General features: G+C 62.3%; 48 protein-coding genes and 4 pseudogenes (2 of these 52 cut by a window edge). 34 read left to right on the top strand and 18 right to left on the bottom strand.

Translation table 11 applies throughout. The features are described 5' to 3' along the window. From tssF to GGD65_RS33475, 6 genes are all read right to left on the bottom strand, one after another. Positions 1-1,513, bottom strand: partial view of a type VI secretion system baseplate subunit TssF gene (gene tssF / locus GGD65_RS33450; RefSeq protein ID WP_183238027.1) — the 5' portion only. 455 nt of this gene lie to the left of the window's left edge; 1,513 of the gene's 1,968 nt are visible here — the first part of the coding sequence; it begins with the start codon at positions 1,511-1,513; its stop codon lies off the left edge, out of view. 1 nt (position 1,514) lies between these two features. Beyond that, positions 1,515-2,063 carry a type VI secretion system baseplate subunit TssE gene (gene tssE, locus GGD65_RS33455; RefSeq protein WP_018318180.1) on the bottom strand — a complete coding sequence of 183 codons (549 nt, stop codon included), beginning with the start codon at positions 2,061-2,063 and terminating at the stop codon, positions 1,515-1,517. Between the two features lie 145 nt (positions 2,064-2,208). Beyond that, complete coding sequence (locus tag GGD65_RS33460) at positions 2,209-2,694, bottom strand: type VI secretion system tube protein Hcp (protein WP_018318179.1); 486 nt, start codon at positions 2,692-2,694, stop codon at positions 2,209-2,211. A gap of 50 nt (positions 2,695-2,744) precedes the next feature. Beyond that, positions 2,745-4,247 carry a type VI secretion system contractile sheath large subunit gene (gene tssC / locus GGD65_RS33465; RefSeq protein ID WP_018318178.1) on the bottom strand — a complete coding sequence of 501 codons (1,503 nt, stop codon included), beginning with the start codon at positions 4,245-4,247 and terminating at the stop codon, positions 2,745-2,747. A gap of 17 nt (positions 4,248-4,264) precedes the next feature. After that, entirely contained in the window at positions 4,265-4,792 is a 528-nt protein-coding gene (gene tssB, locus GGD65_RS33470; protein WP_018318177.1) for a type VI secretion system contractile sheath small subunit, read from the bottom strand. A 114-nt stretch (positions 4,793-4,906) separates the two neighbouring features. Beyond that, positions 4,907-6,220: an ImpA family type VI secretion system protein gene (locus GGD65_RS33475; protein ID WP_183238028.1), complete on the bottom strand. Its 1,314-nt coding sequence runs from the start codon at positions 6,218-6,220 to the stop codon at positions 4,907-4,909. 358 nt (positions 6,221-6,578) lie between these two features. Between GGD65_RS33475 and GGD65_RS33480 the strand changes: the two genes are divergently transcribed. Genes GGD65_RS33480 through GGD65_RS33520 form a run of 9 tightly spaced genes read left to right on the top strand, consistent with a single transcriptional unit; the run spans position 6,579 to position 20,202 of the window. Continuing rightward, positions 6,579-8,447, top strand: coding sequence for a type VI secretion system Vgr family protein (locus GGD65_RS33480; RefSeq protein WP_018318175.1), 1,869 nt, complete (start codon positions 6,579-6,581; stop codon positions 8,445-8,447). Between the two features lie 56 nt (positions 8,448-8,503). Continuing rightward, the gene (locus GGD65_RS33485; RefSeq protein WP_245283198.1) at positions 8,504-9,016 is read left to right on the top strand and encodes a DUF6931 family protein; all 513 of its coding nucleotides are present in this window, start codon (positions 8,504-8,506) and stop codon (positions 9,014-9,016) included. 12 nt (positions 9,017-9,028) lie between these two features. Continuing rightward, positions 9,029-10,405: a type VI secretion system-associated FHA domain protein TagH gene (gene tagH, locus GGD65_RS33490; RefSeq protein WP_183238029.1), complete on the top strand. Its 1,377-nt coding sequence runs from the start codon at positions 9,029-9,031 to the stop codon at positions 10,403-10,405. A 47-nt stretch (positions 10,406-10,452) separates the two neighbouring features. Next, a complete protein-coding gene (gene tssK / locus GGD65_RS33495) occupies positions 10,453-11,790 on the top strand; it encodes a type VI secretion system baseplate subunit TssK (protein ID WP_026201979.1) in 1,338 nt (445 codons plus the stop codon). Then, on the top strand, positions 11,787-13,319 hold the full coding sequence (gene tssL, locus GGD65_RS33500; protein ID WP_183238030.1) for a type VI secretion system protein TssL, long form: 1,533 nt from the start codon (positions 11,787-11,789) through the stop codon (positions 13,317-13,319). Before tssK ends, tssL begins: the two co-directional genes overlap by 4 nt. 42 nt (positions 13,320-13,361) lie before the next feature. Next, positions 13,362-16,913: a type VI secretion system membrane subunit TssM gene (tssM, locus tag GGD65_RS33505; protein ID WP_183238031.1), complete on the top strand. Its 3,552-nt coding sequence runs from the start codon at positions 13,362-13,364 to the stop codon at positions 16,911-16,913. After that, a complete protein-coding gene (gene tagF, locus GGD65_RS33510; protein WP_183238082.1) occupies positions 16,910-17,611 on the top strand; it encodes a type VI secretion system-associated protein TagF in 702 nt (233 codons plus the stop codon). The genes tssM and tagF overlap by 4 nt, the downstream gene beginning before the upstream one ends. A gap of 6 nt (positions 17,612-17,617) precedes the next feature. Continuing rightward, the gene (locus GGD65_RS33515) at positions 17,618-18,394 is read left to right on the top strand and encodes a PP2C family serine/threonine-protein phosphatase (protein ID WP_183238032.1); all 777 of its coding nucleotides are present in this window, start codon (positions 17,618-17,620) and stop codon (positions 18,392-18,394) included. Further along, entirely contained in the window at positions 18,391-20,202 is a 1,812-nt protein-coding gene (locus tag GGD65_RS33520) for a serine/threonine-protein kinase (protein WP_183238033.1), read from the top strand. The genes GGD65_RS33515 and GGD65_RS33520 overlap by 4 nt, the downstream gene beginning before the upstream one ends. Before the next feature lie 7 nt (positions 20,203-20,209). Here the strand turns inward: GGD65_RS33520 and GGD65_RS33525 are convergent, their stop codons facing one another. Both GGD65_RS33525 and GGD65_RS33530 read right to left on the bottom strand, forming a co-directional pair. Further along, positions 20,210-21,190 (bottom strand): DUF4424 domain-containing protein, encoded by a 981-nt coding sequence (locus tag GGD65_RS33525; RefSeq protein WP_183238083.1) that lies wholly within the window; start codon positions 21,188-21,190, stop codon positions 20,210-20,212. A gap of 98 nt (positions 21,191-21,288) precedes the next feature. Next, complete coding sequence (locus GGD65_RS33530; RefSeq protein WP_245283197.1) at positions 21,289-21,597, bottom strand: hypothetical protein; 309 nt, start codon at positions 21,595-21,597, stop codon at positions 21,289-21,291. Between the two features lie 131 nt (positions 21,598-21,728). On the opposite strand from GGD65_RS33530, the gene GGD65_RS33535 reads away from it, so the two are divergent. The 3 genes from GGD65_RS33535 (at position 21,729) to GGD65_RS33545 (ending at position 26,072) form a co-directional block, all read left to right on the top strand. Continuing rightward, positions 21,729-23,462 carry a hypothetical protein gene (locus GGD65_RS33535; protein WP_183238034.1) on the top strand — a complete coding sequence of 578 codons (1,734 nt, stop codon included), beginning with the start codon at positions 21,729-21,731 and terminating at the stop codon, positions 23,460-23,462. Positions 23,463-23,603: 141 nt separating this feature from the next. Then, positions 23,604-25,391 (top strand): caspase family protein, encoded by a 1,788-nt coding sequence (locus GGD65_RS33540; RefSeq protein ID WP_183238035.1) that lies wholly within the window; start codon positions 23,604-23,606, stop codon positions 25,389-25,391. 18 nt (positions 25,392-25,409) lie between these two features. Next, complete coding sequence (locus GGD65_RS33545; RefSeq protein ID WP_018318162.1) at positions 25,410-26,072, top strand: DUF4384 domain-containing protein; 663 nt, start codon at positions 25,410-25,412, stop codon at positions 26,070-26,072. A gap of 19 nt (positions 26,073-26,091) precedes the next feature. Here the strand turns inward: GGD65_RS33545 and GGD65_RS33550 are convergent, their stop codons facing one another. The 4 genes from GGD65_RS33550 to GGD65_RS33565 form a co-directional block, all read right to left on the bottom strand. Then, complete coding sequence (locus tag GGD65_RS33550; RefSeq protein WP_018318161.1) at positions 26,092-27,270, bottom strand: hypothetical protein; 1,179 nt, start codon at positions 27,268-27,270, stop codon at positions 26,092-26,094. Between the two features lie 90 nt (positions 27,271-27,360). Continuing rightward, positions 27,361-28,371 carry a hypothetical protein gene (locus GGD65_RS33555; protein WP_018318160.1) on the bottom strand — a complete coding sequence of 337 codons (1,011 nt, stop codon included), beginning with the start codon at positions 28,369-28,371 and terminating at the stop codon, positions 27,361-27,363. Positions 28,372-28,407: 36 nt separating this feature from the next. Then, positions 28,408-30,288 (bottom strand): caspase family protein, encoded by a 1,881-nt coding sequence (locus GGD65_RS33560; protein ID WP_018318159.1) that lies wholly within the window; start codon positions 30,286-30,288, stop codon positions 28,408-28,410. Positions 30,289-30,656: 368 nt separating this feature from the next. Continuing rightward, complete coding sequence (locus GGD65_RS33565) at positions 30,657-31,313, bottom strand: isoprenylcysteine carboxylmethyltransferase family protein (RefSeq protein WP_183238036.1); 657 nt, start codon at positions 31,311-31,313, stop codon at positions 30,657-30,659. Positions 31,314-31,599: 286 nt separating this feature from the next. On the opposite strand from GGD65_RS33565, the gene GGD65_RS33570 reads away from it, so the two are divergent. From GGD65_RS33570 to GGD65_RS33580, 3 genes and pseudogenes are all read left to right on the top strand, one after another. Then, positions 31,600-33,384, top strand: a complete 1,785-nt coding sequence (locus tag GGD65_RS33570; RefSeq protein ID WP_183238084.1) for a caspase family protein — start codon at positions 31,600-31,602, stop codon at positions 33,382-33,384. Between the two features lie 21 nt (positions 33,385-33,405). Continuing rightward, positions 33,406-33,966, top strand: a complete 561-nt coding sequence (locus GGD65_RS33575; RefSeq protein WP_018318156.1) for a hypothetical protein — start codon at positions 33,406-33,408, stop codon at positions 33,964-33,966. 243 nt (positions 33,967-34,209) lie between these two features. Beyond that, positions 34,210-34,495, top strand: a pseudogene (locus tag GGD65_RS33580) (transposase); the annotation flags it as partial. Between the two features lie 834 nt (positions 34,496-35,329). On the opposite strand, the pseudogene GGD65_RS40500 reads toward GGD65_RS33580, so the two are convergent. After that, positions 35,330-35,525: pseudogene (locus GGD65_RS40500) on the bottom strand (hypothetical protein); the annotation flags it as partial. A 110-nt stretch (positions 35,526-35,635) separates the two neighbouring features. Further along, a pseudogene (locus GGD65_RS40870) lies at positions 35,636-35,866 on the bottom strand (ABC transporter permease); the annotation flags it as partial. Between the two features lie 698 nt (positions 35,867-36,564). Here GGD65_RS40870 and GGD65_RS33590 point away from each other — a divergent pair. The 7 genes from GGD65_RS33590 (at position 36,565) to GGD65_RS33615 (ending at position 42,887) form a co-directional block, all read left to right on the top strand. Further along, the gene (locus GGD65_RS33590; RefSeq protein WP_183238037.1) at positions 36,565-37,953 is read left to right on the top strand and encodes a hypothetical protein; all 1,389 of its coding nucleotides are present in this window, start codon (positions 36,565-36,567) and stop codon (positions 37,951-37,953) included. Positions 37,954-38,635: 682 nt separating this feature from the next. Continuing rightward, the gene (locus GGD65_RS33595) at positions 38,636-39,682 is read left to right on the top strand and encodes a hypothetical protein (RefSeq protein WP_018318149.1); all 1,047 of its coding nucleotides are present in this window, start codon (positions 38,636-38,638) and stop codon (positions 39,680-39,682) included. 651 nt (positions 39,683-40,333) lie between these two features. Beyond that, positions 40,334-40,579 (top strand): hypothetical protein, encoded by a 246-nt coding sequence (locus GGD65_RS33600; RefSeq protein WP_018318147.1) that lies wholly within the window; start codon positions 40,334-40,336, stop codon positions 40,577-40,579. Between the two features lie 33 nt (positions 40,580-40,612). Further along, positions 40,613-40,855 carry a DUF6894 family protein gene (locus GGD65_RS41255; RefSeq protein ID WP_084674825.1) on the top strand — a complete coding sequence of 81 codons (243 nt, stop codon included), beginning with the start codon at positions 40,613-40,615 and terminating at the stop codon, positions 40,853-40,855. Between the two features lie 291 nt (positions 40,856-41,146). After that, positions 41,147-41,485 carry a response regulator gene (locus tag GGD65_RS33605; RefSeq protein WP_018318146.1) on the top strand — a complete coding sequence of 113 codons (339 nt, stop codon included), beginning with the start codon at positions 41,147-41,149 and terminating at the stop codon, positions 41,483-41,485. 354 nt (positions 41,486-41,839) lie between these two features. Then, complete coding sequence (locus GGD65_RS33610; protein ID WP_183238038.1) at positions 41,840-42,388, top strand: hypothetical protein; 549 nt, start codon at positions 41,840-41,842, stop codon at positions 42,386-42,388. 151 nt (positions 42,389-42,539) lie between these two features. After that, entirely contained in the window at positions 42,540-42,887 is a 348-nt protein-coding gene (locus GGD65_RS33615) for a low affinity iron permease family protein (RefSeq protein ID WP_256375089.1), read from the top strand. 1,030 nt (positions 42,888-43,917) lie between these two features. Here GGD65_RS33615 and GGD65_RS33620 read toward each other — a convergent pair. Both GGD65_RS33620 and GGD65_RS40505 read right to left on the bottom strand, forming a co-directional pair. Beyond that, a complete protein-coding gene (locus GGD65_RS33620; protein WP_179735264.1) occupies positions 43,918-44,244 on the bottom strand; it encodes a hypothetical protein in 327 nt (108 codons plus the stop codon). Positions 44,245-44,444: 200 nt separating this feature from the next. Next, positions 44,445-44,873: a hypothetical protein gene (locus tag GGD65_RS40505; RefSeq protein WP_246783507.1), complete on the bottom strand. Its 429-nt coding sequence runs from the start codon at positions 44,871-44,873 to the stop codon at positions 44,445-44,447. On the opposite strand from GGD65_RS40505, the pseudogene GGD65_RS40510 reads away from it, so the two are divergent. The 5 genes and pseudogenes from GGD65_RS40510 to GGD65_RS33645 all read left to right on the top strand — a co-directional run. Further along, a pseudogene (locus GGD65_RS40510) lies at positions 44,845-45,115 on the top strand (hypothetical protein); the annotation flags it as partial. The gene GGD65_RS40505 and the pseudogene GGD65_RS40510 overlap by 29 nt on opposite strands. A gap of 1,285 nt (positions 45,116-46,400) precedes the next feature. Then, positions 46,401-46,955 (top strand): TetR/AcrR family transcriptional regulator, encoded by a 555-nt coding sequence (locus GGD65_RS33630; protein ID WP_246783500.1) that lies wholly within the window; start codon positions 46,401-46,403, stop codon positions 46,953-46,955. A gap of 53 nt (positions 46,956-47,008) precedes the next feature. Continuing rightward, positions 47,009-48,202, top strand: a complete 1,194-nt coding sequence (locus tag GGD65_RS33635) for an MFS transporter (RefSeq protein ID WP_183238040.1) — start codon at positions 47,009-47,011, stop codon at positions 48,200-48,202. 149 nt (positions 48,203-48,351) lie between these two features. Continuing rightward, on the top strand, positions 48,352-48,771 hold the full coding sequence (locus GGD65_RS33640) for a DUF4118 domain-containing protein (protein WP_183238041.1): 420 nt from the start codon (positions 48,352-48,354) through the stop codon (positions 48,769-48,771). Between the two features lie 138 nt (positions 48,772-48,909). Further along, positions 48,910-49,107: a hypothetical protein gene (locus tag GGD65_RS33645; RefSeq protein ID WP_183238042.1), complete on the top strand. Its 198-nt coding sequence runs from the start codon at positions 48,910-48,912 to the stop codon at positions 49,105-49,107. Between the two features lie 14 nt (positions 49,108-49,121). Here GGD65_RS33645 and GGD65_RS33650 read toward each other — a convergent pair whose 3' ends face one another. After that, positions 49,122-50,354 (bottom strand): class I SAM-dependent methyltransferase, encoded by a 1,233-nt coding sequence (locus tag GGD65_RS33650; protein WP_183238043.1) that lies wholly within the window; start codon positions 50,352-50,354, stop codon positions 49,122-49,124. A 152-nt stretch (positions 50,355-50,506) separates the two neighbouring features. Between GGD65_RS33650 and rfbC the strand changes: the two genes are divergently transcribed. From rfbC to GGD65_RS33660, 3 genes are read left to right on the top strand one after another with little or no spacing between them, the layout of a single operon-like run. Further along, a complete protein-coding gene (gene rfbC / locus GGD65_RS33655; protein WP_183238044.1) occupies positions 50,507-51,031 on the top strand; it encodes a dTDP-4-dehydrorhamnose 3,5-epimerase in 525 nt (174 codons plus the stop codon). Then, the gene (locus GGD65_RS40875) at positions 51,028-51,309 is read left to right on the top strand and encodes an NAD-dependent epimerase/dehydratase family protein (RefSeq protein WP_283813743.1); all 282 of its coding nucleotides are present in this window, start codon (positions 51,028-51,030) and stop codon (positions 51,307-51,309) included. The genes rfbC and GGD65_RS40875 overlap by 4 nt, the downstream gene beginning before the upstream one ends. Beyond that, positions 51,197-51,925, top strand: coding sequence for an NAD(P)-dependent oxidoreductase (locus GGD65_RS33660; RefSeq protein WP_283813744.1), 729 nt, complete (start codon positions 51,197-51,199; stop codon positions 51,923-51,925). The genes GGD65_RS40875 and GGD65_RS33660 overlap by 113 nt, the downstream gene beginning before the upstream one ends. A 229-nt stretch (positions 51,926-52,154) precedes the next feature. Here GGD65_RS33660 and GGD65_RS33665 read toward each other — a convergent pair whose 3' ends face one another. Continuing rightward, complete coding sequence (locus GGD65_RS33665) at positions 52,155-53,132, bottom strand: LysR family transcriptional regulator (protein ID WP_183238045.1); 978 nt, start codon at positions 53,130-53,132, stop codon at positions 52,155-52,157. Positions 53,133-53,250: 118 nt separating this feature from the next. On the opposite strand from GGD65_RS33665, the gene GGD65_RS33670 reads away from it, so the two are divergent. The 4 genes in view from GGD65_RS33670 to fba are tightly spaced (at most 16 nt apart) and all read left to right on the top strand, a layout consistent with a single transcriptional unit that may run on beyond the window. Next, a complete protein-coding gene (locus GGD65_RS33670; RefSeq protein WP_183238046.1) occupies positions 53,251-54,288 on the top strand; it encodes a class 1 fructose-bisphosphatase in 1,038 nt (345 codons plus the stop codon). A gap of 12 nt (positions 54,289-54,300) precedes the next feature. Then, entirely contained in the window at positions 54,301-55,176 is an 876-nt protein-coding gene (locus GGD65_RS33675; RefSeq protein WP_018321765.1) for a phosphoribulokinase, read from the top strand. Positions 55,177-55,192: 16 nt separating this feature from the next. Beyond that, on the top strand, positions 55,193-57,211 hold the full coding sequence (tkt, locus tag GGD65_RS33680) for a transketolase (RefSeq protein WP_183238047.1): 2,019 nt from the start codon (positions 55,193-55,195) through the stop codon (positions 57,209-57,211). 12 nt (positions 57,212-57,223) lie between these two features. Then, on the top strand, positions 57,224-57,671 hold the beginning of the coding sequence (gene fba / locus GGD65_RS33685; protein ID WP_183238048.1) for a class II fructose-bisphosphate aldolase. Its footprint extends 638 nt past the window's final position; the window shows 448 of its 1,086 coding nt (coding positions 1-448); it begins with the start codon at positions 57,224-57,226; the stop codon falls past the right edge of the window.

The following is a 57,671-nucleotide window of genomic DNA, read 5'->3' on the forward strand; positions in this document are numbered from 1 at the left end:
CCACCGGCTCCCGTGGACGTGTGGGACCGGCGACGCACACCAGATCGAGGGACGTATCATCCAGCAGGCGGAAGTCGGCGCCGCCGTGGCCAACCGGCAGGTGCTCCGTGAGGTGCCGATTGGAGCACAGCGCCCGGACGCTGAGTTCGGCAACGGGGTTTTCTCCGCTCAGCTCACCGGGCTCGAGCAGTGACAGGAACATGTCCGTCCCGGTGTAGTCGGACGATGAGCCATACGTCTTCTCCTCCATTGTGCGGCGTCGAGGCAGGCGGCGGACGGTGAAATAGAGACCCTCGACCGACCCCTTGGTCGGGTCGACGGCAGCCGAATACAGCGGGCGCACCAGCCGCTTGTCCTTCTCCGCCGGAAGATGCGCGTAGACTTCGATCACCTGGTGCGGTTCGTATTCAAGATAGCGACCACGATCGGGCACCACGTGGTATTCGTGGGTATTCGATTTGACGGGGATGCGATCGCTCGTCTTCTCGAACAGATTGATCGCCGGCGCAGTATAGAGCTTGAAGTTGTCGGGACGCACCGCGGCGGCAAGCCGCGAATTGTGTTCATCGAAAGCGAAGACGATGTCGATCGACTTGCTGCGCAGCTGCGGCATCACACTGCGCAGTCCGGTCAGGTTGACCCCAAGGAACTTGCGTGGAAATACGAAATATTCCCGCAGCAGCTCCGAGCCTCGGAATATCCGATTATCGTTGGGAAACAGCGACTCGTTCTCATCGAAGCCGATCTGTTGAACGCAGTCGAGCGGCGCACGCGTCACCACGGGATCGCCGAAGTGGTCGAGATGGCGGAAGTAGACACCCCTGCAATTCGAGATCAATTGCTCGTAAAGCGCGATGGAATCTGACTCCGCGCCGGAGAGGTAGATCGGGAGCTCGCCCACGCGGCAGCCTGCAAACCAGGTTTCCGGTTTGGTCCGGGCCTCGGTGTCGGGCGGTTCCTCATCGAGCCGGGCCGCGGTACGGTGGGTCAACGACAATCTCAGTCCCGCTATAACATCGCCGCCGACCGGTATCCCGAGTGCCTCCAGTGCGCCGGCTGTCGAAAAGTATTCGGCGCCGCTGAGGTCGAACGGCCAGAGCACGATGTCGCGGCAAAGTCGAAATCGGCAGGCGAGGCTTCGTTCTCTCTCTCGGTACGTGGTGTCGAAATACGCGCCGCGCGCGATCTTCTTGCCGTCGCGCAGCGCCGGATCGGCATACGGTGGCTGCGCCGCGACCAGCATGGCCGACGGAGTCGGGGCAAGATAGTTCGGAACCAGCTGTTCGAGCAGGTTTGCGGTGAATTCCGGAAATTCGTGCTTGAGCTTCAGCTGAACGCGGGCGGCGAGAAAGGCGGCGCCCTCCAACAGGCCGGTGATCATCGGATCCGAGCGATCCCGGATCAGTCCGCCGAGGCGTTCCGCGATTCCGGGGAATTCCTCGGCGAAGTCTCCCGCCTGCTCGTATAGCAGTGACAGTTCACGATTGTAGAAGTCCAGAAATTCGCGGTTCATGCTAAAGTCGATTGATCTGAATATCGCCGCTGTCGAGCTCGACGTCGGCGACGAATTCCACGGGAACGTTGAGCGGTTCGGCTTTCATGTCGGCTTGAACGATGAAGCGCAGCTTGAGCTGCTCAGGGCCGACCGAGCCGTCGCGGCGGACGCGGATTGTCTTGCGATCGAGCCTCGGCTCAAAAGTCGTCAGGGTCTCGCGCAGCGCGTCGCTGAGTTCATCGTCCGTGACCTCATCGATCGAACGATTGGCAATATCGGGAAAGCCATAGTTCAGGATCGACATTCGCACGCAATCCCGGCCGGTCATGTCCAGCGTCGATTCCAGAGCGATCGTATTGAGGAGCGTTTCGAGGTCATGGGAGACCTCGCGCCGCAGCAATGATTCCGAGATCGGATGGCGTCCCGTGCTGCGCCGGCCTGCGATGATCCGTTCACCGGACTGGTCGCGCAGATTGAGCTCCTTGCGCGCATCACGTGCCTCGTGAGCCGCGCGAAAGGCTAGCATGAGCGGTGGAGAAAGCCGATCCTTTTTTGGCGAAAGCGTCATTCCGGTCCCCATGTCGGCCGGGGCAATTGGCGTCCGGCGCGACCTGTCGTGATCAAGCGGGTGAGCCAAAAAGGGTGGGCGGGATCGCGCCGCATGGCAACGGTTATCCGTTATCGCTAACCAGCGCCAGGCGTGGACCAGTAGATCAAGCCCATTCCTTGTTGGCAGGAACGTCCCAGCCGAAGGTCGGCGACGCGCCGGCGGCGCCCTTCTCCGTCTGGGTCTTGTAAGTCATCTTGACCTTCGCAAAGTTCAGACTCACGTTCTCGGTCAGACGATCTTCGCCGTGCGACCCGCCGGTCGACACGCTGGTGACCAGAACCTGCTTCATCTCGATCTTGAGATATTCCAGCGGGTTCTCGCCGGCCTTGCGAACGGTAAGGATCGCGGTATCAATATGCTTGCCGTTCGCGCAGACCTTGAACAGTTCCGGCGTGGCCTTGTCGACGAAGTGCGTGAAGTGGAGATCCTGGACGCTGACCTTGCCGGCGCCGCCGCCGGATCCGCTGTGGAATGTACCGGTCTGGCTTTCGCCGAAAGACCAGCTCAAGACATCGATTTCGTCAGGATGTTTGTCGTCCTTCGATTCGCCCTTGATCGGATCGAGTTTCAAGAAAATATCGACAGCCATAGCATAGTCCTCTCAAAAATCTTGATATTGACGGTCGTGATGACGTGACGTCAGGAGCTCGGACCCGGCAGGCGCGAGACGAGGCTGAGGCCGACGTCCATCGCTTCAAGTTGAAAGTGGGGACGGAGAAAGAAGCGTGCGTTGTAGTATCCCGGGTTCTCCTCGTTTGCTATGACCTCAACCTTCGCAGCGGCCAGCGGCTTGCGCGCTTTCTGAGCTTCTGACGACAGGGCTGGATTGGCATCAACGTATTCGTTGATCCAGGTCTGCAGCCAGACCGTCAGCTCATCCTTCTCCTTCATGGATCCGATCTTGTCGCGAACCATGCACTTCAGATAGTGCGCAAAGCGAGACACTGCGAACATGTAGGGCAGACGTGACGATAAGTTGTCGGACGCGGTTGCATCCACGCCTTTCTCGCCGAAATACTTCTTCGGCTTGTAGAGCGACTGCGCACCGATGAAGGCCGCCTTGTCGGTGTTCTTGCGATGGATCAGCGGGATAAGGCCCGCCTTTGCAAGTTCGTGCTCACGACGATCGCTGATCGCGATCTCGGTCGGGCATTTCAGGTCGACGCCGCCGTCGTCGGTCGGGAACGTGTGCGTCGGCAGGTTGATGACCTCGCCGCCGGACTGCACACCGCGGATGCGCGTACACCAGCCGAACTCCTTGAAGGCGCGGTTGATATTGACTGCCATCGCGTAGGCGGCGTTGATCCAGCCGTATTTGTCGCCGGTATGCCCGTCGGTTTCTTCCTCGAAGGCGAACTCCTCCACAGGCTCGGACTTGGCGCCGTAGGGGAGGCGACCCAGTGCCCGCGGCATGCAGAGACCGAGATAGCGTGAGTCATCCTGGTCGCGCAGACCCTTCCAAGCCGCATATTCCGGCGTGTCGAACACCTTGCCGATGTCGCGCGGATTGGACAGTTCGGTCCACGAATCCATTCCCATCAGCGTGGGTTCGGCCCCGGCGAAAAAGGGGGCGTGGGCCGCGCCGGCAATCTTGCTGAGATCGCGCATCAACTGCACGTCGGTGGGCAGATGGCTGAAGTAGTAGTCTCCGATCAGGCAGCCGAACGGCTCGCCACCCAACTGGCCGAATTCGTACTCGTAGACCTGCTTGAACAGCGGGCTCTGATCCCAGCGGGCATCCGGATAGAGCCGGAGGTTGCGATAGAGTTCACTCTTGGAGACGTTCATCACGCGAATTTTGAGATTGGCGTCCGTCTCGGAATTGAAGACGAGGTAATGCAGACCGCGCCAGGCGCTTTCGATCGCCTGGAACTCCGGTGCGTGGAGGATCTCATTCATCTGCGCGGTGAGCTTCTGGTCGATCCGCGCGATCATCTCCTCGATGGTGTCGAGGACGTCGGATTTGATGACGCTGGTGTCCTTCAACGCTTCCTGGACGAGCGTTGATACCGCGTTCTCGACTTCGGTCGCCGCGCGTTCGGTGCGAGGCTTGAAGCTTTGCTTCAGCAGGGTTGCGAACTCGTCAGTCTCGACGGTCCCGAGCTGAGTAACGGTTGCTTTCTGACCAGCTTCTTTTGCCATGGTCCCCAGTCCTTCCCTTATTTCTCAACGTCGGGTTCGGTCGGCTGGCCGGCTGCGCGCTCCTGCAGCGCGGCCATCAGTTGCGGATCGCTGAGAAGCTTCTTCAACTGATCCTCGGCGGCCACCTTGCCGTCCATGTAGCGCAGCAGGTTGGCGAGCCGTTCGCGGGCCTCCAGCAGCTTGGCCGTAGCTGGAACTTGCCGGGCGACCGCCACCGGTGAGAAGTCGGCCATCTTGTTGAAGCGCAGGCCGATGGAAATCTTCTCGTCGGGCGCATCGCCCAGACGATTAGCCACCCGTGTCGTCACGCCGGGCTGAATTGCCGCCATGCGGTTGTCGAAATTGTCCATGTCGAACTCGAGGAATTTGCGCTCCTCGACCTTGGACTTCTCGACGCCGGCGTTGTTGCCGGAGAGGTCGGAGAGGACGCCCATGACAAACGGCAGCTCGATAAGCCGCTCGGCGTCGTAGGGATCTTCGTATGTGATGTGCACGCGCGGTGCGCGGTTTCGCCGAATGAATTTTTGACCGCTGTCCGTAGCCATGGCTGCCCTCTCTACTTGGAAACCGACTTGCGCGACGCAGGCTGATAAGGCGGCTCAACTCGCGGTCGACAAGCTTCCTTATGTCCTGTTAGTGCCGCCGAGCGAAAAGCGGGTTCAATGCGATTTGTCGATTGTCTTGAGCGCCCCCTCGGGCAGGACGTCATTCAAGAGGCTCAGGAAGTCTCGCTGCGCGAGATCGCGCGCGCGGTCGACCAAAAAAGGGATCGGGCTGGACGGCTCTGCGGCTCGGAAGAATGCCGCCACCTTCACCAATAGGCCCAGAGCTTGAGTTCTGCTTTCTACACAAAAAACAATATCTTGAGATGCGTTCTCGACCGTGGACGAGGGTGTTATGGCGAGTTCCGCCATCCGTTCGATAGGCAGGTCGAAAACCTTGTCGCGCCCGATGTTGATCGCGGCGCTCTCCACGTGGGTGGGCACCAGCATCCGCATCACCTCGATGAATGACTTGCCGACCATTTCCTGCGCCTGGCGCACCAGCAACAGCGCCGGGTTGGACGGTTCCATTCGGGAGAAATAGTCCGCCGCGGCCGCAAGTGCTGCGGTGGCCTGCGCTGACGAAGCCAGCGCGCCGGTCGTTTCCAGTGGCGCTTGCGCGTCAACCGGTGCCGCATCGTCCGATAGCGCGGCCACTGCGGCCGGATCACGCTCCGTGACAACACCCGCAAGCCACGCGGCCATACCGTTTACGACTCCGGAGACTCGATCGAGGCTGATGGGTTGACCCGCGTTCAACTTTTCGTGCCAGATCGCCTTGAGGCCGGAAATTTCAGCCGCGACCGCCGAGCACCGGGCACTCACGGCCTTGAGGGTGTGGAGATCGGTATCGCCGATGATGCGCTCGATAGTCGCTAGATCGGGGCCGCCCGCGTCGGCATCGCCGTGGGTAATTTCGCCTTTTGCGACCTGATAGGCCCGGTAATTGAGGCTGCCATGCCTGCGGTTCTCGATCAGCGGAAGGAATTGGAGGGGGTTGATCACGGTTGGAAACACATCGATCGCTTCGACCGTGACTGCCCGAAGCGCATAGTCGCCGTCTTGGGCCCTCGGATGCACCGCCTCCCACTGATCCCTCAGCAGCGTGGTGGTCGCCTTCAGGCAATTCAGAAAGCCGTCGAGATCCCGGTTGAGGATTGAGAACTTGGCCAGCAGCATGTTCAGGCGCAGATCGCGGGTGCGCGCCAGAAGGGGCCGTACGGCCTCAAACTGGCCCGCAATATCGACGGCCTTCGGATCGAATCGTCCGCGCTCTCCATTGGCGTTGACGACCTCGAAATACGACATCGGCAGCAGGGATTCCGCACCTGCGAAAAAATTGAGGTACTGTATGTCGCCGGCGGCGTCGAGGTCCGGCCCGCAAGGATCTTCGGCCGCTATGGCCTGGGTGAGGGATGCTACGTCGAGCATGCGCGGATCGTCCGTCTCCTAAGTCATCCGCCCCTCTGCCGAAGCCCGTGTCGTCCAACGGATCGGGCAGGGGAGGATCACGATCTGATTGCCTTGGTAGGTCAGATCCATGATGGCGCTGGTTCATTCCCCAAACGATCATGACAGTTTCGCGTGAACCGGCAAGCTCTTGGAGGCGACTATACTTAAGGGGCGAGGTGGTTCTTTGGACGGCTGCCGTGGCGCGTCAGAAGGCCCGCCCGCCCTCGGGGCGGACTTGCCGGCCCTGTCAGCGGCAGAAGGGATTTCCGTGGTTCTTACATGACGCCTGATCTGCACTTCTGCGGATCACGCGGACGAAGAGGGAGTTAACGCCCACATGGGCCAGCTTACCCAGGATACCCGCCTCTGCGAGCTCAAGACGCCTCTCGGCAAAGACGTTCTGGTTTTCGTCGGATACGAGGCTTCGGAAGGACTTAGCGAACTCTTCGAATATCGCATCGAGTGTCTCAGCGAGGATGCCGATCTCGACTTCGACCGCGCGATCGGTCAGCAATGTACACTGACCATCAAGCTGCACGAAAAGGAACGCGAGTTCAGCGGCATTCTCACGGAAGCCCAATGGCTGGGGGTGAAGAACGACTACTTCAGCTATCGGATCGTACTGAGGCCTTGGCTATGGCTGTTGTCGCGAACCACCGATTGCCGGATCTGGCAGGACAAGAAGGCGCCCGACATCATCAAGGAAGTCTTCAACGATCGCGGCTTCACCGACTATGAATCCAAGCTGACCGAAGAGGGCTCCTGTCCGAAGCTCGAATATTGCGTTCAGTACCGGGAGACCGATCTGAATTTCGTTTGCCGGCTGATGGAACAGCACGGCATCTACTACTATTTCAAGCACGAGGGCTGCAAGCACACGCTGGTGTTGGCGGACTCCAAATCGTCGCATAGCCCGATCAACGGCCTTGCCACGATACCCTACATTCCGCTGACGGGAGCCGATCGGCGCGGCGAGCAACACATCTACGAATGGGTCTCGGAGCGTCGATTTCGGACCGGCAAGGTCGAGCTCAACGACTACAACTACCAGAAGCCCAACGCGCAGATGATCAGCGACGCCAAGGGTAACGAGCACTACACGCGGTCGGAGATGGAATTTTACGACTATCCAGGCAAGTTCAAGGAGAAATCCGACGGCGAGCGTTACGCGAAGATCCAGCTCCAGTCCGAACAGGCCATGGACCGGCGGCGGCGCGGCAACGGCGACGCAGTCAACCTGTTCCCCGGCGGACTGACTAAGCTCGAAAAGCACCACAAAGACTCGCAGAATGTCGAATATCTCGTGGTGCGAGCCACCCATTCGTTCTCGATCGAATCCTATCGCACTGGCGGCCCGAGCGACGCCAGCCAACACGTCTATTTCGGCAGCTACGAGTTTCTGCCAAGTGATCGGCCGTTCCGCGCGCCGATGCTGACGCCGAAGCCGAGGATCAACGGCGTCCAGACCGCCAAGGTGGTGACCAAGGACGACAATTCCAGCGAGGAGATCGACGTCGAAAATCTCGGCGAAATCTATGTCCGGTTCTTCTGGGACCGGAAGAAAAAGCGGTCATGCCGGTTGCGCGTCGCCCAGGTCTGGTCCGGCAAGAAATGGGGCGGCCAGATCATTCCGCGCGTCGGACAGGAGGTGGTCGTCGAATTCCTGGAAGGAGATCCGGATCGGCCGCTGGTGATCGGCACCGTATATAACGACGAATACAAGCTGCCCTACGATCTGCCGTCCAAGAAGACGATCGCGGGATTGAAATCGGACTCCACCAAGGGGGGCGGCGGCTACAACGAGTGGAACTTCGAGGACAAGAAGGGCTCCGAGAAGATCACGGTGCACGCCGAGAAGGACCACGACGTGACGGTCCGCGACACCGAGACGCGGACCATCGGCGAAGCCGCGTTCGGTGGCGACACCCGCAAGACCACCCTCGTCAACGGCAATGACAAGCTCGACATCGAGCTGGGAGGTCAGCATATCACCATGACGATGGATCAGTCCGTCACCGCGGGCCTGACCATCACGCTCATGGCGAACGTCAACATCACCCTGCAGGTTGGCCCCAGCCAGATCATCCTGACCCCTGCGGGTATCGTCATCAACGCGCCGACTATCGCGATGACCGCGCAGGGCGCCATGGCACTCGCAGCCGGGGGACCGCTGGGCGCCCACGGCCTGCCAACTCTTGTCGGCTGACCGCTATGAGCCAGGCTCGGTTCGCTACGGTGCAGGATCTGTTTCAGGCCTATCCCATGGCGCGCCACGACGTCGGAAAGGCGGAGGTCAACAAGCCTTCGCTGGACTTCCTTCAGGACGCCACCGATGCGCGCAATTGGCACGGAGCCGTCTCTTTCTGCGCCTATCTGCTGCCCAGGCGCGTGGCGGTTGCCTGGGGATGCCGCTCGTTGCGACGGATGTTCGACCAGTTCGATGCCAACGACAGCAGGTCGCTGAATTTCGTGGAGACCTGGGTCAGGCAGCCGGACGAGCAATCCCGGAACAAGGCGCTGGCGGTCGGCAATGCCAACGATCCCGAGCAGCCGGCGACATGGCTGGCGCTGGCAGCCGGATGGTCCGGCGGAAGCGTGGTTCCGGCAGAATTTGCGCCGGTCGAGGCCAAGCCCGACCAAGCCGCGCGCGCGGTGCGAGCGGCCCTGCTGATCGCCCTTTGCCGGCTGCCCCGCGAGTCCCGGGACCGGATAATGACGGCATGCCTGGAGGATGGTATTCAATTGGCACGCGGCGAACCGCGCCCTCCGCGCTGACGAGACGATGAGATGGTGCTTCGCTTCAATATCGAGAACGAACCGAATCTTCCGGACGGCGGCCCTGTATCGTTTTCGGTCACGGGCAGGCGGTCGGTCGATATTGGCCGGGACCGTCACCTCGACTGGACGTTGCCCGATCCGACGCGGATGATTTCCGGAAAGCACTGCGAGGTGCATTTTCGCGACGGCGCCTATTGGCTGCATGACGTCTCGACCAATGGCACTTTTCTCAATGGTGCCGACCAGCGCATCCGGGGGCCACACCGGTTGCGCGACGGCGATCGACTTACCATTGGCCACTACATCATCGGAGTTTCACTGGAGCACGAGGCGGGCGGGCGCGTCCCGGACCGCGAGGCGCAACCGCGGGCTTCTCCCGTCCAGCAGCATGCCGGGTACCAGGAGCTTTGGGCGGCCGACCGCGACGTGCCGCCGCCGATCGATCCACAGCAGCTGAAGAACCCACGCGAGGCGGCGCGGCCGATCAATCCGGAGTTTCTGGATTGGGCCGCGAGCGTCCCGGCGCCGGGAGTGGATCCGTTTCGACGTCAATCGCCGACGCCTCCGCACCAGCCCGATGCGCAGGACGACATGAGCTGGGCCGCCGGCCCGGTCGCGACGCCGAGAGCACTGGTCGAGGCACCACCCGCCATGCCGACCCCGCGCCGGCCATCGGTGTGGACCGATGATGAAACAGTGCCCGTCCAGCCGCCGCCATCGCCGGCCCGGCCACCCGTTGAGCAGTCCCGCCCGGCACAAGTGGTGGGCGAAGGGCCAGCCGCGGCCAAGCCGGTCGGCGTTACCGAGTTCGCGCGGCTGGTGGCACGTGCTGCGGGGTTGCCGGACAATTTCTTTGCCAACAAGACCGACGCGGAGCTCGCCGAACAGCTCGGCACGATCTTGCGCATGACCGTAGACAATCTGATGGCGCTGCTGCAGGCGCGAACTCAGGCCAAGCAGCTGACCCGCAGCACCAGCCAGACGACTGTCCAGGCCGTGGAGAACAACCCGCTGAAATTCTCGCCGACTTCGGAAGAGGCCATGCGCATATTGTTCGGGCCGCGGACGCGCAGCTATCTCGACGCGCAACGAGCCTTCGCGCAGGGCTTCGGCGACCTCAAATCGCATCAGTTGAAGACGTACATGGCGATGCAGCACGCTGTCCACGAGCTCATCGCCGGCATCGATCCGACGCTCATGGCGCGCGAGCTCGAGCTTCAGCGCGGCGCAAACTCCTGGTTCGGCTCGAACAAGGGCAAACTCTGGGACGAATTCCTGACGCGCTGGAAGGCGCATCTCGGCCGCGACAATAGCGCGCCGATCGATACTTTCATGTTGCATTTTTCGGACTATTACGACCGCGCCGACAAGGGCGGCTCAAAGTGACTATCGGCGACCACGCGGTCGCCAAACGCTGCTGAGTGGATGTAGGAATGTCTTGGTACAGCAAGGTTTTCTGGTCAGAAGGACTGTTTCTGCGGCCGCACCATCTGCAGCAGAACGATCGCTATATTGAACATTTGCTGGAAAAGCGCGTTCGCTACACAACGCCATACCCCTGGGGATTCGCCCAGCTCGAGATCGACAAGGACCTCACCGAACAGAGTAAGTTCGCGGTGCGCAACGCGTCCGGCGTCATGCCGGACGGAACGCCGTTCGACATCCCCGCGGACAGCCCGATTCCGGAAGCGATCGAGGTGCCGGATTCTGCCGCCGGCCAGATCGTCTGGCTGATGATGCCGATCGCAGCGCCAAATACCCGCGAGGTTGATGAGGATCGCACCGACAGCGCCAGTCGCTATGTTCGTACGTCCGAGACCTTCATCGATTCGACCTCGGCGCTGCGCATCGAGGAAGAGATCGACATCGCTTATCCGCGGTTGTCGTTCGAACTGCGCAAGACCAGCAAGCCGGGATACATGGGACTCGGCATCGCGCGCATTCTGGAAGTGCGCGACAAGAACATCCTGTTCGACGACAAGTTCGTGCCGCCGATGCTGGTCTGCGCCGCACATCCCATCATCGACGGCTGGCTCAATCGCATTATCGGCTGGGTCGAGACCAAGCTCGACGAGCTGGCACGTTACGCGGTCGATCCGTCGTCCGGGGGCGGGTTGCAGAGCGTCGACTATCTGGTGCTGCAGGTGCTGAACCGGACCATTCCCGTGCTGACCCATTTCCAGCGTTCGGGCAGCGTTCATCCGGAACGACTGTACGAGGAGCTGTTGAGGTTTGCCGGCGAGCTTGCGACGTTTGCCACACCAGAACGCCGTGCTCGCAACTATCCAGCGTACGATCACGACGATCTCGAGAATATCTTCACACCCCTGGTGAGCGATATCCAGGACTTCCTGAGCGCGCGGCTGGGCCGGCGGGCGATCCGCCTGGAGATCATCGAGCGCGCCCAGAACGCGTTCGTGTCGCCGATCCGCGATCGGGCGCTGTTCCGCAATGCGACCCTGGTGCTGGAGGTCGCCGCACGGCGGCCGCTCGTGGAGATCCAGAACGACTTCCCGCATTTGTTCAAGGTCGGCCCGAACACCAAGATGAACGAGATCGTGCACGCCAACTTGCCAGGGTTGACGCTGGTGCACCTGCCGACCCCGCCGCCGCACATCCGGGCCATCACCGATCACGTCTATTTCTATCTCGATCGCAAGTCGCCGCTATGGCCGGAGTTCAGCACGGCGGCCTCGATCGGGATGCATTTCTCCGGCGACTGGCCGGAGCTCGAGCTGTACCTTTGGGCTATCCTGGAAGACAGGCCATGAGCGACAGGGACAAGCCGGTCAATCCTTTCGGTCGGGGCGAGCGGACGATCATTCGTCCCAATCCCGGCGGGAGGTTGCCGCCGGCGCCCACCGCTCAGCCTCCGGCGGGCGAGGGACCCGCAGCACGCCCAAGCTATTCGCCGTCACCTGTGCCGTCTCCCGGCGCGCCCGCGCCTTCCTCGCCGTCATCCTCTTCTCCCATTCCGCAGCGCCCGAGCTACGCCTCTGCGCCGACCAGCCAGCCGTCCGAGGAATGGATATCGACGCCCGCGCAGGCACCGACGCAGCAGGGGATGCTGGCGCCTGGACCGCCGTTGCGCGTCGACGATCTGGTGGCGCCAAACGCCAATCCGGTGATGCGTGCGGCCGGCCCTTTGCTGCAACTGCTTGGCCGGTTGCGCGTGGCGCTCATGCGTGCCTCATTCGCAAGTCTGATGGAGCAGGTCGCCGACGCGATCAAGTTCTTCGAGAAGGATATCCGTTCGGCAGGGATCTCCGAGCATCAGGCCAACACGGCGAAATACATCCTATGCGCCACCGCCGACGATATCGTGCAGCACATCCCGACCGATGAGCGCCACGTCTGGACGCAATATTCCATGCTGAGCCGATTCTTCGGCGAGCGTGTGGGTGGTGTCCGTTTCTTCGAGATTCTCGACCATTTGAAGGTTGATCCGCTGATCAACTATCCAGTGCTCGAACTGCAGCATGCCTGTCTCGCGCTCGGCTTCCAGGGCATCCACCGTACGTCGGCAGGCGGGCTAGCGAATTTGCAGGTGATCCAGCGCAACCTCTACGAATTGTTGCGCCGGGTCCGTCCCAAGACGGTGAGCGACTTGTCGCCCAACTGGAGGGGGCAGGCGCTGGCCGGTCGCCGGCAGCGTCTCCGCGTTCCGGTCTGGCTGGTGGCCGCCGTGGCCGCCGCGCTATTGACGGGGTCCTATTTCATCCTGCGGACGCTGCTGGCCAGCCGGGCGGAGAACGCTGCCGCAGTCGCTCTGGCGCTGCATCCCAGCGATCCGATCGAGCTCAAGCGCAAGGTCATTGCACCCCCGCCTCCACCACCTCCGCCGCCACCGCCGGACCGTGTTACCCAGCTGCAGCGCATCCGCAATGCGCTCGCCAAGGAGAACACCGCCTGTGCCATGACTGCGGACCAGACCGCGAGCTTTATCGTGATCAGGGTCTGTGACCTCGCGTTGTTCTCGTCAGGCCAGGCCACCATCCTCGACGGCTTCAAGCCGGTTGCGGCCCGCGTCGCAGCAACCCTCGACAAGGAGCCGGGACGAATCCGGGTCGTCGGTCATACCGATAGCTCGCCGATCCGCACAGTGCGCTTCCCTTCGAACTTCGAGCTGTCGGTCGAGCGCGCCAAGGCGGTTGCCGCCGCACTGAAGCCCGGCCTGACCGATGGTTCGCGCGTGGACGTTGAAGGCAAGGGGGCGGACGCGCCGATCGCACCCAATTCGACGCCTGACGGACGCGCCAAGAACCGGCGTGTCGAGATCTTCATCGAACGCAGCGAATAAGCAGGCTCTACGGCTCACGCGGTTTGCGACAGGTACCGATCAATGCTTGCCAAGGATATCATCCGCATCATTCTCTACGGAGTTGGGCTCAGCTCGCTCGGCGCCGTGATCTATTTCGCAGGTCCCTTCATTGCATTCGGCGACTGGCATCCGCTCGAGAACCACATCATCCGCCAGATCGCGATTCTGCTGCTGATCACGGCCGTGGCGGGCGTCGCCGGCTTCAGTTTCTTCAAGCGGCGCAAGAATGCCAAGGAGATCGCCGACGGAATCAGTGCGGCAGATCAGCCAGTCAGCGACGAGCCGGTTCTCAAGGAGCGCATGAAGGATGCGCTCGCCACCCTGAAGACCGCCAGCGGCAACAAATCGAGCTATCTCTATGATCTGCCCTGGTACGTCATCATCGGCCCGCCCGGCGCCGGCAAGACCACTGCGCTGGTCAATTCCGGGCTCAAATTTCCGCTCGCACGCGGGGCGACGCCGGCTGCGGTCGCGGGGGTCGGCGGTACCCGCTATTGCGATTGGTGGTTTACCGAGGAGGCCGTGCTGATCGATACGGCCGGCCGCTATACCACTCAGGATTCCAACGCCAAGGCCGACAAGGAAAGCTGGCTGGCCTTCCTCGACATCCTCAAGAAGAGCCGGTCACGCCAGCCGATCAACGGCGTGCTGGTCGCCATCAGCATCGAGGACGTGCTGACGCTGCCGAAGCAGGAGCTCGCGCTTCACGCCGATGCCATCAGAATGCGCCTGCTCGAGCTGCATCAGAAGCTCAAGGTCAGCTTCCCCGTCTACGCGCTATTTACCAAGACCGATCTCGTTGCCGGCTTCACCGAATATTTCGCCTATGTCGGCGAGGCCGGCCGTCGCCAGGTCTGGGGTGCGACATTCCAAACCGCTGACAAGACCCAGAATCTGGTCGGACAGATACCGGTCGAGTTCGACCGTCTGCTGGAGCGCCTGAGCGAAGAGACACTCGACCGCCTGCAGGACGAGCCGACGCCGCAGCACCGCGTGCAACTGTTCGGCTTCCCGGCACAGATGGCGCGGCTCAAGCCCCAGATCCACGACTTCCTCAACCAGATCTTCGAGCCAACGCGCTACCACGTGAACGCGAACCTGCGCGGATTCTACTTCACCTCGGGTACGCAGCAAGGGACTCCCATCGACCAACTGATCGGGTCGCTGGCGCGTACGTTCGGCGCGGAGGAGGTCGGTTCCGGATCCTATTCAGGGACGGGCAAGAGCTTTTTCCTCGCCGATCTCATTTCCAAGGTCATCATCGGAGAGGCCGACTGGGTCTCGACCGACCGTGCGGCGGTGCGCCGCGCACTGATTCTGAAAACGGCAGCGTTGTCCTTGATCGGTCTGGTCTCGATCGGGCTGATCGCAGGATGGCTGACCAGCTACAAGCGCAATTCCGACTTGATCGCGCAGAGTGTGCAGGCGGACAACGAATATGCATCCGCCGGAGCGCCTCTCATCAAGCAGACGCTGATCGACGATCATGAGCTCGACAAGGTGTTGCCACTGCTCTATCGGCTGCGCAACGCCCCGGCGGGCTACGGATCGCGCAACGAATCGGTGCCCCTGTCGGCCCGTTACGGGCTCAGCCAGCACGCCCGGCTGATGTCGCCCTCCAAGGCGGCCTATCATGCGGCGCTCGAGCGCATGTTCAGGCCACGCCTGCTGTATCGTTTGGAGGAGCAGCTCAACGCGCGGGTCAACGAATCCGCGTTCGTCTACGAGGCGCTGAAGGTCTATCTGATGCTCGGCGGCCTGCAGTCGCCGGACCGCGAGCTGATCCGCTCCTGGATGCAGCGCGACTGGCAGGACAACCTCTATCCCGGCGCAACCAACGCAGAAGGACGGCGCCTGCTCGATGAGAACCTCACGGCGATGTTCGACCTCGAGACGGAGCAGCCCCCGCTTGTCGAGCTGGACGGCCGGCTGATCAAGCAGGCGCAGAATTCGCTAGCGCGCCTGAGCGTGTCGCAGCGCGCCTACGAATTCCTGAAATCCGAGGCTCGCTCATCGACTGCAGGCGACTGGATCGCCGCCCGCCGCGGCGGTCCTGACATGGCGGTCGTGTTCGAAACCACGACGGGGCAGCCTCTGGACGCTGTGCGGGTGCCCCAGTTCTTCACCTATAACGGCTTCCAGCAGAACTTCGTCGCCCGGCTGCCAGGTTTGTCGGAGCGCATGAAGAAGGAACGCTGGGTTCTGGGCGATGCCGGCCAGCAGTCGGCCATCGACCAGCAGTACGACAACCTCGCCGGCGACCTCTTGAACATCTATTCCAACGAGTTTGTCACGACTTGGCGAACCGCGCTGGGCAGCTTGCGTCTGAAGAAACTGCTCGCCGACAAGCCGAAATACGAGGTGCTAAGGGCGGTTTCCGCGCCGACCTCACCGATGCGGCAAATCCTGGAATCGGTGCGTGACGAGACGATGCTGACTAAGGAACGGCCGAAGCCGGCGAACGCTGCGACGAACCCGGCCACGCCTGCTGTGGCCGCGCCGCCACTGTTCACCAACGCCCAGGATGGACCACCCGGGACGACGATCGAAGCGCAGTTCAAACCATATCATGCGGTGCTGGAAGGCGACAGCACCCGCCGGCCGATCGACTCGACCATCGCCAACCTGAACGATATCGCACAGAATCTGACGCTGATCATCGAGAACCCGCAACTGACCGCGCAGGCGACCGCTTCGCTTCAGAGCCAGGTTGCGGCCCTGCGCAACAATGCCTCGCGCATGCCGCCGCCGTTCTCCGACATGCTGCGCGCGACCGCCGCGGAGTTCGAGGGCAGCATTGCCGCCTCGACTGCCGGACAGATCCTGCAGGCGCTGCGCGATCAGGTCACGCCAGTTTGCCAGCAGACGGTGACCAACCGGTATCCGTTCGTCCGCGGCAGCAATCAGGAGGTGCCACTCGCCGACTTCGCCAAGCTTTTCAGTCCGAACGGCGTCATGGACAAATTCTTCACCCAATTCCTGGCGTCTTACGCCGACACTTCGCGATCAGATTGGACGTGGCGGAAGGAGAGTCCCGTCGGCCGATCGTTCTCGCCCGACACGCTGAAGCAGTTCCAGAATGCGGCCTATGTCCGCGACGCCTTCTTCCAGACCGGCGGTGGCGTGCCCGCGGTGTCGTTCGCGATCCGGCCGCCCGGGGCATCCGGACCGGGCGTGACGGTCAAGACCGAGATTGGCGGCACGACGATCACCAGCCCGGTCACGCCGGGCCCGCCCACGGCTTCGTCCATGTTCGGCGGGCCGCAACCTCCGCCACCGCCGCCGCAGCCTCAGAGCAACGCACCGACCACCGTCCTCTGGCCGGGTCCGTCGCCGCGGACGGCAATTTCGGTCAGCAACGATTTCGGGCCGCCATCCGTGCTCGAGCGCATCGGTCCCTGGTCGTTGTTCCGGATGCTGGAGGCTGGATCCTTGGTGGTGAAAGCGGAAACCGCCAGCGCGACTTTCATCGTCGCGGGGCGCGAGCTCAACTATCAGATTTCGACCGGGTCGTTGCGCAATCCCCTCAACCTGTCGGTGCTCCGCGAGTTTCGTTGCCCGACCGGAATATGACCATGCGTTGTGGGCTATTCGGCAAGATCGGCGCAAAGCGTGATTTCATCGCGATCGCCACCCCGCGCAGCTTCCTGGAAGCCTGGGAGCCATGGGTGCAGTCTGCGCTGTCGGCCAGTCGTCATCAGCTTGGCTCGGGCTGGCAGCAGGCGTTCCTGACCGCACCGGTCTGGCGATTCTGGCTTGGCGCCGCCATCTGCGGCACGACGGTGGCGGGGGCAGTGATGCCTTCGCTCGACGGGGTGGGGCGGTATTATCCATTGACGCTGCATGCGGTGTCGGACGAAAGCGCCTTACTGCCGCCGCCGAGCGTCGATCCTCAGGATGAATGGTACGGGCAGGCGGAGGCGTTCCTGCTTTCGACCCTGGATCAAACTTCAACCTTTGAGCAGATATCGGATGCCCTGGATCGTCTCGCGGTGCCGCGACCGCAGGCGCCGATCGCCGAAGCCTCGCAAATGATCGCACTGGGCGCAACAACCGTCGGAGCGGTTTCCGCGGATGACGCATTCACCAAGTCCTTTGCCGCGCTTTCCGCTGCCAGTCCGCAGATCTATGCTGCGGCAAGTTTCTGGTGGACCGCGGGTGGCGAAGGCTTTCCATCAATGGCGCTCGCTTGCCGCGGATTGCCTGATCCATTTCATTATTCCACACTGCTGACCGGCGATCTCGGCCGTACAGCATCCGGGACGGGGTGACGGGCGATGATGCATGTCCCTTCCTTGTTCGATGTCGGTAGCGTCACTCATGCCGGACGGGTGCGGACGCGAAACGAAGATTCGTGCCTGGTCCGGACCGATGTCGGCCTGTGGGCCGTCGCCGACGGTATGGGCGGTCACGAAGCCGGCGATCTCGCCAGCCGCATCGTCGTGCAGTCGCTTAACACGATCGGCTTGCCGGACTCGGCCGCCGACTTGTTGGCGCAGTGCGAGGAGCGGCTGTTCCACGCGAACCGGCAGATCCTGTCGCTCAGCAAGGAGCGGCAGGGCGCCACCGTCGGCACCACGGCGGCGGTTCTGCTCGTGCGCGACGGCTATTATGCCTGCATATGGGCGGGCGACAGCCGGGTCTACCTGGTCAACCGGGGCAGCATCAATCAGGTATCGCATGATCACAGCGAGCTGGAGGAACTGATTGCCGGCGGCGCGGTGTCGCGCGAAGACGTCAAGGACTGGCCGACCAATGCCATTACCCGGGCTGTTGGCGTCGCCGACGATCCGGAGTTCGAGGTCGTGACAGGTCCGGCCGAGCCGGAAGACGTCTTCGTGATCTGCAGCGACGGCTTGACCAAGCATGTGCAGGACGACGAGATCCTGCAGCACGCGACCACGCGGCACTCCCAGGCGGCTTGCGATGACATGCTCGCTTTGGCTCTTGATCGGGGAGGACTCGACAACGTGACGATCGTGGTTGTGCGGCTGCTGGTGCCGCGATCCTCAGAACCGACAAGATCGCCGCTGGATCGGGAGCCGCAACCATGACCGTCAACGATCCATTCCCGTCGGGCTACTGCGGTGTGCTGCCCGGCACCCGCCTCAACGGCATATACGAGATCGAAGCGGTGATCGGCGCGGGCGGCATGGGTGAGGTCTACAAGTGCCGTGAAATCCAGACCGGATCGCCGGTTGCGGTGAAAATGCTGCTGCCCGACATGGTCGACAACGAGGCCGCGCTCGCGCTGTTCCGGCGGGAGGCAGCGGCGCTTCACAATCTCCCGCACGACGCGATCGTTCGCTACTTCCTGTTCACCGTGGAGCCCGTGCTGCAGCGACCGTATCTCGCGATGGAGTTCGTGAACGGCCGTTCGCTCTCGAACATGCTCGACGAAGGGCCATTGACTTTCGAGGCGCTGGTCAGGCTGATGCAGCGCGTTGCATCGGGGCTGGAGGCCGCCCACGAGCACGGCATCATCCATCGCGACGTTTCCCCGGACAACATCATCGTGCCGCTCGACGATGTGAGACGCGCCAAGATCATCGATTTCGGTATCGCCCGATCGACCCAGATGGGCGACAAGACCATCATCGGCTCGGGCTTCGCCGGCAAGGACAACTACGCGTCTCCGGAACAGGTCGGCCTGTACGGCAACGAGATCACGGCGAAGTCCGACGTCTACAGCTTCGGCCTCGTGCTGTTCCATGCGCTGACCGGACAGAAGCTCGACATGGGCGGAAGCCAGTTTCAACTGGTGGAGAAGCGCCGACGTGTGCCCGATCTCGGTGCGATAGACATGCGCATCAGGCCTTTGCTGGAGCGGATGCTGCAGCCCGATCCGGCGTTGCGTGCGACCATGGCGGAGGTCGCCAAATGGACGCCGACAGGTCCGCCTCAGACATCCACCGCGTCGCTGTCCGGCTTCGATCCGCTGGCGCCGCCGGAAAGCGCGGCGCCGGCCTGGCAGGACAGGGCGCCCTCAACCGCGCAGAAGAGGCCGCGCAGTCTCTGGCTCTATGCTAGCGCAGCCGCGGTGCTGCTCATGTTGGGCGGGGGTGGATATGCCTTCTATAAGCTGGTCTGGTCGGCGCCTGGCGTGGCGGGCTTGCCGCCGCCTCCGAAACTCGCGGGGACAATGTCGCCGCCGAAAGTCGAGCCCTCCGCACCACAGCCCGGCGGTCGGGAGCCGGTGAAGTTGTCACCACCGCCGGCGGTAACGCCCACTCCGCCAGCCGAGGGGCAGGGACGAGCCGAGCGCATCCGCAAATATGTAACTCAATATTCCGGCGGCGATTGCTTCTTCATTTTGCCGGTTGCGGTCAGTCAAACCGCCGCCGTGATCGAGGGCTTCGGCGCCTCGACGGCCCCGTTCGATACGTTCGACAAGGCATTTCGGCGGGACCAGGGATTTGAGGCTTCGGTCGGCGTCAGGCAGGTGACCCAGGCCCAGTGCCCGGCCGTCAAGTTCTTGAGCCAGGTGGGAAGCGATCAGGTGCGAGTACCGCGCGTCACCCTGTCAGCGACGGAACTGAAGGCTGGCGAAACTCTCAACGGTACCATCGAAAACTTCGCCAATCGTGTGGTGGAATTGCTCGTGGTATCGGATGGCGGTGAGGTGCAAAGCCTGTCTTACCTTCTGAAGCCGGGTATTGACTCGCTGTCGTTTTCGCTCCCGGTCCCGCGCGCGAGCGGTCCGCAACTGATCTTGGCCGTAGCGACTCCGCAGGTTCTGGACTCGTTGCGCCAGCCGCGACCGACGGCTGCCGACACGTTCTTCCTGCAGGCGCTGAGTGACGCCCAGCGCAACCACGTGACGATCACCGCAGCCGCCCGCTACGTGATGCTTACGAACTGATCGGCGCTCAGAATTTTCCAATCACCAGGATCTTCAGGTCGGTATCCGGCTTGAAATCGCTTGCCGTATATTCAGGCGTGATTCCGGTCGGGGACGCCTTGAGCCGGCCCTGGCAGAAGCTGACCATGCGGTCGCTGCCACCTGGGTCGATGGTCAGCTTGAACGCCCGGATCGGCCCGGCCCAATTCGCGCCGGTCTTGAGCACGTATGAAATGCGCCGCTCCTGCAGCTTAGCGGTGTTGGCCGTGCCGTCGCCGGCGCGCCTGTCAAGCTCGGCAAGGAACCCGTCCGTGACGCAATAATCCTTCCGGTAACGCGCGACTTCCGGGCCGAGTGCGTTGCTGCGGCGCAGGCCCAGGCGCAGTATGGTGTCAGCACTGGAGCCGACGCTCGGCCGATACTGGTGTTCGACGACAACGGTGCGCGAGGGCGGAAACACCTGCTGCCGCACGGCAGACGTCCTGGTGACCCAGCTTGGAGCATATTGCTGACGGCCGTTGTCGCTCATTCCGGCAGGCATCAATAGTCCCTCGTCCACAAGTCGGGTTCGGATTGCTGCCGGGAGGTCGGTCACGCGGATCTCGCGGCTGCCAATGGGCAACAGCGGCAGCTTGAGCTGGCGGAGCAGTGCGCTGACATCCTTGTCGCCAATCATGGCGCGCTGATCAATCGTCAGCGGCGCTGGGCTGCCGTCGATCCTGGTCTCGAAGTCGACGAAGTTCACCGGGTCGTTCGACGGCAGCGCAATGTTATCGGCCTCCGACAGGTCGATGTCGGGCAGCGGAAAGGCCACAGTTAGCGTAACCGGCTTGTTGGTGACGTTGGCGAACTGATAGCGAACGATGATCCTGTCGAGTGCGATACGCAGGTCCTCGCTCTCCATGGCCACATCGCGGGTGCGAACCAACTGGAGCCCTCCGATCGACAATTCGGCGGCCGAGTCGTTGGCCTGTGCCGGCCAGTTGGTCGCAACCAACAGCGCGACCATCAAGGCTCGGACCCGCAACGACGCGCGGGGCAGCGGTCCATTCAGCATGCTCGTCTCCATACGGCGTCGCAACATGTGCCGGTCCGCCCGGCAATGAATCAGTCGAGGGCCCGGTAAAGATCGCCCCATTCGGGCTTCCAGACGCCGTCCGGATCGCACACCACGATCGCGAGCTTCACGTCATTGGCCAGCCGGATCGCGCCGCGAAAGGCGTCCTGGGCCGGCAATGGGGCGCTGACTTGGTCATTGGACAGCCGCCCGCCGCTGCTGGCAGCCGGCATCACAACCGATCCGGTGGCGCCGTCAATGTCGCGTTTCAGGACCAGCGTAATGGCGTCGGGCTGGATCTCGTTGACCTGCTCAAATCTATTTTTGGCCATGGTTTTTGCACCGCAAGCTGAAGACAATGGACTATCACCGTCCGGTGATAGAATTGAACGCGATTGAGATTGCTCACCACTAATTGACGCGCCGCATCAACGGCATCTCGGATTAGTCGATCTGGCGCGACAATCGGTTCGGGCACATCGAGGCGAACATGTTTCGTCCAACGAGTTGGATCTGGGTCTTCATCGCCGGTGCGAGCATTTTCGCCACCGGGACGCACGCCGAGGACACCGTCGTGCGGAGCTTTTCGGGCGGCTCGGCTGCCTCCATGGTCGGCATCGTCCCGGCCGGAGAGGACGTGGAACTGGCAGGCCCGCAGGCGCTCAGTGCCGACGGGCGGGGCAACCTGTTCGTGCTCGATCAGGTCAACGGACGCATTCTCCAGTTCGACCCCAAGCAACCGAATTCCGATCCTGACGTCCTCAAGATGCCGAGGGATGTCCAGCCGACCGATCTCGTCGTTCATAACGGCGACATCATGGTTTGGGACGGCGGCGTCCGCACGTTGAAGGCGGCGCCAGACCAGTCCACGCGCGGGCTCGGTGGCGACGAAATCCAACTTGAGGAAGTCTCGAGCCGCGGCACGGACGACCAGGTCGCCATCTCCGCCTTCGCCCAGATGGGATCGCAGCCACCCGGCAGCGCGACCGCGCTGCTCGACCAGAACACCCGCGCGGCCGTCATCAAAACGGGCCGGCAGCCCGACCGGCAGTACGTCGCCTCCCGCAGCAAGGGCTCGGTCATCGCCGATATCATCCCGGACAGGGGCAATTCCAGCGTGCGGATCGAGATCCAGACCATGGTTACCAACGAGAGCATTGGCGCACTCGGCCTGCGCGTGCGTGACCAGCTCGGTACGGTCGAGTTCCTCGAGATCGACAATAGCGATCGCTTCTATGTGTTGGCCGAAGACATTCCGCCGTCGGGAAAGGACGCATCCACTTTCGTCGTGCGCTATGCCGCCAACGGCCGGCTCGAGGGAATCTACGAGTTGCCTCTCGAGAACACCCCGCTGACGAGGCGGTTCGTCACGGTCTCGGGTGACGGCGACGTCTATTTCCTGCGAACCAAGCCAAACGGTGTCGATGTGGTTGGCGTCGGCTTCCGCCCCCTGCGCAACCCGTCGTTGATCGACGCACGGCCGTCGCGGACGGCAACCGCGCAGCCGTACAACAATAGCAAGTTCAATGCGACAGCGGCGGTACGGCCGTCAAATCGCCAGCAGGCGATCGAGACCGCGTTTGCGTTCGAGGGTGTGCAGTGGAAGCTAACGCAGGCGAACTATGGCAACGATCCGGACAGCCAGTGCAGCGGATTCAATCGCATTCGTCGCCCATGGTACCTTCAGGGCAAGGTAAACCAGGAGGTGCGCGGCGTACCTTATTGCTGGGGCTGTCACGGCTCGCTCGCAAACTTCCGGCAGCGCATCGAGAGCGGCACGTTGGCCGGGAATGTCTGCACCCGCAACGCGCCGCGGCCGGATGTGGCGGGCGTCGACTGCTCGGCGTTCGTCAGCGCCACGTGGGGACTCTCGGTCCACTACACGACCGCCGCCATTCCCGCGATCGCTGCGCCCGTGACGAACCCCTGGGCGTTGAAGCCCGGCGATGCACTCAACAAGCCCGGCTCCCATGTGATGTTGTTCCTGCGGTTCACGCCGGATCGCAAGGCGGAGGTGATGGAATCCTCGACCGGCGGCTGCAACGGACGCGTTTGCCGCAATATCTATCCGTTGGCGAGCCTGCTTGCGCGCGGCTACAATCCGGTTCGCTTTCGTGCCTTCGCCGATGACCAGACAACGGTTTCGGCTGACGCCTACCAGGACTCCGATGCGCCGACGAGCCGCAAATCGGCCGCTGCGAAAACCGCGACCAAGAGGCGATGAACCATGTGTGTCACTGGCGCTACAGATGGGTAGGGAATGCTGTTCGCAGGCTGGATCGGGGACGTTCGGACGAGGATGTCGCCGCCACGTCCGGCCGGCGCGGTTCGGGAACCGGCTTGCATGACATCGAGGTGGATCACGATGCGAAGGCCCAGAGGATTTGAGTACTGGATCTGCTGCGCTGCCGCCATCGCGCTTGCTGCGGTGATCGGTCTGCCGCTGCAGCGCGCCCAGGCAGCGGAAGCACTGTCGATCAGCAATCCGGATGGGGCGGCCGTGCGCGCGCTCGTGATCGGAATCGACGATTACCAGCACGTCCGCAAGCTGAAGGGCGCAGTCGCTGACGCTGGAGATCTCGTGTCCAGCCTGAAGAGGATGGGAGTTAGCGATGTCGTCGAGTTGACTAATGCCCAAGCGAACAGGGCGAGCGTCTTTCGTGAAATCAGTGCATTGGTGACGCGCACAAAGAACAACGACCTCGTCTTCCTGTCGATCGCCGGCCACGGCACGCAGGAGCCTGAGCGCGTCAAGGGCTCGGAGCCCGATGGGATGGAGAACGTGTTCCTGCTGCCCGGCTTCGAAACCACGCCAAAGGGGTCCGTCGAGCGCATTCTGGGGAGCGAGTTCAACCATTTCATCCGGCAGTTCGAGCTGCGCGGCGCGAAGGTGATCTTCGTTGCGGATACCTGCCATGGCGGCGGAATGGTGCGCGATATCGACCCGCGGGCTGCGGAGATGAGCTTCCGGCAGGTGCCGCGCTACACGTTGCTTGTCGATGAATTGAAGCCGTTATCGGACAGCAACGATCCGAAGTCCGAGCTCGATCTGGACCACACGGCGTTCCTCGCCGCTGTTGATCGCTACACCAAGGCGCCCGAAGTACGGATTCCCGGGATCGATGGGCTGCGCGGGGCTCTCAGCTACGCGGTGGCGCGGGCGGTGGAGGGCGGCGCGGACATCAATCGCGATGGCAAGGTGACGCTAAAGGAACTCTTTGCCAATGTCCGGCAGGTGGTCTATCAGCTCTCGGACCAGCGCCAGAACATCGTGACCATATCGTCACCGGCGCAGGCGCCGGAGACCGCCGTCGCCTTCGAGCTGACGCGAGGCGTGGTGCTGATTCAGGGGCCGGCCGCGAGGACGGCCTCCAGTCAGGCTGCTGATGGACAGGCGGCTGCCCCGCCGGCTGCGACGAAGGCGCCGGCGCTGCCGACGCTGACCGCTGCACCCAATACGGTTGCACCCCTCGCCGCTCCGACTGCTGCAGCCCCGACCGTCGCTGCACCGGCGCCCCTCCGTCTCACGGCACCGATCCGTCTGGCGGCGCTCGACGGCAAGATGAACTATTTCGCCGGCGTGACGCCGAAGGACGCCACCGTGCAGGCCGTTCAGCCGACGGACAATCCCGACCTGATCTGGGACCCCGTCTCTCATGACGTGATCGCCTGGGGCGATGTCGTCGCCTTTGGGATGGACGTAGCCAATTTGCCGACGGTCGTGGATCGCACCGCGGCAATGCGCGAGCTCAAGCGAATGGCGACCCGATCGCCGCAGATCATGCGTATTTGGCCGGATGATCGACAGCAGCGCGCTGGTCAGACCATCGAAGTCGAACTGTCCGACGTCGCTTCAAGGGCATTGCTGCTGTTCAATGTATCCGGCGACGGTACCATCCAGATGTTGTACCCGGTGGGTAAAGACGCGGCAGTGGCCAAATCGTCGAACTTGCGGCTGCCACTCCGGGTGGGTGAGCCGTTCGGTGCCGAGCAGATCGTTGCTGTAACCTCGCAGCGGCGCATGGTCGATCTCGAGACCGTCCTGATTCAGCTCAATCGGCGACGCGCCTCAGGGCAGTTGATCAAGAACCTCGAGCGCTACCTGCCTGCGGACGCGCGGATCGCCTCGATCGGCTTTTTCAGCGCTCCCTGACACTTGTTTGGGGGAGCCATGTGGCGATCGGAGCTGATCCGCCGTAAACGAGTATGCTTCGCGTTCGCCCTGCTGCTGGCGGGAAGCGGGGCCGCGCCCGCGGCGCCGCTGTGGCCGGAATCTCTACATGCGAGCCTGGCGAGCGCACCATGGTTTTGGCACATCCAGGCGACGCGCGGACAGTCCAGCGCCGCACAGAGCAATGCTGCAAGTGTGTCCCTTGAGATCCTGCCCAGCCTGACCGTCAACGTTGGAGGCAAGGTGTCATTCGGCGTGACTGCGAAGAAGGCAGGCTATCTCATTCTGGTGGATGTCGATGCGGACGGACGGATGTCCCAGATCTTTCCGACTCCCGAATTGTTGGAACAGTCGGACGGCCGCGACATCAATCTCGTCAAGCCAGGCGTGCAATTTGTTGTGCCGACCCCGTCAGGGCGGCAACGTGGCTTTGAATATGTCGTCGCGCCGCCGACCGGCTCGGCCCTCATGGTTGCGATCCTGAGTGAACGGCGCGTGCAATTACTCGATTTGCCGGATCTCCCGCGCAAACTACAGAATCAAGCCGATACGTTGAGCTACCTGTCGGCGTGGACCAGGGAGCTGCGTGTCCCGGACGGCGGCAGCGGAAAACTGGTGCCGAGCAATTGGTCGTTCGACGTCAAATCCTATTCCATCAAGTGAGCCGCGGCTGTGGTCTGTCTCAGAATTTGAACCCGAGCGTGAGCGTGCCGGCTGCTTCCATCTTGCCGTCGGCCGAGCAGCTCCCGTTGAGCGCAATCTTGACACGTCCGAACTTCGCGATGTCGACGCTGACTCCAACGCGGGAAAAGTCGTTTGGCGAGCTCGGGATGGTGAAATTGACGTTGTCGAGCGCCCAGAAGGGCAGTTTGCCCTGCAGGTTGGTCTTCCAGAGCAACTCGACGAAGATGTGCCGCAGCGCGTCAGGGTCGACGATGATGGTGCCTTTGCTGTCCGTGACTACGAAGCCCATCTCGTCGATATGGACGTTGCAGATCCGGTTCGACACGGCACAGTGCACCGAGGTGAGATCCGGCAGGTTCTGTGAATCGCCGAACCGCCCGGAAGTCTTGGGATCCATCGCTGGTCCGGTACGCGGATCTGGTGTTGCGACCGGTCTTTCCTCGGGAAATGTCTGCCAGATTTGCCGAAAACCGATGCCGTCGGTGGCCAGGAATGAGGCCATGCCGAAGAAATGACCGCGGCCGGATCTCTCTCCGCGAAAAAAGACATTGTTGCCGGCGGGATATTTCAGGTTCGTTAGCGCATCGAGAAGACGGTTGTGATCCTTGGCGACGAAATTGATGCCATCGAGCACGAGCCGCCCCGCCTCCAGGTGCGAGCCGATGTGATCGTCGAGATCGATGCCTAGACCCTCCACCCGCCGGTGGATCTTCCTGAATACGTCGGTATCTCTCGCGGTGACCACCCGGGCCCGTCGCAGGGCGTCGAGACGTCGCTCCTCGTCTTTCTCCAGGATGTAAATCCGACAGAGCCCGGGCCGGTCGATCGCAATGTCGAGATGCACGTGCGGAGCCTTGCCCGTCTGCGTGAAGCCGACGCTCTTGACGCCGGCCTGCAGCCACGGATCGTAGCCCGGCATGTTGATCTGGTCGGAGCCTAGCCGCGGTGCCTTGCCGGCGGCATCGAGCAGTTGCCGCCAGTTGTCGCACATGAAATCGAAGCCAAGCGGATTCCAGTACGGCACGAGGTCGCGGATCTTGTAGAATCCGTAAAGCTGAATGCCGGCTTCGCGCAGCTTCAGCGCGACCTTGTTCACGTCCGCCCGCATCGCGGCGCGGTCCTGAGCCGAGTTGCCGGCTCTCGGCGCGGTGTTCGGATCGAAAGGTGGTTCCGTCATGTCCTGTATCTCCTCGCATCATCACAGCCAAGGTTAAGCAGCGAGCCGGTGACTGGCGAATTCGTGCCCGCCGAAGGGGCCTTTGCGACGCTACAGCCTACTCAGGCGGCTGTAGAAACCGCCGCGGGCAATCATGTAGTGAATGTCCTTCGGAAAGGGGAAAGCGCCGCGAACGTTGGCAATCGCCTGTTTGAGGAATTCTCCATTGCGCGACGCCGGCTTGTGGCCCAGTGGAGGTTTGTCGACGACCTGAGGGATCATGAAGCGGTCGACGAAGGCCGGATCCAGATCATTGACCCTGACCATCTGCCCAAAGGCCGGAAATGAATCATAGTGACCCACGCTCACAGTGAGGTTTTTGAGAGCAGGGCGCTGTGACGTAGGGCGATTGCCGTCGAGCGTTGCGAGTCCGCGTCCGACCAGGTCCAGCTTCACCGATTGCGAAAGGGTGGTCGGGCCATAGACAATTTCGAGCACGCAGGTGCTCTGGCCCGACAGCCATTGGTACCAGAACGTGGCGTCATCCGGTTGCGCTTTGGCGCCGTAGAGGCAATCAAATCCCCAGCAGGCCGACAGGTTCGGCTGATACTTTCCCAGGCTTCCGACCAGGTTGCGCATGCCGCTCCCGCCGCCGGAATGGCAGGCGATGATGAGCTTGCCGATCTGGAGCTGGGGTATGCTCCGGGTGCCGTTGACGGTGCTGGCGACAGGCGCCACGAACTTGGCAAGAGCCCCGAGGATCTCGTCCAGATAGCGTTCGCCCCATTTGGCAGAAGCCAGATCCTTCACGCTGTAGTTCCCGGCAAAGGTGTCACCGACGGCATATTCGTAGCCCAGGAATGGCGCGATAAGCACGACATCCTTCCCCGAATCCCGGACCTGTTCGCGCAGACGCGCAGGATCGTTCCGGAACAGGTATTCATGATCCCTGACATAGAAACCGTGTAGCCAGATTACGACATCGAACTTGGTGGCGGCGGTTGCGTGCTTCAGTGGAAGATAGACCGCCGTCGGCCTCATGCCGGGCGCCTGCCGTTTCGTGAAGAGCGTCACACCTGGAAAGGTGCCGAGATCTTTCTGCTCCAGCTCGCAGGTTGTCACTCAGGTCACTCCTTCGGACACCTCTTTTGCTTGGCGCTAGTTGCAGACCTCGACATTTCCGGTGTTGCCGCCGGGACCTCCACCGCCCCGGTATTCGAGGCGGCAGCCACGATTGACCTGACGGCAAAGATGCTGATCACAATAGATGCCACTGCTGCCCTTGGCAGTCGCCTGTCGCCGTGGCGCGGGGGCCTCCGCAGCCGGTGTGAACCTCTCGCGGGCCGGGCGATCCGCGCGGGCTGGGCGCTCGCCTGTATTGCGGTTTGCAACAGGCTTCCTGCCGCGCCGCTTCTCGCATTCATTGTCGTCATTGAGGAACGAGCCCTCGGCGCAGGTGATCCTGCTGCACTGGTCGCCATTAGCCTTGTAGCCGCGTTCACAGATCAGCGGACAGACCCGCGACGATTTGAGCTTGATTGCGTCAAGTGCATCGAGACTCGCAAGCTTCGCGTCGAACTTGGTTCCCGCGTGACGGTTGAAGAGCGAGAGTGAGCGCTGCGAAGCGGCATTCCATTCGCCATCGACGGCACTGGTGAAGCATCCGACGCGGCTCAATTCGCTCTGTACCGACCTGGCGAGATCGGCCTGAGGGATATCGGCCCTGGCCGGATCGGCCTGCTGCGGCCCGGCGCTCAGAGCGGCGACCTTCGTGTCTGTGTCACTCTGAGCGGCCACAGCGGCTGGAGGCGGAGTCACCGTGGTGGAATTCTCGATGGCGGCCTTGTTCCGAGTGAGCGCGGTGCTGATCGATCCCTCGGACGTGGTTCGCTTCCGCTCGGCATCGGCCGCTTGCTCTTGCGCCGCGAGTTTTGTTCGTTCGGCCGCAATGCGGGCGTCCTCCGCAGCCTTCAGATCAGCGGCCGCCTTTTCCTGCTGTGCGCGCAGGGCGCCTTCGGAGGCAAGCCGGGCCTGCTGCTGTTGGGCTTGGCGCGCCTTTTCGGTCGCCGCAACCCGTGCCTCCTCCGCCTCGATCTGGTTGAGCTGAAGTTTGGCGAGACTTGCGTAATATCCGTCTGGATGCTGGGTCAGGAATACGCCGAGAGCGGCCTTATTGTTGAGCTGCAGCGCCAGTTCGTAGTCACGGCGAACCTCCGACTGGGGGTTGGCCGCCGCGGGCGTGGGCTCCACGGCCTTTGGAGCAGGCACGAGCGCAACGTCCTCCCCGCCCAACGATCCGTAGACGTAAGGCTCCTGCCGGTTGCCCGTGGCTTGCAAGACGTCGTCGCGGATGAACCCAAAGGCCCTGCGCAGGTCGAGGCCCGGCTTTGCGATATACTTGACCAGTGCGGCCGCGTACGGGCTGTTCTGGCTGTTGCCGTCGAGCGCCGTCAACCCTGCCTTCGCGGCGAAGGCGATCAACGTATTGGAGACCGTTGGCTCGACCCTGGCGAGCCCGCGGCTGATCGATCGCGAGGCGACCGTTCGCTTCATCGTGTCGGCAAAAGGATTGTTGCGGCACGCGTCGACGATCACGACCCGTAGCTGCCTTGCAGGCTCGATCGCCAGCAAGACACGGTCGAGCGAGAACGCCTCGTCGTAGATGTCCGTATCACGTTCAAGCCTGGCATCGGTTGGGATCAGATAGTTCGTGCCATCGATCTCGATCCCGTGGCCCGCGTAGTAGACGAGTGCGATGTCGGCGTCGCGCGCCTGATCTGCAAAGTCCCTCAGGGCTCGCTTCATGTCCATCGCTGCGAGGTTGAGCCTCGAGTCGACCACGTCAAACCCTGCGGCTCTCAACGTCCCAGCGATGGCGCCGGCGTCGTTGGCCGGGTTGGGAAGCAGGGGAGCGTTTTGATATGTGGCATTGCCAAGCACCAGCGCCACGCGCTTTGTCGCGGAAGCGGGCTGAGCAGTCAGGAACAGCGAGGCAGCAAGAAGAAGAGCGTACAGCTTGATCTGCGTGTAATTGCTCATGGCGCGACGTCCAACATCAGCCGAAGAATGGTAGCATCAAACAAGTTGGCATAGCCGCGCAGAATGCTGACTAAACTCATAGCTCCTGGCGACCGCCTGGTTCCGTGCAGGTAACAGTCTCGAGCCCGATCCATTACTGATGTTGGTCGCGTATTCCAGTGAACGCGTTCAAAGGCCTCGGACGATTGCTGGGGGCGGCGAGCTAGGCCCCGCCGGCGCTCTTCGCACTCCGGTTCTTTGATGTAAATTGTTGATATGTCTACTTTTACTAGTCTGTTCCATCGCTTGCCTGAAGCGCTGAAGGAGGCCGAAAGTCGGTTCGGATCGAAGTCCGCCGGTTGCAGATCGAGCGGATGTGAAGTGTGGTGTCAGGCGTGCGGATCGATCGCCTGGGCCGGTGCCTGGCCCCGGCCTATTGGCCAATTGCGGCACGTGGGGATCAGAAAAGGAGTTGTCGTGCGGTAGGCGGCATATTCGGGAAATGCCCGCCTCATGATCCGCTCTTCGTTGATCATCCGCCGGCATTGGATCATCACAATCACGATGGCGATGAGGACGGCAAGCGGTGAAAGGACCTGGAGTGTCACGCCGACGAGGGCAATCCCCTCGCAGAGATAGAGAGGATGCCGGACGATCCGATAAGGCCCTTCCGTCACAAGACGCCTGGCCTCCGCTTGAATGCTGAAGGATCTGCCGAGCCAGCGGAGCACCACGATGCAGAGCGAGGTACCCCCCAAGACCAACGTCGAGGACACAGCCGACCAGACGGGGCCGAGCTCTGCCTTCGGAAGAAATGCGAGGACGATGCTCAAAAAAGTACCCAGCAAGGCTGAGACCCGCGTCTGGATGCCCTGCGATTTCATGATCGGCGCCAGCCGGGTGATGGTTGTCAGCGCGACGAGGCCGAGGAACAGGATGTTGGCAATTCTGGCCGCAAGCGCAAGCCAGTCGCGGATATTGTCCGGCGGAAGCAGGTGAAGGACGCTGGCGGCGCCCAGAAGAGCAGACCCGCCATAGACGATCACGACAACTCCCCTGGCGGTCCAATCCAACAAGGCATTCCCCCGCGCTCGGCAATCTCTTTCCGGGCTGTTCCCGCCTGATCGAGCTTCGCGTCAGTCACGGGAGTGATCTCGCCTGTTCGAAACCTGCGTCATTAAACGGCAGGCTTGCGGTGAGGTCAATTGACCGACCAGCAAGCGGGTCACGCCATTCCTGTGGGTTCCACAACCGGATCATGAGATCGCATTGAACCGCTGCTGTCGTGACGACACAAATGATGGAAGAAGAACATTTAAAAGTAGTACTGCCATGCATTTGCACCGATCTGTGGCATTGCGCCGTACCCTGTTTCTTCTCGCTGCGCTGATTGTCTGTGAGCCGGCATGGGCTGCGAACCGTGTCGCGCTCGTCATCGGCAACTCGGCCTACAAGAACGCCGCAGCGCTTGCCAACCCAGCCAATGATGCTGCGATCGTTGAGGAGACGCTGAAGAGAGCGGGATTCAGCGTCGTCCAGACCCGCACGGATCTCCAGGCATTGGAGATGCGGCGTGTGCTGCGTGATTTTGCCGATGTGGCGCGCGACTCGGATGTCGCCGTCGTCTACTACGCGGGCCACGGGATCGAGCTCGAAGGTACGAACTACCTGATCCCCACGGATGCGGCGCTCGAGCGCGATACAGATGTGTACGACGAGGCCTTTTCGCTCGAGCGAGTGCTGCTGGCGATCGAGCCGGCACGGCAGCTGCGGCTCGTGATCCTCGATGCTTGCCGTAACAATCCTTTCGCCGACAGGATGAAGCGGACGGTCGGCTCGCGGGCTGTCAGCCGGGGCCTCGCCAGGATTGAGCCGGCGACCTCGAATACGCTGGTTGCTTTCGCTGCCAAGGCTGGCTCGACGGCGTCCGACGGTGGCAGCAAGAACAGTCCCTATGCCTCGGCACTGGTGAAATATATCGCTACTCCAGGCATGGACCTGCGCAGGGTGTTCGGCTTCGTCCGCGACGACGTCATGAAGGCGACCGGCAACAAGCAGGAGCCCTATGTGTACGGTACGCTTGGTGGCGATGATGTGCCGCTCGTGCCGGCACCGGCCAAGGAAGCGGCCGCCGCAGCGCCTCAACCGGCCCCGCCACCGCTGCCTGCAACTCCACCGGTCTCGGCGCGTGCCGAAATTCGGCACGATTACGAGCTCGCGCTGCAGATCGGCAACAAGGATGCGCTGAACTACTTCCTTGCCCAGTATCCGGAGGGCTACTACGCAAATCTGGCCAAGCTGCAGCTCGCCAAGATCGATGCGGAAGATAAGCGCGCCGCCGCAGCGGAAAAGGCGCGCCAGGCCGAGCAGGAGCAGGCGCGGCTCGTCAACCAGGGTGCCCAGCAGACACAACTGGCCAAAGCCGCCTCGGACTTGAAAGCAGCGCAGGACGCTCGTGCCGAGGCGGAGAAGGCCAGAGAAACCGCGCAACAATTGGCCGCGCAGGCCGAGCAGCGTCGCCGGGAAGCCGAAATAGCCGTCGCGAGAATTGGCGCTCAGGCTGGGTCCGACCCATCGCATGAGGCCCCCCCGAACTCGGATGCGAAAGTGGCCGCGCTGCCGGCTCCACAGACGTCCGCGCCGGCAGGGCCGTCCAAGGCCGAGCTTGCAAAATCGGTGCAAGCCGAGTTGCGCCGCGTCGGTTGCTTTAGCGGACCGGCCGATGGCGACTGGGATGCGGCCTCACGGCGTTCGCTCGAGTTGTACAACAAGAATGCCGGCACCACGTTCGATGCCAAGGCTGCGAGCACTGAGGCGCTCGACGCGATCAAGCTTAAATCGGCGCGTATTTGCCCGCCAATTTGCGGATCCGGCCAGAAACGCGATGGAGATCGGTGTGTCAAGATCACCTGCGCCGCGGGCTACATTCTGAATGACGACGAGGAGTGCGAGAAGCGCAAGGCCCGTCCGACACCATCCGCAAAGATCGAGCGCAGGAACAGGGACCGCGAAGAAGCTCCGGCACGGCCTGCAAGGCCGCCGAAGCCCGAGGCTAACGCGGGCGGAGGCGGCGGTGGTGGTGGCGGAATCGGCTTCATACCGTTCTTCCTGCCCTAAGAGTGCTCGGTAGCCCGGCGCATGTCCATTCCACTTAGACTTTATGTCACCCCATTCGCCAACAGGGGCGTCCTCGAGCCTGCGCAATGGGACTGCGACACAGCGAAGAAGGCGCTCGATGTCGTCAATACGATCTGGTCGAAGGCGAAGGTCGCCTTCGTGATCAGCGATTGCATAATGGAAAAACCGCTCGACATGGCGCCGAGCAGGCGCAGCAGCGATGAGGTCCTGCTGGGCGTTCTCACTTCCCGGCACGACGCGGACAATGCGGTCCACATTTTCCTGGTCAATTCGATTGCAAGTCTGAACGCCGGCGGAGGCTCATTCCCGAATGGCTCTCCCGAGCCCGCGAGCTTCGTCCAGTGGTATGGCAATGACCACGCCAATGGGCGCGCCTGGGCGCACGAACTCGGCCATCTGATGGAGCTCGATCACGTCGAGATCGACTATTCCAACGAAAAGCAGGCGGCGCAGCGCGTCAAGAACCTCATGGTGAAGGGATTGAGCGCGGGAAGCGACTTGACCAGCCAGCAGATCAGCACGGCCAAGGGCTCAAAGCTCGTCAAGAGATTTGGCGGTTAGGCCCCATCGGATTTGACCATCCTCGCTGCGAGCCATGATCTTCCCAAGGGCTCACGAATCGCTGATCCCTCGCAAGTGAATCTTCGACAACTAGGAGAAGGGCGCTTCCCCGCCCTTTACCCTCAGAGCCCCCGCCCTACGAATTCGCCGTAAGTGGCGCCGTTCTCCATTTTCATGTGAAGGCACCTTTCAAGACTTCAATCGTTCGTGCTCGATAAGCTCGAGCTTCGCATGCGTGGGGCCATCGATAAGGCCGAGATCGACGTGTTGGCTTATATGAGCTTCCCTGCGGCGCACCGCGCCAAGCTGCACTCCAATCCGCTCGAACGCGTCAACGGCGAGATCAAGCGGCGCACCGAAGTGGTCGGTATCTTCCCAAATGAGGATGCCATCACACGTCTGGTCGACGCTATCCTGCTCGAACAGAACGATGAATGGGCGGTCCAGTGCGGTCGCTACATGACACTGGAAACGATCGCCCCGTTGGAGCAATGATCCCGCCCTCAGCTTGCCGGCAATCGCCGGCTGACCGATTCGGCCCATGCCAGCGAATGCGGTGAATTCCGCTCAGCTCCACCACACTAGGGGACACGATCGAGGACGACATGAGCGGCCCGACCACTCACACCTTGATGTGTCTCGAATCCGGACGTCAGAGCCAAATTCAGCTGACACAGAGTGTTGATCGGTCGACCATGCCGCTCAGGGCAGGGCAGTAATTGACCTGCGAGAGCCAGGATCACGTGCACTGGCGGTCGTGCGCGGCTATTAGACGGCCAGATCTTGATCTGTTGCGAACCGCGCGCGCTTCTTGTTAGACTTCGAACCTATGGTAGTGGCACACCGCGATAAACCATGGGGTAGTGGCTGAGACTCTCTTGTTAAGAGGCCGCAACACCTTGATTTTCTCCGATGGCGGGCCAAGCCGGAGGTCTGCGGCCGGACGAAAATCGATCCAACATCGATAAGCTCTACCGTGCGACCCGCTGCGGTCACGAATTCGGACCCCAGCACGGCGAACGCGAACCAGGATGGTTCGGCGGACGTTTGACTGACGGCCTAGGCAGCGAGAGCGTTCTGCGAGCGCACGTCACCTCGGCAACTGCAGGCCACGGAGCAGGCCGACGGCATGCTGGTCGTCGGTTAGTCCCTCATGGTCTATTCGGAATTTCGGTTCGCCTAGGCCGCAACCTCGGTTCGGCATTCCGATCGCTGCCTCAATCTGCGCAGACGGATCTGTTGCCGCGCAAGGTGGAAGATCGGTGCGAAAAGGGGTCTCTCGTTCCTTCTTTGACCGGCCGTCAGCCGAACGAGAAACTGACTCGGTTCTCCCTTGAAATGACTCGATTCATATCTGCGGGCTCACCGCCGCCGAGATCGAGAACGGCATGCTGAGGAGCCAAAGCGCGGCGATTCCGCCGGTCAGCGCCAACGGCACGGTGCTGAAGACGAGGGCCGGGTCCCGCGCCGAGCGCCCCGAGCAGAAGCAGAAAGATTAGGCCAAAGACAGCGGGCACCACGAAGATCGGCCGCTGCCGCGCGACGGCGAAGTTTTCGAACTAGCTGCCCCAGGGCGCGCGGCCAAGCCTTACTTGCCGGCCACATTGCCGTAGTTGAGGTCCGCGCCTAGGACGCGGGCACCGCCAGCAGTGATCGTGCAGGGAACTCTTCAGCGGGAAATTCGATCGAGACGTAGTCGGTGGCGATGATCGGTCAGCAGGTGTGCGCCGCCCAGGACAGCGGTCAGCGTTCCTAGCCCGGTCCCGCCAGCAATCAGGAACATGATCAGCAATTGATATTTTACCGCGTCGGCCGGCTCGACGCCCGCGAGAATCTGGCCTGTCATCATCCCCGGCAGGAAAACAAGGCCGATCGCCGCCATCGCTCGGAATCGCGGTGTACCGGTTTCTGCACATTCTTCATCGGATCGATACCGTGCTTCTCCGTATTTCCATGTACTCGATGGCGCGGTGGAGTTGCAGGACACGGGCCAGTCGCTCTTACTGTTGGCTACCGAAGAAGCGAGAAGACCCAATGGGGCGGCCTCATTCTTACTTCGGCGATTGCAGTCCCGGCGAGGCCAGCCACCCTCTCAGGTGAGAAGCAGCAGCCTTAGCTCGTCGAGCTTGGCGAACAATTCGATCTCTGCCGGGCAGAATGCTTTGGGCGTCCTCCCGCAGATCCTGTGCCGCCTCCACGAGCAGCTCTTCCAAAGTGGTATTCTTGAAAGCTCAGCATTGTGTTGCTCCCTCGAATGCAAGCGGGAGCGCCATCATTCGGATATGGGATGCTGTGGAAGAAATCGGCCGGCGGCCGAGTCCGCTTTGGCTCGTTCAGTTGACCTCCAAACATCTATGTCGGACGTCAGCGGTGGGCCATTCGCGACATTCTAGCGGTGCGCCGACGAATTCCGGTCTACCCCAATAGGCAGACATAACGCATTCGTGAACCTCGCCACAGGGCGACAGCTGTCCTTGCGAATGAACGCAAGGGACGGCAGGGGCGACCAACCCTACAGCGGGAAGACTTGCCACAGCGCCTGCCTCCTGCTGCACGTCAGGACGTTCGAGGCAACATTCCCGTTCCGGGAGGCGCGATATGCTGCAGTTGAAAGACAAGGTCGGACGGTTCGCGACGACAGGGCGCAGTTGCCAGAACTGGAAAAAGGATCAGGAGCTGGTCATTTCGCTGCTCAACAAGATCGCCATTTCCGACGGCGGCGCCGAGAACACGCTTAAACCACAGATGGTCGTGACCGGTTATGCCAGCGACGGCCTTTACAACTCGATTCTGTACTTCCAAAAGAAGAACTTTCCCGGCACGCCTGACGGCTATGTTCGGCCTGCCGGCCCGACATTCAGTCGGCTCGTTGAACTGTCGACGATGGCGGCCGCCAAGCCCGCCCCGCCAAAGGGCCAATGGGACGCAATCGCGACTCCTTCCGTCGATGCTGCACTTCGCAAAGGCCTCATCGACGATTCAAAGCTGGACTACGCAGAGGTCGTTGATGTCATCCGGGCTACCGTCGCAGACGGCATGGTCACCGCATTCGAGCTGGACGACCTAACCACCATTGCGAACACCTCCAGAACGCTCTCCCCCACCTCGAAAAAGCTCATCACGCTCTTCGTCGGAGAAGAATACAAGGAGAAGCGCGGGATTGGACCGTACGACCTCAATTCCGACCAGAAAAAACTAGCCGCGGAAATGGTCTGCGATTTCCTGAAAAACACGAGGACGACGTTCTTTCCGAAACTCGACCCACACCGCGTCGGCATAGGTATTCTCAGGCGCATTGCGAAGCCAAGCCTCATCAATCAAGATCAGGGAAGTCTGTGCGGGCCGTCCGCCCTGATGTTCGGCTACGCGTCCGACAAGCCAGGGTCTTACGCGCGGTTCGCCATCGATCTCTATCAGAAGGGGCAGGCGAACCTTGGCCGCCTGCTGATCAAGCTGGGAAAGGATGTGAGGAACTTCACGCCACCCTGGTCGCTCGACCACGTCGACTGGCTGACATGCGCCTCCATACGCGATTCGGAGAACTGGTTCCTCGATTTCGACGACACAGGCAAGATCAGCGATCTTGCGGGTGTCACCCTGCCCAGCGAAATGGAGCAATGGTTTCGCAAGGCAGGATACCGAGACGTGCGCGAGAATACCAACATTTCGCGATTCAACAAAGACATCGACGATGTAAGCGAAGCTAACCGGTTGCTCGACAGCGGATATCGCGTATGTCTTTTCATAAGCGCCAATATGATCGACTATGACGACCAGTCCGATAAAGGCTCCGCGTTTACGATGCACTGGGTCGTGCTGCGCGAGAAGATACAAGTGATGAACGGGTACGTGAAGGCGAAGGTCTTCTCATATGGCGATGGAGACTACGTGATACCGCATCCGCAGGAAAAAACCGGTGCCGTCAAGCCCCTCGCCGTTCGGGACTTTCTTATGAATTTTTATGGGTACGTTGCTGCCAAGGGGTGACCGGGGCCAGAAGCGCCGAAGGCATGACGATGCTGGTCACGCACGAGATGGCCTTCGCCGGTGTCTCGACCTGCGTCAGATTCATGAATGCGGCATCATGGCCGAGGATCGGCACGCCCGAGGAAACCATCCGCCAGCCGCGCAGCGAATGCGCTGGCTGTCATCTGCATGATCGGTCCGCTCCAACTTGCTTGCTTAAACCAAATTGGCCGCGCGTTGCACATTGGGCAGGACGCTCTCTCAGAACGGTAGAAGCCAATTGTGCGGGCACGAGTGACAAGCCGCACGACAGGCGGCGTCAGCCGCACGAATTGTGTCAGCAGCCGCGACCTATAGTGTGCGCCGCAGGATGGCTTACCCGTTTGCCCCAGCCCGCCGACAGCTACAGAACCTGGAACGATTTTTTTGAAACTTAGCAGATGCGGCCCGGATGTCTCTTGAAGGTCGAGAGCGTCGTCGTCTGCAATAGACGGTCGCCCGTCAACTTCCGCTATGCTTTGTTAGCGACCGAGATCGCCAGGGGCATTGCGGAATTTGGGCAAAGGCTTCGAACCTCCGGCCGACCTGCGCCCACCAACACATACCCACGGGCTTTGCCTATACCACGAGCAATGCAAAGGCGCCTGGCGTCGGGAGATGTTCCTGCCATGTCAGCTACTTTAATCCAACGCATGTGGTCATTATGGCGATCAACTGGAATGATGTGAAAAGTCGCAGTATACGCGATGCATTCAGAGTCGCCCTAAGCGACGATAAGCAGCTCTCTCACGCTGAAGTAGTCGAGGTTCTTCGCAGCGCGATGAAGGATGGCTATCTTTCGGAGAAGGAGATCGATGACTTGCAGGTGATAGCAAATACGTCCGAGACCATTATGGGTCGTTCAAAGGCGATGCTATTATACCTACGTAAAGCGGCGGATCTTGTTTATGGATACGGGCCGATCATCGTCGCAACGGGTCGTCAGAAGTACGCTGCGGACCTCATTTTCAATTTCATGAAACGCATGGGTCAAATCTACTTCCCGAAGCTGGATCGGGATGAGGTTGGGATCGATTTGCTGTTGAGGGTATCAAACCCGAATATTTTAAACCAAAGAAGCGCGGGTATCTGCGGGCCAATGGGATTCCTGTATAGCCTAGCCTTCGACTCTCCCGCAGCATACGCGAAATACGCCATCGACCTCTACGAGAACGGCAAAGCTATGCTCGGCCATTTGAAGATCGATCCGAGTTCCGATTGCCGGCAATATTCTCCACCTCGCCCAATGAGTCCTGCGGACTGGTTGACCGGCGCGAGTCTTCGAGATTCGGAAAATTTTTGGTTCAACTACAGTTCTATGGGTGATGACGATAGCGGTACGCGTCTGAACGAAATGGCTCAATGGTTTGAAAAGGCAGGTTATACCGATGTGCATTGTGAGAACAATCTATTTTACAACTTGAAGATGAACGACATCGAGGTCGTCAATCGATACTATAACGCCGGGTATCGCACCGTACTAAGAATCAATAGCAAACTGCTAAAAGCCGAAACGCAGAACGAAAAGTCCAAAAAGGGCAATCACGTTGTGATCCTTCGCTCTCCGATTTCGATCATCGGTAACGCAATCAGTCTGAAAGTTTATACGTGGGCGGAGATATTGAGGCCAATCCCGGCGCCAAATACGCAAATGTCGCCAAGTGGCTTCCTTGAGCACTGGTATGGTTATGTTGTTGCCCGGCCGTATTGAGACGCTGCGACCGACGGGCGTGGGAGACGCATCCGTATAACGTATCACTCACCGAGCGACTTCGCCCCAGGGCTAGGAGCAGAACATCTCGCCTTGTTGCGGAGATGACGCGAACACCACGCAATCGGCCCGCAGTATGGCGGCATGAGCGCTTTCGGTAACCAAAGTCCCCTCGACGGCCACAGCCAGCTCTCATTCTTTGCAGAGCGTTCTGTTCTGGGGGAAGGAGGTCTCAAACTTCCTCGCGGGGTACGAGCGAGTCAGCGGTTGGAATAGCAGTACATCACGAAAAAAGCTGAACTAAATTTTTTCGGCAGGTGTTGCGTTCATGGATAGCGTAGAGCGGTGCTTCGCCGCAGTGACCGCAATCGGTTTTGTTGTGACCGTCGTCGGAATGATGTTGTTGCAAACGATCTAAGGTTCTAGCTCTGCGCGAATTGCAGGCCAGCTCGCGGCGATGGGGCCGGGCTTTGGGCTGTAGGTCCGCCGCGCTGCGCTCAAGATTGCTCGGGGGACAGCAGTCCCGAACGTTCGCGGGCAGGCCGGCGGCGCGCCCGTACCCTTAGGAACCGCGCCCGCAGCGGATGCTTACCCTCGGCGATCCTAATAGCGGGGCTTCAAAAACCCCAGCAAAGTCAGTACGGAGCGGACATGCTTTTTTGGTTTTCGGCGCTGACGCTCATGGCCGATGCGCTAGAGGTAATGGATGTGCGGCTGCGGCAGATAGCCAAAGGCAACGGCACGTCTGATGAGATGTTTCTCATGGTGACTGAAAAGCTCGACGCGGCTTCAGCGGTCGGTGCGATTTTCATCCGCGGCGGCAGCTGCGGTGACGTCCTTGACCATTACAGGAAAATTGTCGCAGCGAATGTCGAGCGGCTGTCGGCCGGACGATAGGAACGCGGCCGTAGCCGCCGCGTTTCAGATCTTATGAAACGGTTCTTCTTCGATCTTGCCGGCTCTGTTTCCGCTCGTGACAGAGTAGGACATCCATGCGTATCCCGCCGCGAGACAAAAGAGCACGCCAAATTCATCGCACACCGCATCGGCGCCGAGAAACCGGAACTCTCAAAGCGCGGAAATTACATCCGGGTCCGGGATGAGAACGGCGCTGAGATTTACGAAGTCCGGATTCATTTAGAGCCCTACCATCGCTCCCGTTACGCGGCTTAGCGGCGCGCGGTTTTCTTCTTTGACCGTCCTCTTAGGTACGTTTTTTCGAAGTCTTCTTTTTCTCGACACGGGTTACTACTGAGACGGCCCTAGTGTTCTCAATTGGGCTCGCAGCACACAGCCAGGGCCTTTGCTCTAGGAACAACGGCTGCGGCCGTCCGGTTGGGCTACTGGTGGGCTATTAGTATTGCGCAAATCGGGGCCCCGGCGTCCCGTTCCTCTTCCTCCGGCGGCGCTTGGGGAAGTCGCGCAAATCGCCGGTAAGACTGTCTAAAGGAGGACTGATTGCGAGTGCTTGTTGTGGAGGATGAAGACCTGATCCGCGACGTCATTGTGGACATATTGGAAAGCCACGGGCACGATGTGCTGGAAGCGGAAAGCGGAGAACGCGCCCTCGAATTGTGTGCTGAAGCCTCTCCCGATCTGGTGTTCACCGATGTGATGTTGTCGGGGTCCCTGACGGGTTGGGACGTCGCAATAAAATGCAGGGACAGCCGTCCGAATGTCCCCGTCATTTATGCTACCGGCTACGCCCACTCCGCTACGCGCCCGGTTTCAGGCAGCATAATGCTTCAAAAACCATACCGTCTCGAGCGGCTTCTTGAGTCGATTCGTTCGCTTACGGCATAGTGTCCGGCCTACCCACAAGGGATCTCAATTAGGTCGTGCATTGTGCAGTTTATCCGCTCTGCGCGCGATTTCCTGAGATGAGCCTCAGGTCACAGCCTGCTGCTCCGGAACGAATCACCTCGATTGAAATTCGATCCCGGTTCTGTTCCGTAGAGTTGCGGATGTCTCAGTCCCAGTGGACTCCATCCATTACTCAGTTCGATAGTTTGATGGACTGAGGTTTATGAGCTGTTCGTCTCGGGAATAGTCGCTGCTGCGCTCGGCGGGTACATTGCTGGCCGGCTTTCCGGCAAAGCGTCGCAATCGACGACGGCCTATCACGGTCTCATATCTTGGGCAGTCTCGACGCTCACGGTGGTCTATCTTCTCTCGTCGGCCGCCTCCGGCATGATCGGTGGTGCCGTCAGCACGGCGTCCTCGGCTCTTGGTGGAGCAGGTAGGGCTCTTGGCGGAACAGTTCAGACCGCGGTTCAGACCGCAGCGCCCTCTCTGAATAACGTTGCCGATCCGATGGGAGCCCTCGAAAGCAAAGTGCGAAGCGCGTCCGGGGGCCAGGATCCTGCGGCACTTCGTGATGCCGCAATGACAGCTGTTCGAGCGGCACTAACCGGGGATCCTGCACAACAGGCTGCTGCGAATGATAAGGCGGCGGACGCCTTGGCCAAGGCGCAGAACATCTCTCAAGACGAGGCGAAAGGTCAGATCGCTCAGTATCAGCAACAGTATAAGGAGACGGTCGCGAAGACTAAAGAGCAGGCAAAACAGGCGACCGATACCGCGGCGAAGCGTGTATCGCAGGGCGCCTTATTCGGTGCCCTCGCCCTCCATCTGGGCGCACTAGCTGCATTTTTCGGTGGTCGAGCGAGTGCTGTGACTCCGACTGTTTCCGTCAGAACAACCTAGGGCGAGATGCTTGACCACATTGGCTTTACATAAGGTCCGGAGCTGGCTTACGGACCTCGGTGTTCTCGCCTCGCGTCCCGCCGCATTCGCTGTATTTGTCGTGTACGGACTACTCTGAGCCTTCATTGGGGGTGGGCTCGGGTGGCACGATCTGGCGACGCTTTCGACGTGGGGGATGACCTTGGTAATTCAGCGGGCTGAGCACCGCGACACGCAAGCTCTTCACGCAAAGTTAGACGAACTGTTGAGGGTTAACGGGGACGCGAAGAACTCACTCATGACCCTCGACAACAAGGACGCCGAGGAAGTCGAGGAAGAACGGGCGGCTCAGTTCCGATGGGACGAGCCGAAAGGGAGAAATTCGGCAGCATCAGGTACCCGCCCGGTCATATTGCGCGTTCGGCCGTTCTCGTTAATGCCAATATCCAATCGGGTGCGTACGGCCGTTGTGGCGAACTTGCTCGCCCCGGACAGTAACCACAGGCCCAGCAGCAGCTAACCGCTGCGCCGACGCGCCCGATAAGAACCAAAAGGGCCCCTTGGGCGATCACCTGCAAAACTTCGGTATGCCCCAGGGGCCGACATGTAGCTGCACTCCGTGAAGGGCACCGGTGGCCCGTGAGTGGAAGTTGCCACCGGCCTTAGCTGCGGGCCTTCAACTGAATGTCTCACTTCAAATTTTGGCGGACCTTTACTCTTTGATGATGCGCCGGGTCTCTTCCAAACGTGTCACCTTGGGAGCGGGATGTGTCTCTGGTTCGAGGTCATTCACGCCCTGAAGCATAACCGGGGGATGCCGGCGGCCTTCATCTAAATTAATGGGTCTAGTCTCGCCGGTCCGGGGCGCTGCGTTTTTTAGTCTACGAGCTAGTCGCCCGCCATGGGAACGTGCAGAAGCTCGGTCGACATGAGGACATTTGAGTGGTACAAAGGGTCAACTGGCTGAAGCGCTAACCTGGTGATTTTGCTGATCTTCGGCGACCAGATGTCCAGTCCGCCCCTGCGCACCTGAAGCTCAAGCGCCGATCGAGACTCTGTCCGCAACGCGGCCTGTGACTACCTCGTTGAGGAAGTACCCGCTTAGTGCTTCGCGAAGTGGGGGCGCGGAGCTTGGTCTAGTCTGGTGCCATCATTCGTCGCACCGTGGCCTTCGTCGAAGATGACATCCGTGCGCCGAACGGCGCTGACGTAACCGTTCTTCGACCACCGATTGACCACCGAAACAGCGCGAACAAACTGCGATAAAGATGGTCAACCAGTAGCAAACTTCGTTGTTTTTGTTGGTCTTTCCGCAAGCTATCCACGTTCGGGACGCAGGGGTCGCAGGTTCGAATCCTGCCACTCCGACCATTCTTCCAAAAGTCGACGTTTTCCAGAGGCTTGGCGGACCGGCCGCCGGCGCCTCGGAACGCCTTTCTGCAACGATTTCGGGATCGGGTCCACGGCCGATTTGGCCGGGCAGGGCCGCTTGTTGCGGCGACATGGCTTGTTGGTTGTCGGCGCTGACGCGCCGCAGGTGTGGGTCCCGCCTAGCGCCGCGCCACCACCACGCCCACCAGGAACGCCACCATCAGCGCCGGCAACGGGGCCTCGCGCACCATGCCGCGCACGACGTCGGGCCAGTGCTGCTCGGGGACCAGTCTCGGCGATCGTACGGTAGGCGCGGACTCGATATCCCAGCTTGATGCGAGTTCGGCGATCTCGCTTTGCGCCAGGCGCACGCCGTCACGCACGCGGTAGATCGCGGCCTCCGATCGCTCGCGCGGCGCGAGCGCCGTCAGCGTCGCGATGGCCGTGCGCAACGTCATCTCGCCAAAACCTTGCAGCCTCACCTGCTCCTCGGGATCGGACGTCATGCCAAATCCCTCACAGCGCAAAGTGGCGCGCGACGGCGAAGGCCGCCGTCGCGCACAGGACCAGCGTGGAAACTGCGCCGGCGATGCCGCGTGCGAGATGGGCCCGTGTAAGATGCCTGGTCATGATCGTGCTCCATGCTCTGCATGGAAATGGCGGCGATGGATCTTGGTTCCTGCGCGCAAGAAGCGAATCGGCGAACTTACTTCCGCAGCAACTCGCTCAATGCCGCCGTCGCCTCGGCGCAGCGGATGTCGTCGATCTCGCGCGACAGGCTGATCGCGCTCGCTCTCAGTTCTTCGAGTTTCCAAGTCTCCGGATGCTGGTTTTCGAGCTGAACGAGACGCTTGTTCAGATCGTCCAGTCTCGATTGGAGCTGCCCGATGCTGGCATCTCCATTCACTTTCCAAACGCGCTGTGCACGCATCGTCGTTCCCTTAGCTGTCTCACGGCCTTGTGAGAGCGGTTCGTGGCCGGAATGGGAGTTTGTTTTGTCCGGCTTTAGATCGTGGGGAACCGTTGCAGATTCGCAACGATTTTCGGGGGTGATGCGCGGCCGCCGACCCGCTGCACAATGATACCCATAGGCATGGAATTTGATTGTGCCTCGCGTCGGCGGCAGTTGCATCATCGGGCCCTCGGGGGAGATCACCCGCGAGATGCACGACCACGGGCGACGAGATCGCGCTGGCGCGCTGCGATCCCGATCTCTGCAACTCGTACAAGCGCACCATCTTCAATTTCGACGTTCACCGCCAGCCGCAGGCTTATGGGATGATCGTGGAACGGAAGGATGTGACGATGACGGCGCATGGGACGCCGGTGTGTTGCCGAAGGGGGATATCCGTAGCCCGGATGGAGCGAAAAGCGTAATCCGGGGCCGCTCGCCCGGTATTGCGCACTCCATCACCGTCACCCTGAGGTGCTCGCCTCTTTGGCGAGCCTCGAAGGGCGACGGCCCGACTGTGGCCGTCCATCCTTCGAGGCTCCCCATGGGACGCCTTGCGTCCCATGTCTCGCACCTCAGGATGACGGAATGAGCGTCGGTGTGTCGGCCGCTGTCAATCCACGCGCGCAAAAATATTCCACTTTACCGAAATTCGGTTTCGGCGTATGTGTCGCCCATCCCGGCTCACCCAAGAGGGGCGACTATGTGGTCGTCACTGTCGCGAGCCGGGCTTGCGGTGGACGCGGCAGCGTCGGCACGAGAGGCGCGGGCAGGGCGGGTAGTCCCTGTGAGCCCGAGGCTTCGTGCGGACGAGCGGCGCTGCCAGGCTTCGTCTCGTCTGTAAGTTTCCGGCTTCGTCGACAGGGCTGGAAAAACTGCGGCGAAATGGCGGGCCGTGCGTACGGCAAAACCGTGTGGTCCTGGCCGTCGTTGCTACGGTCAAGTCCTTGCGAAGGTGCGAGCGAGCCCAACCGGGCAGACTGCATCATCCAAATTCGCGGGGCGAGGGAGGCCAGAAGGAATGGTCGGCTCCCGGGAGATCACGGCATAAGCCGTCCAACCACCGCGCAGGGAAGGCCGAGTGATCGGCACCACCTGTATGCTGCTGTGCGGTTCTTCTGCGTGTGCCTATTGCGCAGCAGACCGCGGGTGCGAGCCAGCACCCGGCCTTCCCTGCGCCCTCTTGGATGAGGGTCGCGAGATCAAGCAAAGCTCGGGCGAATTGCGCCGCGAGGACGCGAAGGCATGTCTGTGAGCTGAGCTGCGTGCCACAATCTCGATCTCGTAGGGTGGGCAAAGCGCAGCGTGCCCACGCCTTGTTGCTTATGGACGGAGATCGTGGGCACGGCGCTATGCGCCTTTGCCCACCCTACGGCACCGCCGCTGGGATGTGCACTAGAGTATCGCAATGACGATGCTGAAGCAGCGAGATCTCACTCCATGACCGTCACCCTGAGGTGCGCGCTCGGCGGCGCAAGCGCGCCGCGGAGCAAGCCTCGAAGGGCGACGGCCCGGCTGCCAGCTCGGCCGTGCATCCTTCGAGGCTCCCGATGGAGCGCTTCGCGCCCCATCACTCGCACCTCAGGATGACGGATCACAACCAATTGTCTAGATTAGGAAACAATCATTCCCTATTATCCCGCCATGCAAAAAGCCGCCCGCCGATCCCCGTCTGTCGCCCGTCCGCCCGGTCGTCCCCGGGAATTCGACATGGATACGGCGCTGGACCGTGCCGTGCGGATGTTTCGCGAGCGCGGCTATCATGCGACCTCCATCGGCGACCTCGCCGCGGCGATGCGGCTGGCGACGGGGAGCATCTACAAGGCGTTTCGCGACAAGCATGCGGTGTTCCTGGCTGCCTTCGAGCGCTATACGGCGCTGCGCCAGGAGCAGACCCGCAGCGCCGCCCAGCGCGGCACAAACGGCCGCGATCGGGTCCGCAATTTGCTGCTGTCCTATGTCGCGCAGTCCCAGGGCGCCGAGGGGCGGCGCGGTTGCCTCGTGGTCGGCAGCGCGGTCGAATTGTCGGCGGTCGATTCCGTCGTGGCCGCCCGCGTCGGCGCGCAGCTCAAGACCAACGAAGATTTCATCGCCGGCCTCATTCGCGAGGGGCAGGCCGACGGCTCGATTCCCGGTCATGTCGCGGCCGATGACACCGCGCGACTGATGATCTGCATCACGCAGGGCCTGCGAGTCGTCGGCAAGGCGCGACTGCCGCTCGACGGGACCCGCCTCGTCGGCGTCGCGATGAAACTGCTCGCCTGAATTTATGTCCTATTAGGGAATGATCGTTCCCGATTTCTCGGAGACCGTACGTCATGACGATGAATGCCACGATCGAGACCGCGCCCGGGCTGGATGCGGTGTCGCAACGGCTGACCTTCGTGCTTGCCGCGGCCTGTGGCATGATCGCGGCCAACATCTATTACGCGCAGCCCCTGATCGCCCCGATCAGCGCCGCGCTCGGCCTGTCGCACGCAGCGGCCGGGCTGATCGTCACCATGACGCAGATCGGCTACGGCACCGGGCTGCTGCTGATCGTGCCGCTCGGCGATCTCGTCGAGAACCGTATCCTGATCTGCTCCGTCATCACGCTCGGCGCCGCGGCCCTGCTCGCCGCCGCGTTCGCCACCCATGCGCTGCCGTTCCTGGTCGCCGCACTGTTCATCGGCCTCGGCTCGGTCGCGGTGCAGATCATCATCCCCTATGCGGCGCATCTGGCGCCGGAAGCCATCCGAGGCCGCGTCGTCGGCAACGTCTCGACCGGCCTGATGCTCGGCATCATGCTGGCGCGTCCGGTTTCGAGCTTCGTCACCGCGGCGCTGTCGTGGCACGCCGTGTTCTTCGCCTCCGCCGCGCTGATGATCGTGCTGACGGCCGTGCTCTGGATGACGCTGCCGAACCGCAAGCCGGTGACGCGGATGCACTATGGCGAGCTGTTGCTGTCGATGCCGCATCTGGTGCGGGCGACGCCGCTGCTGCGCCGCCGCGCGCTCTACCAGGCGAGCCTGTTCGGCTGCTTCACTTTGTTCTGGACGGTGGCACCGCTCCAGCTTGCGGACGCGTTCGGCTTCACCCAGCGCGGCATAGCGTTGTTCGCGCTCGCCGGCGTGGCCGGCGTGTTCGCGGCGCCAATCGCCGGACGGCTCGCCGATCGCGGCCACAGCCGCATCGCGACGCTGGTCGCGATGTTGCTCGCGGCCGGGGGCTTCCTCGTGACCTATCTCGGCGCGCCCGGCTCGATGCTGAACCTGGTCTGCCTGGTTGCGGCGGCGATGGCCATCGACGTCGGTGTCCAGGGCAACGTCGTGCTCGGCTTCCGCGCTATCTTCGCGCTCGGGCACGAGCACCGCAGCCGCCTCAACGGGCTCTACATGGCGACGTTCTTCACGGCCGGTGCAGCCGGCTCCGCGGTCGGCGCCTGGGCTTTCGCGCAAGGCGGCTGGACGCTCGCATCGGCCATCGGCCTCGCTCTGCCCGTCGTCGGCTTGCTCTATGCGGCGACCGAATAGCTGCCGGCCGCAGCAATTGTGCGATGCGGGCGTTTACCAAGGCTCGCAGACGAAGCCGCGGGCGGCGCAATTTCCGTCTCGCGATTTCGGTGCCGCTGTAGTACTTTGGTCTCAAGCGGGCCAGGTTAATGGGCGGCAGGGGGAGGCTGATGAGGCGTGCGGGGCTGTTTGGCGTACCGCGGGTACGGCCATGGTCGTGGCAGGCGTTTCTGCTCGGATGCGTCGTTGTCGCCATGTCGGCTGCATTTCAGGGCATTTGCGTCGCGCTCGGCGCAAAGCTCTATTTTGCAGCGTTCCTGCCCGGCCTGTTCGTACTCGGCCTTGTCGCGGGCACGCCGGCGGCGGGATTTGCCGCGCTGTTCACCATTCCCCTGGTGTGGTGGGCGTTCATTCCGCCCTTCTTCGAGTTCAACGCGCTGAGCAGCGCAAATACCGATTCCATCAACCTGTTCTGTCTGCTCGCGGTACTGCTGATTGGCCTCGCCGATCTCTGCCGCGAGACCATGAGGATCGTCAGCCAGGGCGGGCTGAAGTCCCCGGGCGAGAGCGCGGCAACGAATCCGCAATAATTCGCCTTTGCACGACGGTGCGAGTTGCCTGCGCGCAACAGTCCGGCAACCATCCGCAAGCTTGCCGCGCGCCGCTAACTTTTCGAAAAAGATTTGGCCGCAGGTTCTCCCCCGGGAATGACGAGGGAGTTTTCGGACATGAACGGTCAAGCCATCTTGGAGAATGTGCGGCGCTACCGCGGTATCGCATCGCTCTATCGCCAGACCGCTGCGTTCCGCCCGGGCCAGAGCTGGTCGCTGCTGGAGCAGGCGACGGATTGGGAAGCGCGGGCGTTGTCGGAGCTGGAAGCCTATTTCGCGTTGCGCGCGGACTACGCCGCTCCGCTCGCAGCCTGATCGTTAACCATCGCTCACGATATGATCGTCAGATCGGGTGCGGGCACCACGAATTGTCCGCCCCAGGCGCGAACCTCCGCCAGCTGGCCGATGATCTCGTCCTTCAGATTCCACGGCAGGATGAAGACGTAATCAGGCCTGGCCGCGATCAGGGCGGCGGGATCGCGGATCGGCAGATGCGATCCCGGAAGCAGCAGGCCCTGCTTGTGCGGATTGCGGTCCACGGTGAACGGAATCAGCTCGCGCGTGATACCGCAATAATTGAGCAGCGTGTTGCCCTTCGCGGGCGCGCCGTAAGCCAGCACCGTCTTGCCCGCGCGCCCCGCCGCGACGAGGAAGTTGCGGATCGTCTCGCGCTTGGCCGCCACCTTCGCCTGAAAATCACGATAGATCGCGGGCTGGTCGAGCCCCGCCATGGACTCGCGCCGGCGCAAATTATCGAGTGCAGGCGAGGCTCTCGGAGGCGCGGTCTCGCTGCAGACGTGCAGACGGAGCGAGCCGCCATGCGTCGGCAATTCATCCACGTCGAAAACGCGCAAGGCGTGTGCGCGAAAGACCGTCTCGAGGGTCGCGAGCGAGAAGTACGACAGATGCTCGTGATAGATCGTGTCGAACTGGATGGCTTCGATCAGATGCAACAGATGCGGAAGCTCCAGCGTCGCGCGCCCGGTCTCGGGCAGGAGAATGCGCAGGCCCACGACGAAATCGTTGATATCTGGAACGTGCGGCAACACGTTGTTGGCGACGATCAGCTCGGGCCTGTGGCCTTCGGCGCGCAGCGCGGTCGCGACATCGCGGCCGAAATAGCAGGTCCGGGTCGGAATGCCCTTGGCGGTCGCAGCGGCCGCCGGACCGCTGGCCGGCTCGATTCCGAGCGAGCGGATGCCGGCGCGCTGGAAATATTGCAGCAGATATCCGTCATTGCTGGCGATCTCTATCACCTCGGACCCTGCTCCGAGCTTCGTGCGGGCGATCATCGCGGCGGCGTAACTCTCCGCGTGCCGCAGCCAGCTCTCGGAATAGGACGAGTAATAGAGATACTGCGCGAAGATGTTGGCCGCAGGCTCGAATTGCGGAAGCTGCACCAGCCCGCAGGCACCGCACGCACGGGCATGCAGCGGATAGGTCGGCTCGGTCGCATCCGCCTGCTCCGGCGGCAGATAAGAATTCGCCAGAGGCGACAGGCCGAGATCGACGAAGGTCTCGTCGAGCTCCCGCGTGCAGAAGCGGCATCGGTGCCTGTCCATGAACGGATCGTCCCGTTGTGCCGTCGTGCCGCGGCTGTTAGTGAATTCCCTCAAGCCACGGAAATTCCGACAACGTTGCGCATGATGCAACCCAAAAGGCGTTTCGGTGAACCGACGTTCGCAACGGCGGCGTCGCGGCGCGGAGGCCCGGGATGAAGTTCACTGCATTGGCTCTGCCGGGCGTGGTTGAAATCGGGATCGAGCCGGAGACTGACGCGCGCGGATTCTTCGCCCGGCTGTTCGACACGGAGGCCTTCGCGGCGCAGGGCCTGCCGACGCATTTCGCGCAACACAGCCTGTCGTGCAACGAACGCGCCGGCACGTTGCGCGGCCTGCATTATCAGGCCGGCCGGCCGGAGGCCAAGCTGGTGCGATGTGTGGCCGGCCGTGCCTTCGACGTGATCGTCGATCTGCGTCGCTCGCTGCCGACCTGCGGACAATGGTGCTCGGTCGAGCTCGCCGCCGATCGCCGCAATGCCGTGTTCATTCCCGCTGGATGCGCGCACGGCTTCCAGACGCTCGTCGATGGGACCGAGCTGATGTACTGCATCGATGTGCCCTATGACGCGCAAGGCGCGGCGGGCATTCGCTGGGACGATCCATCGCTGGCGATCGATTGGCCGCTTGCCGATCCGATCCTGTCCGCCCGCGACCGCGCGCTGCCGTGTCTCCCATGAGACGGGTGCTGGTCACGGGCGCGTCGGGCTTCATCGGCCGGGCGCTGCTGCCTGTGCTGGCTGGTCGCGGCTTTGAGGTCCACGGCATCGCGCGCGCGGCTCAACCGACGATGGCCGGCGTAACGTGGCACGCGGTCGATCTTCTCACCGAAGCCGGCCGCGCGCATGCGCTATCCGCATCGCGTCCGACCCATTTGGTTCATCTCGCCTGGGAAGCCCGGCCGGGGCCGTTATCGCGAGGATCCAGTCAACCGTCTCTGGGCAGAGGCGAGCATTGACCTGCTGTCGCGCGCGCGAGCCTGCGGCACCAAGCGCATCCTCGGCATCGGAAGCTGCTTCGAATACGGACCGCAGAGCGGCCTCTGTGAGGAACGCACCAGCCAATGCCGTCCGACGACATTGTACGGACAGGCCAAGCTCGCTACGGCTGAGGCCTATATGGCGGCAGGCGCCGCCTGGGGCCGCGTGTTTGTCCCGTTCGGGCCGCACGAGCCCGAGGCGCGCCTGATCCCTTCGCTGATCCGGAGCCTTCGCGCAGGAGCGAATTTCGATTGCTCGCATGGCGGGCAGCTGCGCGATTTCGTCTATGTCGATGACCTCGCGCAGATGATCGCCGCCGTGCTCGACAGCGAAATCTCCGGCGTCGTCAATCTCGCCAGTGGCGAAGTGCGCAGCCTGCGCAGCGTGATCGAGCATGTCGCAGGTCTGCTCGACGCAAGGCATCTGGTCAGGTTCGGCGCCGTCGATGCAACGGGAGTCGACGCCGAGCCGATCATTGCCGCCGACGTCCGCCACCTCCGCGGCGTGACTGTGGGCGTGCCAATCATCGGATTCGAGGCGGGCGCTGCGCGCGATCTCGCATGGTGGATCGACCGTCTGCCGGGGAGGGGATGACGTGCGATCTCCTCGCAACAGGCCGGCGGCAAGCGGCACCCGTGGCAATTACGGAGTTGTCTGGCTGGGTGCCTGTGCTAGCAACGGGCCGACCGAAATCTCCCTCACGTCGGCCGGGGCAAGCAATGATCACGTTCAACCGCATCTTCACGACCGAGCGTCTGCTCCAGATCATCGTGATTCTGGCGGCGACGGTTGCCATGAAGCTGATGAGCTGAACGCGGGCTGGTTATCGCGCGCCGAACTCGGGCACGTCGGGCAGATAGTTCGACCCTTCCGAGCCCAGAAAATCGAACATCGCCTGCGCCGGCGGCAGCAGCACCTTGTCGCTGCGGCGGATCACATACCATTGCCGCACGATCGGCAGGCCCGCGACGTCGAGCACGATGAGCCGGCCCTCGGTGAGCTCATGCGCCACCGTGTGGGCCGAGATAAAGGCGATGCCGAGCCCGGCGATGACGGCCTGCTTGATGGTCTCGTTGCTGCTCATCTCCATGCCGATGATCGGCTCGAGGTCGGACTTCTGGAACATGCCCTCCATCAGCGTCCGTGTGCCCGAACCGGGCTCGCGGGTGAGGAAGGTCTCGTGCACGAGGTCGGTCAGGTTGAGGCCGGAATCGTTCTCCAGCCAGTGTCCCTTGCGCGCGACGATGATGTGCGGATTGCGCCCGAGCTGGCGGACGTCGACCGTGACGTCGGCCGGTGGCCGACCCATCACCGCGAAATCGAGGTCGTAGCCGTGCATGGCCTCGCGGATCTCCTCGCGATTGCCGATGGTGAGCTTGATCTCGATCTTGGGGTACCGCTTCGAAAAGGCCGCGATCGCATGCGGCACGAAATATTTCGCGGTCGAGACCGCGCCGAGATGCACGGTGCCGCCGGTCCGCCCGGCGAGCAGATCGAGGGCGCCCTGGCAGTCCATGATGGCGGCCTCGACGCGTTCGGCCAGCGTCAGCACCTCCTTGCCCGCCTCGGTCAGCAGCATGCCGTCGCCGGTCCGCTGCACCAGTGGCAGGCCGGCGAGATCCTGCAGTTGCCGGAGTTGCTGGGTCACGGCCGGCTGGGTCAGCCCGAGATGGCCGGACGCGGCCGTCACGCTGCCCTTGGCCGAGAGCGCCGCAAGCGAACGCAGCTGCCGGATCGTCAGATGCCGGAGCTGGGCCGCCGCATGGCCGGGGCCATTATAAGAAAATTCTTTGACGCTCATTATGAATAGAAATTTTCCTTATTAAGCTGCCCCTGTCAATCTCCTGATGCCGGGACTGACCGTACCGACCTCCAGAGGGGAGGGAACTGGATACGGCGCCGGCAAAGGGGATGCGCAGATGACCGGGCAACTGAGGCTGGACGACCACCTTCAACGGTATTCCGAGACCACACCTCACGCGCTCGCCGTGGCGGCCGCGGTCGATGCCATCGCGGCAGCGGCGATCGAGATCGCCGACCTGATCGCCACCGGAGATCTCGCGGATGCCTCCGGCCTGACCACCGGCCGCAACAGCGACGGCGACGTCCAGCGCGATCTCGACGTGCAGGCGGATGCGATCCTGCGCCGCTGCCTCAGCAAGCTGCCGGTCGCGGCGCTCGCCTCGGAAGAGATGCGCGAGGCCCAGATCGGCGATCGCGAGGCGAAGATCTGCATCGCGATCGATCCGCTCGACGGCTCCTCCAACATCGACATCAACATGACGGTCGGCACGATCTTCTCGATCCTGCCCGCGCCCGATGATCTCTCGCTCGCCTTCCATCAGCGCGGCTCGGCGCAGCTTGCGGCAGGCTTCGTCACCTACGGGCCGCAGACCTCCCTGGTGCTGACGCTCGGCGAAGGCGTCGACATCTTCACGCTCGATCGCAAGGCGGGCTGCTTCCGCCTCGCGCGCAGCGGCGCGCAGATCGCCGAGGCCTGCGAGGAGTTCGCGATCAACGCGTCGAACCGCCGGCACTGGGATTCGCCGGTGCGTGCCTTCGTCGATGAGTGCCTCGCCGGCGTCGAGGGGCCAGCCAACCACAATTTCAACATGCGCTGGGTCGGCTCGCTGGTCGCCGAGGCCTATCGCATCCTCACCCGCGGCGGCATCTTCCTCTATCCCTCGGACGCGCGTGCCGGCTATGGCGACGGCCGCCTGCGCCTGACCTACGAAGCGCATCCGATGGCCATGATCATCGAGCAGGCCGGCGGCTCCGCCACGACGGGACGCGAGCGCATCCTCGATCTCTCGGCGCAGAGTCTGCACCAGCGCGTGCCGCTGATCATGGGATCGAGCAACGAGGTGCGCCGGGTCGAGGAGCTGCATTGCGATCCGCTGCTGGTTGCCAGCGTCTCAGCGCCGCTGTTCGCGCGGCGCGGATTCTTCCGGCTGTAAGGAGGGCGCCCGATGTCCAGGAAGCATCCGATCATCTCCATCACCGGCTCCTCCGGCGCCGGCACCACCTCGGTCAAGAAGACCTTCGAGCAGATATTTTTCCGCGAGAAGGTCAACGCGGCCTACATCGAGGGTGACGCGTTTCATCGCTACGACCGCGCCGAGATGCGCGCGCAGATGGCGAAGGAGGCCGATCGCGGCAACAAGCATTTCAGCCATTTCAGCCCCGAGACCAATTTGTTCGAGGAGCTGGAGCGCGCGTTCCGCGACTATGGCGAAACCGGCACGGCGACGACACGGCATTACGTGCATGACGCAGAGGAGTCCGCGCTGCATGGCGCGGCGCCCGGCACCTTCACCGACTGGAAGCGGCTGCCGGAGAATTCGGACCTGTTGTTCTACGAGGGCCTGCACGGCGCCGTCGTCACCGACAAGGTCAATGTCGCGCGCTATGCCGACCTCAAGATCGGCGTCGTGCCGGTCATCAATCTCGAATGGATCCAGAAGCTGCACCGCGATCGCAGCGCGCGGGGCTATTCGACCGAGGCGGTCACCGACACCATCCTGCGGCGGATGCCCGACTACATCCACTACATCTGCCCGCAATTCACCGAGACCGACATCAACTTTCAGCGCGTGCCGACGGTGGACACCTCCAATCCATTCATCGCGCGCTGGATCCCGACGCCGGACGAATCGATGGTGGTGATCCGCTTCAAGAACCCGCGCGGCATCGACTTCCCCTATCTGCTCTCGATGCTGCCGCAGAGCTGGATGTCGCGCGCGAACTCGATCGTGTGCCCCGGCGCGAAGCTCGATCTCGCGATGCAGCTGATCCTGACGCCGCTGATCATGCAGCTCATCGAGCGCAAGCGCAGCTTGAAGTGAACGAGGAGAGAACCCGATGAACATCTCCGTCCACGCCGAAGCCGACCTCAATGCGGTCACGCACAACGATCTCGCAAATGCCGTCCGCTTCCTCGCGGTCGACGCCATCGAGACGTCGCAGTCGGGCCATCCCGGCCTGCCCATGGGCATGGCCGATGTCGCAACCGTGCTGTTCTCGCGCTTCCTGAAGTTCGACTCGGCGCACCCCAACTGGCCGGACCGCGACCGCTTCGTGCTGTCGGCGGGCCATGGTTCGATGCTGCTGTACGCGTTGCTGCATCTGACCGGCGGCGACGTCAGCCTCGACGACATCAAGGCCTTCCGGCAATGGGGCTCGAAGACGCCGGGCCATCCGGAATATGGTCACACGCCGGGCGTCGAGATGACGACAGGGCCACTGGGGCAGGGGATCGCGACCGCGGTCGGCATGGCGCTCGCCGAGCGGATGGCCAACGCGCGACATGGCGACGGTCTCGTCGATCATTTCACCTATGTCATCGCCGGTGACGGCTGCCTGATGGAGGGCCTCAGCCAGGAGGCGCTCTCGCTCGCCGGCCATCTCGGGCTCGGTCGCCTGATCGTGCTGTTCGACGACAATGGCATCTCGATCGACGGGCCGACCTCGCTGGCAACGTCCGACGACCAGCTGGCGCGTTTCACCGCCTCCGGCTGGTCGGTGCGCAGCATCGATGGCCACGATCCCGAAGCGATTGCGCAGGCAATCGCAGAGGAGCGCGAGACCGCAAAGCCGTCGCTGATCGCCTGTCGCACCATCATCGGCTACGGCGCGCCTGATCGGCAGGGCACGGAGAAAGCCCATGGTGCGCCGCTCGGCACCGAGCAGACCGCGGCCGCGCGCCGGACGTTGGGCTGGGACTATCAGCCCTTCGTGGTGCCTGTTACCGTCCAGAAGGCGTGGCGGATGATCGGGCAACGCGGCCAGGTCGATCGGCTCGCCTGGCTCGATCGCTATGAATGCGCGACGGCCGAGCAGCGCGACATGTTCATCGAAGGCAAGGCGGTTGCCCTGCCAGCCGCCTATGCGATGGCCGCGGCGAAATTGCGCGAACGCTTTGCGTCCGAGCGGCCGAAGCTCGCGACGCGGCAGGCCTCGCAACAGGTGCTCGACGGCATCGCCGGGACGATTGCCGGCCTGGTCGGCGGCTCCGCGGACCTGACGCATTCGAATCTGACGCACGCCAAGGTGCAGGCTCCGGTCAAGAATGGCGCGTTCGCCGGCGACTACATCCACTACGGCATTCGCGAGCACGGCATGGCCGCCGCGATGAACGGCCTCGCGCTGCACGGCGGCTTCATCCCGTACGGCGGCACGTTCCTCGCGTTCTCCGACTACAGCCGGCCGGCGATCCGCCTTGCGGCCCTGATGCGGCTGCGTGTCATCCATGTGATGACCCACGACTCCATTGGCCTCGGCGAGGACGGCCCGACGCACCAGCCTGTCGAGCATCTTGCCGCGCTGCGGGTGATCCCGAACCTGCTGGTGTTCCGTCCCGCCGACGCGGTGGAGACGCTGGAGGCCTGGGATTGCGCGCTCAATTCCGAGAATCGTCCGTCCGTGCTGTGCCTGTCGCGGCAGGCGTTGCCGACCTTCCGTAGCGATGCGCGCGGCAGAAACCGTGTCGCACACGGCGCCTATCTCGTCGTATCGCCGGACGGCGGCCGCGACGTGACGCTGATCGCAACCGGTTCGGAAGTCTCGATTGCACTGGAAGCCGCCCGCCTGCTCGCGACCGAGCACATCCGCGCCGCCGTGGTGTCCGCGCCTTGCTTCGCCCTGTTCGAGGAGCAGCCGGACGAATACCGCGCCAGCGTGCTCGGCACCGCGCCGCGCGTCGGGATCGAGGCGGCCGTGCAGGGCGACTGGTCGCGCTGGATCGGCACTGAGGGCGAATTCGTCGGCATGCGCGGCTTCGGCGCCTCGGCGCCGGCGCCGGTGCTGTACCGCGAATTCGGCATCACACCGCAAAGCATTGCGGAAGCCGCCCGCCGGGCGGTCGCTCGCAAGCGACAATAAGGAGGACTTCACGTGGCCCGTATCACCCTTCGCCAACTGCTCGACCACGCCGCCTCTCACGGTTATGCGGTGCCGGCGTTCAACATCAACAATATGGAGCAGGGCATCGCGATCATGCAGGCGGCGGCCGAGGTCGACGCGCCCGTCATCATCCAGGCCTCGCGCGGCGCGCGCAGCTACGCCGGCGATCTCATGCTCTCGCACATGATCGATGCGCTGGAGCGGACCTATCCGGACATCCCGCTCTGCATGCACCAGGACCACGGCAATGACGAAGCGACCTGCGCCTCCGCCATTGCCCACGGCTTCACCTCCGTCATGATGGACGGCTCGCTCAAGGCCGACGCCAAGACGGCGGCCGATTACGATTACAACGTCGCGATCACCCGCCGCGTCGTCGATCTCGCCCACTGGGTCGGCGCCTCCGTCGAAGGCGAGCTCGGCGTGCTCGGCTCGCTCG

Source organism: Bradyrhizobium sp. CIR18, assembly GCF_014198295.1.
Taxonomy (GTDB): Bacteria; Pseudomonadota; Alphaproteobacteria; order Rhizobiales; family Xanthobacteraceae; genus Bradyrhizobium.

What these genes read in the sequence shown, in the direction of transcription:
- GGD65_RS33630 (WP_246783500.1), top strand. Translation starts at nt 46,401, where the DNA reads ATGGATACGGCGCTGGACCGTGCCGTGCGGATGTTTCGCGAGCGCGGC.
- GGD65_RS33535 (WP_183238034.1), top strand. Translation starts at nt 21,729, where the DNA reads ATGTTTCGTCCAACGAGTTGGATCTGGGTCTTCATCGCCGGTGCGAGC.
- GGD65_RS41255 (WP_084674825.1), top strand. Translation starts at nt 40,613, where the DNA reads ATGAAACGGTTCTTCTTCGATCTTGCCGGCTCTGTTTCCGCTCGTGAC.
- tssB (WP_018318177.1), bottom strand. Translation starts at nt 4,792, where the DNA reads ATGGCTACGGACAGCGGTCAAAAATTCATTCGGCGAAACCGCGCACCG.
- tssK (WP_026201979.1), top strand. Translation starts at nt 10,453, where the DNA reads ATGTCTTGGTACAGCAAGGTTTTCTGGTCAGAAGGACTGTTTCTGCGG.
- GGD65_RS33660 (WP_283813744.1), top strand. Translation starts at nt 51,197, where the DNA reads ATGCGCTATCCGCATCGCGTCCGACCCATTTGGTTCATCTCGCCTGGG.
- GGD65_RS33595 (WP_018318149.1), top strand. Translation starts at nt 38,636, where the DNA reads ATGGCGATCAACTGGAATGATGTGAAAAGTCGCAGTATACGCGATGCA.
- GGD65_RS33665 (WP_183238045.1), bottom strand. Translation starts at nt 53,132, where the DNA reads ATGAGCGTCAAAGAATTTTCTTATAATGGCCCCGGCCATGCGGCGGCC.
- GGD65_RS33575 (WP_018318156.1), top strand. Translation starts at nt 33,406, where the DNA reads ATGTCCATTCCACTTAGACTTTATGTCACCCCATTCGCCAACAGGGGC.
- GGD65_RS33645 (WP_183238042.1), top strand. Translation starts at nt 48,910, where the DNA reads ATGAACGGTCAAGCCATCTTGGAGAATGTGCGGCGCTACCGCGGTATC.
- GGD65_RS33480 (WP_018318175.1), top strand. Translation starts at nt 6,579, where the DNA reads ATGGGCCAGCTTACCCAGGATACCCGCCTCTGCGAGCTCAAGACGCCT.
- GGD65_RS33540 (WP_183238035.1), top strand. Translation starts at nt 23,604, where the DNA reads ATGCGAAGGCCCAGAGGATTTGAGTACTGGATCTGCTGCGCTGCCGCC.
- GGD65_RS33520 (WP_183238033.1), top strand. Translation starts at nt 18,391, where the DNA reads ATGACCGTCAACGATCCATTCCCGTCGGGCTACTGCGGTGTGCTGCCC.
- tagH (WP_183238029.1), top strand. Translation starts at nt 9,029, where the DNA reads ATGGTGCTTCGCTTCAATATCGAGAACGAACCGAATCTTCCGGACGGC.
- rfbC (WP_183238044.1), top strand. Translation starts at nt 50,507, where the DNA reads ATGAAGTTCACTGCATTGGCTCTGCCGGGCGTGGTTGAAATCGGGATC.
- GGD65_RS33550 (WP_018318161.1), bottom strand. Translation starts at nt 27,270, where the DNA reads ATGACGGAACCACCTTTCGATCCGAACACCGCGCCGAGAGCCGGCAAC.
- GGD65_RS33525 (WP_183238083.1), bottom strand. Translation starts at nt 21,190, where the DNA reads ATGGTCGCGCTGTTGGTTGCGACCAACTGGCCGGCACAGGCCAACGAC.
- GGD65_RS33670 (WP_183238046.1), top strand. Translation starts at nt 53,251, where the DNA reads ATGACCGGGCAACTGAGGCTGGACGACCACCTTCAACGGTATTCCGAG.
- tagF (WP_183238082.1), top strand. Translation starts at nt 16,910, where the DNA reads ATGACCATGCGTTGTGGGCTATTCGGCAAGATCGGCGCAAAGCGTGAT.
- GGD65_RS33635 (WP_183238040.1), top strand. Translation starts at nt 47,009, where the DNA reads ATGACGATGAATGCCACGATCGAGACCGCGCCCGGGCTGGATGCGGTG.
- GGD65_RS33560 (WP_018318159.1), bottom strand. Translation starts at nt 30,288, where the DNA reads ATGAGCAATTACACGCAGATCAAGCTGTACGCTCTTCTTCTTGCTGCC.
- GGD65_RS33570 (WP_183238084.1), top strand. Translation starts at nt 31,600, where the DNA reads ATGCATTTGCACCGATCTGTGGCATTGCGCCGTACCCTGTTTCTTCTC.
- GGD65_RS33475 (WP_183238028.1), bottom strand. Translation starts at nt 6,220, where the DNA reads ATGCTCGACGTAGCATCCCTCACCCAGGCCATAGCGGCCGAAGATCCT.
- GGD65_RS33460 (WP_018318179.1), bottom strand. Translation starts at nt 2,694, where the DNA reads ATGGCTGTCGATATTTTCTTGAAACTCGATCCGATCAAGGGCGAATCG.
- tssE (WP_018318180.1), bottom strand. Translation starts at nt 2,063, where the DNA reads ATGACGCTTTCGCCAAAAAAGGATCGGCTTTCTCCACCGCTCATGCTA.
- GGD65_RS33675 (WP_018321765.1), top strand. Translation starts at nt 54,301, where the DNA reads ATGTCCAGGAAGCATCCGATCATCTCCATCACCGGCTCCTCCGGCGCC.
- GGD65_RS40875 (WP_283813743.1), top strand. Translation starts at nt 51,028, where the DNA reads ATGAGACGGGTGCTGGTCACGGGCGCGTCGGGCTTCATCGGCCGGGCG.
- GGD65_RS33485 (WP_245283198.1), top strand. Translation starts at nt 8,504, where the DNA reads ATGGCGCGCCACGACGTCGGAAAGGCGGAGGTCAACAAGCCTTCGCTG.
- GGD65_RS33545 (WP_018318162.1), top strand. Translation starts at nt 25,410, where the DNA reads ATGTGGCGATCGGAGCTGATCCGCCGTAAACGAGTATGCTTCGCGTTC.
- GGD65_RS33650 (WP_183238043.1), bottom strand. Translation starts at nt 50,354, where the DNA reads ATGGACAGGCACCGATGCCGCTTCTGCACGCGGGAGCTCGACGAGACC.
- tssL (WP_183238030.1), top strand. Translation starts at nt 11,787, where the DNA reads ATGAGCGACAGGGACAAGCCGGTCAATCCTTTCGGTCGGGGCGAGCGG.
- GGD65_RS33515 (WP_183238032.1), top strand. Translation starts at nt 17,618, where the DNA reads ATGATGCATGTCCCTTCCTTGTTCGATGTCGGTAGCGTCACTCATGCC.
- tssC (WP_018318178.1), bottom strand. Translation starts at nt 4,247, where the DNA reads ATGGCAAAAGAAGCTGGTCAGAAAGCAACCGTTACTCAGCTCGGGACC.
- GGD65_RS33620 (WP_179735264.1), bottom strand. Translation starts at nt 44,244, where the DNA reads ATGACGTCCGATCCCGAGGAGCAGGTGAGGCTGCAAGGTTTTGGCGAG.
- tkt (WP_183238047.1), top strand. Translation starts at nt 55,193, where the DNA reads ATGAACATCTCCGTCCACGCCGAAGCCGACCTCAATGCGGTCACGCAC.
- GGD65_RS40505 (WP_246783507.1), bottom strand. Translation starts at nt 44,873, where the DNA reads ATGATGCAACTGCCGCCGACGCGAGGCACAATCAAATTCCATGCCTAT.
- tssM (WP_183238031.1), top strand. Translation starts at nt 13,362, where the DNA reads ATGCTTGCCAAGGATATCATCCGCATCATTCTCTACGGAGTTGGGCTC.
- GGD65_RS33640 (WP_183238041.1), top strand. Translation starts at nt 48,352, where the DNA reads ATGAGGCGTGCGGGGCTGTTTGGCGTACCGCGGGTACGGCCATGGTCG.
- GGD65_RS33590 (WP_183238037.1), top strand. Translation starts at nt 36,565, where the DNA reads ATGCTGCAGTTGAAAGACAAGGTCGGACGGTTCGCGACGACAGGGCGC.
- GGD65_RS33600 (WP_018318147.1), top strand. Translation starts at nt 40,334, where the DNA reads ATGCTTTTTTGGTTTTCGGCGCTGACGCTCATGGCCGATGCGCTAGAG.